At 60.4% G+C, this 55,548-nt stretch carries 57 protein-coding genes, 1 tRNA gene and 1 pseudogene (2 of these 59 cut by a window edge); 10 read left to right on the top strand and 49 right to left on the bottom strand.

Annotation, left to right across the window (positions count from 1 at the left end; translation table 11 throughout):
• The 34 genes from P5703_RS15210 to metG form a co-directional block, all read right to left on the bottom strand.
• A protein-coding gene (locus P5703_RS15210) for a TIGR03759 family integrating conjugative element protein (protein ID WP_264887378.1) crosses the window boundary here: on the bottom strand, positions 1 to 58 show its 5' end (the start). The gene continues 680 nt to the left of window position 1, outside the view; only the first 58 of its 738 coding nucleotides appear in the window; it begins with the start codon at positions 56 to 58; its stop codon lies beyond the left edge, outside the window.
• A gap of 14 nt (positions 59 to 72) precedes the next feature.
• Complete coding sequence (locus tag P5703_RS15205; RefSeq protein WP_012205974.1) at positions 73 to 714, bottom strand: hypothetical protein; 642 nt, start codon at positions 712 to 714, stop codon at positions 73 to 75.
• On the bottom strand, positions 711 to 1,289 hold the full coding sequence (pilL2, locus tag P5703_RS15200) for a PFGI-1 class ICE element type IV pilus protein PilL2 (protein ID WP_279641657.1): 579 nt from the start codon (positions 1,287 to 1,289) through the stop codon (positions 711 to 713). Before pilL2 ends, P5703_RS15205 begins: the two co-directional genes overlap by 4 nt.
• A gap of 232 nt (positions 1,290 to 1,521) precedes the next feature.
• A complete protein-coding gene (locus P5703_RS15195) occupies positions 1,522 to 3,801 on the bottom strand; it encodes a helicase-related protein (protein WP_278422098.1) in 2,280 nt (759 codons plus the stop codon).
• A 135-nt stretch (positions 3,802 to 3,936) separates the two neighbouring features.
• Positions 3,937 to 4,242 (bottom strand): hypothetical protein, encoded by a 306-nt coding sequence (locus tag P5703_RS15190; protein WP_044314050.1) that lies wholly within the window; start codon positions 4,240 to 4,242, stop codon positions 3,937 to 3,939.
• Positions 4,243 to 4,311: 69 nt separating this feature from the next.
• Entirely contained in the window at positions 4,312 to 4,557 is a 246-nt protein-coding gene (locus tag P5703_RS15185; RefSeq protein WP_425375623.1) for a plasmid related protein, read from the bottom strand.
• 168 nt (positions 4,558 to 4,725) lie between these two features.
• Positions 4,726 to 5,874 carry a DUF6094 domain-containing protein gene (locus tag P5703_RS15180; RefSeq protein ID WP_376750354.1) on the bottom strand — a complete coding sequence of 383 codons (1,149 nt, stop codon included), beginning with the start codon at positions 5,872 to 5,874 and terminating at the stop codon, positions 4,726 to 4,728.
• A 36-nt stretch (positions 5,875 to 5,910) separates the two neighbouring features.
• Positions 5,911 to 6,561 carry a hypothetical protein gene (locus P5703_RS15175; protein ID WP_008268678.1) on the bottom strand — a complete coding sequence of 217 codons (651 nt, stop codon included), beginning with the start codon at positions 6,559 to 6,561 and terminating at the stop codon, positions 5,911 to 5,913.
• A gap of 83 nt (positions 6,562 to 6,644) precedes the next feature.
• Positions 6,645 to 7,052, bottom strand: a complete 408-nt coding sequence (locus tag P5703_RS15170; RefSeq protein WP_014596106.1) for a hypothetical protein — start codon at positions 7,050 to 7,052, stop codon at positions 6,645 to 6,647.
• Between the two features lie 91 nt (positions 7,053 to 7,143).
• Positions 7,144 to 7,842, bottom strand: coding sequence for a DUF3275 family protein (locus tag P5703_RS15165; protein WP_278422095.1), 699 nt, complete (start codon positions 7,840 to 7,842; stop codon positions 7,144 to 7,146).
• Between the two features lie 54 nt (positions 7,843 to 7,896).
• A complete protein-coding gene (locus P5703_RS15160; RefSeq protein ID WP_014596108.1) occupies positions 7,897 to 8,811 on the bottom strand; it encodes a DUF3577 domain-containing protein in 915 nt (304 codons plus the stop codon).
• A 319-nt stretch (positions 8,812 to 9,130) separates the two neighbouring features.
• Positions 9,131 to 10,333 (bottom strand): ISL3 family transposase, encoded by a 1,203-nt coding sequence (locus P5703_RS15155; protein WP_074519909.1) that lies wholly within the window; start codon positions 10,331 to 10,333, stop codon positions 9,131 to 9,133.
• Positions 10,334 to 10,503: 170 nt separating this feature from the next.
• Positions 10,504 to 11,316 (bottom strand): GTPase, encoded by an 813-nt coding sequence (locus P5703_RS15150; RefSeq protein WP_043942133.1) that lies wholly within the window; start codon positions 11,314 to 11,316, stop codon positions 10,504 to 10,506.
• Between the two features lie 280 nt (positions 11,317 to 11,596).
• Entirely contained in the window at positions 11,597 to 11,875 is a 279-nt protein-coding gene (locus tag P5703_RS15145; RefSeq protein WP_012205964.1) for a hypothetical protein, read from the bottom strand.
• Positions 11,876 to 11,969: 94 nt separating this feature from the next.
• Positions 11,970 to 12,707: a DUF5983 family protein gene (locus P5703_RS15140; RefSeq protein WP_044314044.1), complete on the bottom strand. Its 738-nt coding sequence runs from the start codon at positions 12,705 to 12,707 to the stop codon at positions 11,970 to 11,972.
• Between the two features lie 212 nt (positions 12,708 to 12,919).
• Positions 12,920 to 13,312, bottom strand: coding sequence for a hypothetical protein (locus P5703_RS15135; protein ID WP_044314043.1), 393 nt, complete (start codon positions 13,310 to 13,312; stop codon positions 12,920 to 12,922).
• 21 nt (positions 13,313 to 13,333) lie between these two features.
• Positions 13,334 to 13,546: a hypothetical protein gene (locus tag P5703_RS15130; protein WP_003158617.1), complete on the bottom strand. Its 213-nt coding sequence runs from the start codon at positions 13,544 to 13,546 to the stop codon at positions 13,334 to 13,336.
• A 330-nt stretch (positions 13,547 to 13,876) separates the two neighbouring features.
• On the bottom strand, positions 13,877 to 14,122 hold the full coding sequence (locus P5703_RS15125) for a hypothetical protein (RefSeq protein WP_008265051.1): 246 nt from the start codon (positions 14,120 to 14,122) through the stop codon (positions 13,877 to 13,879).
• Positions 14,123 to 14,645: 523 nt separating this feature from the next.
• A complete protein-coding gene (locus tag P5703_RS15120) occupies positions 14,646 to 16,658 on the bottom strand; it encodes a DNA topoisomerase III (RefSeq protein WP_279643299.1) in 2,013 nt (670 codons plus the stop codon).
• A 269-nt stretch (positions 16,659 to 16,927) separates the two neighbouring features.
• A complete protein-coding gene (locus P5703_RS15115) occupies positions 16,928 to 17,368 on the bottom strand; it encodes a single-stranded DNA-binding protein (protein WP_012205959.1) in 441 nt (146 codons plus the stop codon).
• A gap of 73 nt (positions 17,369 to 17,441) precedes the next feature.
• Complete coding sequence (locus P5703_RS15110; RefSeq protein WP_012205958.1) at positions 17,442 to 17,969, bottom strand: DUF3158 family protein; 528 nt, start codon at positions 17,967 to 17,969, stop codon at positions 17,442 to 17,444.
• Positions 17,966 to 18,751, bottom strand: coding sequence for a PFL_4669 family integrating conjugative element protein (locus P5703_RS15105; RefSeq protein WP_044314040.1), 786 nt, complete (start codon positions 18,749 to 18,751; stop codon positions 17,966 to 17,968). The genes P5703_RS15110 and P5703_RS15105 overlap by 4 nt, the downstream gene beginning before the upstream one ends.
• Positions 18,752 to 19,067: 316 nt before the next feature.
• Positions 19,068 to 20,312 (bottom strand): STY4528 family pathogenicity island replication protein, encoded by a 1,245-nt coding sequence (locus P5703_RS15100; protein WP_034004725.1) that lies wholly within the window; start codon positions 20,310 to 20,312, stop codon positions 19,068 to 19,070.
• Between the two features lie 3 nt (positions 20,313 to 20,315).
• Positions 20,316 to 20,876, bottom strand: a complete 561-nt coding sequence (locus P5703_RS15095; protein WP_008267477.1) for a DUF2857 domain-containing protein — start codon at positions 20,874 to 20,876, stop codon at positions 20,316 to 20,318.
• 15 nt (positions 20,877 to 20,891) lie between these two features.
• The gene (locus P5703_RS15090) at positions 20,892 to 22,484 is read right to left on the bottom strand and encodes a ParB family protein (protein WP_285587782.1); all 1,593 of its coding nucleotides are present in this window, start codon (positions 22,482 to 22,484) and stop codon (positions 20,892 to 20,894) included.
• A complete protein-coding gene (locus tag P5703_RS15085) occupies positions 22,477 to 22,725 on the bottom strand; it encodes a hypothetical protein (protein ID WP_012205954.1) in 249 nt (82 codons plus the stop codon). Before P5703_RS15085 ends, P5703_RS15090 begins: the two co-directional genes overlap by 8 nt.
• Positions 22,709 to 23,584, bottom strand: a complete 876-nt coding sequence (locus P5703_RS15080) for a ParA family protein (RefSeq protein WP_012205953.1) — start codon at positions 23,582 to 23,584, stop codon at positions 22,709 to 22,711. The genes P5703_RS15085 and P5703_RS15080 overlap by 17 nt, the downstream gene beginning before the upstream one ends.
• A gap of 42 nt (positions 23,585 to 23,626) precedes the next feature.
• A complete protein-coding gene (locus P5703_RS15075; protein ID WP_012205952.1) occupies positions 23,627 to 23,839 on the bottom strand; it encodes an AlpA family transcriptional regulator in 213 nt (70 codons plus the stop codon).
• 118 nt (positions 23,840 to 23,957) lie between these two features.
• A complete protein-coding gene (locus tag P5703_RS15070) occupies positions 23,958 to 24,713 on the bottom strand; it encodes a hypothetical protein (protein WP_014596113.1) in 756 nt (251 codons plus the stop codon).
• A 564-nt stretch (positions 24,714 to 25,277) separates the two neighbouring features.
• Positions 25,278 to 27,206, bottom strand: a complete 1,929-nt coding sequence (locus P5703_RS15065) for a tyrosine-type recombinase/integrase (protein WP_014596114.1) — start codon at positions 27,204 to 27,206, stop codon at positions 25,278 to 25,280.
• 240 nt (positions 27,207 to 27,446) lie between these two features.
• A tRNA-Gly gene (locus tag P5703_RS15060) sits at positions 27,447 to 27,520 on the bottom strand.
• 79 nt (positions 27,521 to 27,599) lie between these two features.
• The gene (locus P5703_RS15055; protein WP_125841941.1) at positions 27,600 to 28,292 is read right to left on the bottom strand and encodes a pseudouridine synthase; all 693 of its coding nucleotides are present in this window, start codon (positions 28,290 to 28,292) and stop codon (positions 27,600 to 27,602) included.
• Positions 28,292 to 28,498, bottom strand: a complete 207-nt coding sequence (locus tag P5703_RS15050) for a cysteine-rich CWC family protein (RefSeq protein WP_080965129.1) — start codon at positions 28,496 to 28,498, stop codon at positions 28,292 to 28,294. The genes P5703_RS15055 and P5703_RS15050 overlap by 1 nt, the downstream gene beginning before the upstream one ends.
• Before the next feature lie 57 nt (positions 28,499 to 28,555).
• Positions 28,556 to 30,595: a methionine--tRNA ligase gene (gene metG / locus P5703_RS15045; RefSeq protein WP_049341096.1), complete on the bottom strand. Its 2,040-nt coding sequence runs from the start codon at positions 30,593 to 30,595 to the stop codon at positions 28,556 to 28,558.
• 170 nt (positions 30,596 to 30,765) lie between these two features.
• On the opposite strand from metG, the gene apbC reads away from it, so the two are divergent.
• Positions 30,766 to 31,860 (top strand): iron-sulfur cluster carrier protein ApbC, encoded by a 1,095-nt coding sequence (gene apbC / locus P5703_RS15040; protein ID WP_095460970.1) that lies wholly within the window; start codon positions 30,766 to 30,768, stop codon positions 31,858 to 31,860.
• A 104-nt stretch (positions 31,861 to 31,964) separates the two neighbouring features.
• Here apbC and P5703_RS15035 read toward each other — a convergent pair whose 3' ends face one another.
• Complete coding sequence (locus tag P5703_RS15035; protein ID WP_003282211.1) at positions 31,965 to 32,174, bottom strand: cold-shock protein; 210 nt, start codon at positions 32,172 to 32,174, stop codon at positions 31,965 to 31,967.
• A gap of 327 nt (positions 32,175 to 32,501) precedes the next feature.
• Between P5703_RS15035 and dcd the strand changes: the two genes are divergently transcribed.
• Positions 32,502 to 33,068 carry a dCTP deaminase gene (gene dcd, locus P5703_RS15030; RefSeq protein ID WP_013982166.1) on the top strand — a complete coding sequence of 189 codons (567 nt, stop codon included), beginning with the start codon at positions 32,502 to 32,504 and terminating at the stop codon, positions 33,066 to 33,068.
• Positions 33,069 to 33,129: 61 nt separating this feature from the next.
• Here the strand turns inward: dcd and P5703_RS15025 are convergent, their stop codons facing one another.
• The 5 genes from P5703_RS15025 to napE are packed head-to-tail and all read right to left on the bottom strand — an operon-like array spanning position 33,130 to position 37,234.
• The gene (locus P5703_RS15025) at positions 33,130 to 33,726 is read right to left on the bottom strand and encodes a cytochrome c3 family protein (protein ID WP_256068876.1); all 597 of its coding nucleotides are present in this window, start codon (positions 33,724 to 33,726) and stop codon (positions 33,130 to 33,132) included.
• 10 nt (positions 33,727 to 33,736) lie between these two features.
• Positions 33,737 to 34,225 (bottom strand): nitrate reductase cytochrome c-type subunit, encoded by a 489-nt coding sequence (locus tag P5703_RS15020; RefSeq protein WP_011912446.1) that lies wholly within the window; start codon positions 34,223 to 34,225, stop codon positions 33,737 to 33,739.
• Positions 34,226 to 34,236: 11 nt separating this feature from the next.
• A complete protein-coding gene (gene napA / locus P5703_RS15015; RefSeq protein ID WP_285587740.1) occupies positions 34,237 to 36,741 on the bottom strand; it encodes a nitrate reductase catalytic subunit NapA in 2,505 nt (834 codons plus the stop codon).
• A complete protein-coding gene (locus P5703_RS15010; RefSeq protein WP_014596119.1) occupies positions 36,741 to 36,995 on the bottom strand; it encodes a chaperone NapD in 255 nt (84 codons plus the stop codon). The genes napA and P5703_RS15010 overlap by 1 nt, the downstream gene beginning before the upstream one ends.
• Positions 36,996 to 37,054: 59 nt before the next feature.
• Positions 37,055 to 37,234 (bottom strand): periplasmic nitrate reductase, NapE protein, encoded by a 180-nt coding sequence (napE, locus tag P5703_RS15005; RefSeq protein ID WP_011912449.1) that lies wholly within the window; start codon positions 37,232 to 37,234, stop codon positions 37,055 to 37,057.
• A gap of 186 nt (positions 37,235 to 37,420) precedes the next feature.
• Between napE and P5703_RS15000 the strand changes: the two genes are divergently transcribed.
• On the top strand, positions 37,421 to 38,596 hold the full coding sequence (locus P5703_RS15000; RefSeq protein WP_014596120.1) for an MFS transporter: 1,176 nt from the start codon (positions 37,421 to 37,423) through the stop codon (positions 38,594 to 38,596).
• Positions 38,597 to 38,611: 15 nt separating this feature from the next.
• Here the strand turns inward: P5703_RS15000 and P5703_RS14995 are convergent, their stop codons facing one another.
• The 4 genes from P5703_RS14995 to P5703_RS14980 form a co-directional block, all read right to left on the bottom strand.
• Positions 38,612 to 39,106, bottom strand: coding sequence for a SprT family zinc-dependent metalloprotease (locus P5703_RS14995; RefSeq protein WP_014596121.1), 495 nt, complete (start codon positions 39,104 to 39,106; stop codon positions 38,612 to 38,614).
• A 63-nt stretch (positions 39,107 to 39,169) separates the two neighbouring features.
• Positions 39,170 to 39,871, bottom strand: a complete 702-nt coding sequence (locus P5703_RS14990; protein WP_011912452.1) for a Yip1 family protein — start codon at positions 39,869 to 39,871, stop codon at positions 39,170 to 39,172.
• 162 nt (positions 39,872 to 40,033) lie between these two features.
• Complete coding sequence (locus tag P5703_RS14985; protein ID WP_011912453.1) at positions 40,034 to 40,633, bottom strand: Yip1 family protein; 600 nt, start codon at positions 40,631 to 40,633, stop codon at positions 40,034 to 40,036.
• Between the two features lie 139 nt (positions 40,634 to 40,772).
• On the bottom strand, positions 40,773 to 41,366 hold the full coding sequence (locus P5703_RS14980) for a DNA-J related domain-containing protein (protein WP_011912454.1): 594 nt from the start codon (positions 41,364 to 41,366) through the stop codon (positions 40,773 to 40,775).
• Between the two features lie 133 nt (positions 41,367 to 41,499).
• Between P5703_RS14980 and P5703_RS14975 the strand changes: the two are divergent.
• From P5703_RS14975 to P5703_RS14955, 5 genes and pseudogenes are all read left to right on the top strand, one after another.
• Positions 41,500 to 41,628: pseudogene (locus tag P5703_RS14975) on the top strand (tRNA 2-thiocytidine(32) synthetase TtcA); the annotation flags it as partial.
• Between the two features lie 313 nt (positions 41,629 to 41,941).
• Positions 41,942 to 43,030, top strand: coding sequence for a tyrosine-type recombinase/integrase (locus P5703_RS14970; RefSeq protein ID WP_228723473.1), 1,089 nt, complete (start codon positions 41,942 to 41,944; stop codon positions 43,028 to 43,030).
• On the top strand, positions 43,027 to 44,679 hold the full coding sequence (locus P5703_RS14965; protein WP_058179766.1) for a hypothetical protein: 1,653 nt from the start codon (positions 43,027 to 43,029) through the stop codon (positions 44,677 to 44,679). Before P5703_RS14970 ends, P5703_RS14965 begins: the two co-directional genes overlap by 4 nt.
• The gene (locus P5703_RS14960; protein WP_285587728.1) at positions 44,642 to 46,969 is read left to right on the top strand and encodes a hypothetical protein; all 2,328 of its coding nucleotides are present in this window, start codon (positions 44,642 to 44,644) and stop codon (positions 46,967 to 46,969) included. Before P5703_RS14965 ends, P5703_RS14960 begins: the two co-directional genes overlap by 38 nt.
• 49 nt (positions 46,970 to 47,018) lie before the next feature.
• Positions 47,019 to 47,381 carry a hypothetical protein gene (locus tag P5703_RS14955; protein WP_285587725.1) on the top strand — a complete coding sequence of 121 codons (363 nt, stop codon included), beginning with the start codon at positions 47,019 to 47,021 and terminating at the stop codon, positions 47,379 to 47,381.
• Positions 47,382 to 47,485: 104 nt separating this feature from the next.
• Here the strand turns inward: P5703_RS14955 and P5703_RS14950 are convergent, their stop codons facing one another.
• The 5 genes from P5703_RS14950 to P5703_RS14930 form a co-directional block, all read right to left on the bottom strand.
• On the bottom strand, positions 47,486 to 48,694 hold the full coding sequence (locus P5703_RS14950; protein ID WP_285587722.1) for a GIY-YIG nuclease family protein: 1,209 nt from the start codon (positions 48,692 to 48,694) through the stop codon (positions 47,486 to 47,488).
• Entirely contained in the window at positions 48,687 to 50,798 is a 2,112-nt protein-coding gene (locus P5703_RS14945) for a DEAD/DEAH box helicase (RefSeq protein WP_285587719.1), read from the bottom strand. Before P5703_RS14945 ends, P5703_RS14950 begins: the two co-directional genes overlap by 8 nt.
• Positions 50,791 to 50,919, bottom strand: coding sequence for a hypothetical protein (locus P5703_RS14940; protein ID WP_256970411.1), 129 nt, complete (start codon positions 50,917 to 50,919; stop codon positions 50,791 to 50,793). The genes P5703_RS14945 and P5703_RS14940 overlap by 8 nt, the downstream gene beginning before the upstream one ends.
• Positions 50,916 to 53,702 (bottom strand): class I SAM-dependent DNA methyltransferase, encoded by a 2,787-nt coding sequence (locus P5703_RS14935; RefSeq protein ID WP_285587716.1) that lies wholly within the window; start codon positions 53,700 to 53,702, stop codon positions 50,916 to 50,918. Before P5703_RS14935 ends, P5703_RS14940 begins: the two co-directional genes overlap by 4 nt.
• Before the next feature lie 368 nt (positions 53,703 to 54,070).
• The gene (locus P5703_RS14930) at positions 54,071 to 54,292 is read right to left on the bottom strand and encodes a helix-turn-helix domain-containing protein (protein ID WP_173177978.1); all 222 of its coding nucleotides are present in this window, start codon (positions 54,290 to 54,292) and stop codon (positions 54,071 to 54,073) included.
• Positions 54,293 to 54,396: 104 nt separating this feature from the next.
• Here P5703_RS14930 and P5703_RS14925 point away from each other — a divergent pair, with 104 nt between their 5' ends.
• Positions 54,397 to 54,984, top strand: a complete 588-nt coding sequence (locus tag P5703_RS14925) for a VspR family transcription factor (protein ID WP_062832656.1) — start codon at positions 54,397 to 54,399, stop codon at positions 54,982 to 54,984.
• Positions 54,981 to 55,548: the 5' portion of a DEAD/DEAH box helicase gene (locus P5703_RS14920; RefSeq protein WP_186416026.1), read on the top strand. The gene runs 833 nt beyond the window's last position; 568 of the gene's 1,401 nt are visible here — the first part of the coding sequence; its start codon is at positions 54,981 to 54,983; its stop codon lies off the right edge, out of view. Before P5703_RS14925 ends, P5703_RS14920 begins: the two co-directional genes overlap by 4 nt.

Below are 55,548 nucleotides of genomic sequence, written 5' to 3'. Positions count from 1 at the left end.
AGGCGGGCAACTGGGCAGACGCGAGCAGGAGCGCGGAAAGGATGATCGACGGTTTCATGTCGTGCGCTCCGCTCAAGGAATCGCCATGCGACGGGTCTGGTCGCCGGCCTGGAACACCGCAGTGTTGCCCTCGACTGCCTGCAGGCGCCACGGGCCGACGGCATCGCCGGGAAGCAGCACTTGAAGCTGGTCGGGCGTGAAGTTCCCGTTATTCGGTGTGACGGACAGGCTGCGCTGGCCGGCGCGAAGTTCGGCGCCGACGATGCGGAACGGCAGTGGCGGCGGTTCTGGTTTGGCGGTGGGCCTGCTCGGTGAGCGCGGCTGGGCGGGCGCTGCGGCACGCAGGGCGCTTGGGCGTGCCTTGATCTGCTCGACTTCCGCACGAAGCGCCTGAAGGTCTTCGGCAGCGGCATAGCCGCTCAGCGTTGTCTCGACCTGGGCGGCGCGTGCTTCCAGGCGTTCGCGGGTATCTTTGAGGTCTGCCGCTGTTGCGACGACTGGACGCTGCTGGATGGCCTCAATGGTCTCGGCCAGGCCCACCGCCTGCGCTTCGAGACGTTGCAGGCGGGAATCAAGCAGCGTCTGGTCGGCCTGGTCGTTCATGGTCTGGTAGCTCAGGGCAGCGAAAACGCTGAGGCTGATCAGCCAGAGCCACATTAGGCTCTGCAACACCACGGCGGAGATCGGGCGCCGGGGAGCCTGCGCGGTATTCATGGCTGGCCTCCCGAAACCGAAGGCATCAGCGGAAACATCTGCACCGCCTCGGCAACAGGCGGCTCGTGTGCGTGCTCGGCGGTCGCACTGCCTCCAGGCTGCTCAAAGCAAATCTGCCGTGCCCGTTCATCCGCATGCAGTTCCCAGGCCGGGCCGGCCAGGGTGAGCAGCGCATCGCGCAAGGTCATGGGGCCAAGATGCCGGTGCGCCGCCGGCAGCGGCAGCGCATACAACTCGGTCACGGCGCTGGGCGTCTCGCAAAGCTGGTAGCCACTGCGTTTGAGCACATGCCGCAGCCCATCGCCCACCGTGGCGCGGGCATCCTCGGGCATGGACACGTCGATGGTCTGCAACAGCAAGTCACGCTGCGCCGCCGTGGGTGCCAGCTCGACCAGCGTGTAGCGGCCATAGCGCACGACGGGAATGAACTCGGGTGCCTCGGGTTCGGGAGCGGAGGAGACGTCTTCTATGGCGTCTGGCACCAGCGGCGCGGTGGTGGTCGCGCAGCCGCTGGCCAGCGCTGCGGCCAGGAGACCAGCGCCGACCAGACGCCGGGATACATGGGTTGCGGGCATGGCATCGGCTCTTCTGTTGCGATGCCGATACCTTGGCGGCACGGTGCCGCACGGTCAGCCAGGAATGCGAACTGGGTGGTGCCCGGTTTTCTGCCTTGGGCAAGTGCTGGGCCTTCACGGGAACCCTTTGGAATGAGAGAAAAACGCAGCCCCGCCCACGAAGAACGCGGACGGGGCTGCAAGGTGGGACGAACAGAAAGTCGGCGGCGCTAGGCCGGCGATGGCGTGGGGTTCAGGCGGTGACCAACTGCCGGGCCAGTGCGACCTCGACGGAATCACCGTCCTGGTTCAGAACATCCAGCCCCGATTCGGGCACATCGCCCGAGGTGGACTGCGAGACCATGATCTTCTTGGCCATCAGTTCCAGGCAGGTCATCTGCGAGGAGCCGGCGTAGCCGAGGTAGATCACGCGCACGGGCTGTTTCTGCCCGATGCGCCAGGAGCGGCGTGCTGCCTGTTGGAGCGAGTACACGTTGTAGCCACTTTGCATGAACACAATCGTTGGAAAATCCAACAGATCAAGGCCCGTTTTGACCAACTCCGGGTTCGTGACAAGCACATCAATGCCACGATCCAGTTGCTCGGCGATCCAGTCCTCGCGGCGGCTGGCATCCACGCTTGCGCGCAGTACCGCTACCTTGAAACCTTCTTGCTCCAGCAGCCCCTTCAGGCGCGACGTGGTGTCGCGCGTGCCGGTATAGACCGTGTAGGCCAGAACCTTGCGCCCCTGTGCCTTCTCTGCCTTGCAGATGTCGATCAGTTCACGCTCCTTGGGGCTGATCTCGAACTCATTGAACTGAGCCGGGACGAACGCCAAGGTGTTGCGCGTGCGCGGATGCACTACGGTCTCCGACCGGAAGCAGCAATCCGGCCAGGCCAGCAGCACGTTGAGCACCACACCCAGCAAGGTCGTGTCGCGTCGCGCCAGAGCCTGTTTCAGCTCCGCGGTCAGCCGACCCGCCAGATCGCGATAGGCCGCGGCTTGTGCCACGTCCATCTGGACTTCACGAAACTCCTCGTCATACGGCGGCAGAACGTTGCCGCCAATGTCCTTGAGTTTGAGGAAGATGGTGAACGGCAGGATGCAGCGCAAGACGCCTTTCGGCCCGAAGCCGGGAGCCTTGACCGTGCGCACCGATACCTTGGTGCCCTTGGCCGTCTTGTGCGCCGTGCCGGCGCTCTCGGAGTAGATGTCCTTGAGGACACCGTGATCGCGCATGAACGCCATCGCAGCCGAGGTCATGCTGCCGCTCGTGGTCGGGCGGTAGCCGTCTTCGATCATCCGTCCTGGCAGCGCCCGGAACAGCAGGTAGAACAGATCATCGCCATAGCCGCCCATCAGCGTACCGGTCAGCAGCAAGGTCTTGCGAGCCTTCGCCGCCAGCACGCCCATGGCCTGGCCTTGGGCACTGCCGCCGTTCTTGTACTCGTGCGCCTCGTCGGCGATGAGCAGGTCGAACGTGCCTTGCGGTAGGTAGCGTTTGATGAACTCGGACGGTTGGTAGCCGCCTTCGCCAAAGCCAAACTCCATGTTGGCCATCGCACGTTCCATGCGCGTGGCCTGACGGTCGGAAAACACCAGCTCGCCGTTGCCATCCATGAGGTTGATGAACTCATGGATGTTGTCGCCCAGCATCGAGGCCAGAAAGCCGTCACCAAACTTCTGCATCAGCTTCTGCGCGGTAACTTCCCCGATGGTGGGGATGCGCTTCAAGGCTTTGAGGACGACCGAAGACTGGTCACTGCCGGACAGACTACGCGGGCGGATCAGCGTCCACAGGGGCGCAGCGCAGTGGCTGCACTTCCTGCGGGACTCTTCGGCTTGGAGCGCGACCGGGTTGGCCGGCTCGCCGTCGAGGTCGGTGATGAGCGTGCCGCAGTCCGGGCAGGCCGCCACGTCGCCGTGGCGGGTGCGTCGCTGGGTGAAGACCGGCTTCCAATGGAACCCCATCCGCATCCTGACGCGCCCCAGGATGAAAAATTCCTGGCCTGTGGGCGGCACACCCAACTGCTCGCGCAGCTTGATGAGCTTGACCAGCGTATCCGGGCCATTGAGCACCCAGACCTTGGCGCCGGCCACCGTCTCCTGGATCTCGCGCCGCCACTTGTAGACCAAGTGGGGAGGCGAAAGCACCAGGGTACGGCGGTAGCCTTCGGCGTTGAGCACGGCGGCCGTGGCGATGCCGACAGTCGTCTTGCCGCAACCCATTTCGCCATTGACGATCGCAGCGCGTTCGCCTTGATCGACCAACAGCTCGGCGGCGGCATGGACAACGTCGGCCTGGGCCTGGAACAACTTGCGCTTGAGGCTGGCAACAACGAGTTGTCGCTGCGCCTGTGCTTGACCGGCATAGACCGGCGGGTTGGCGCGGTTGAGAGAGTCGAGCAGTTCGTCGCCGAACTCGCCGACAAAATCCTGAAGGCTCAGTGTGAGAGGGTTGGATTCCGCTTCTAGCAGTTCGCCCTGTACGGGCTCTGCATCGTTAGCGGTGGTGTCGAGATCAACGGACATGGTGGTGCTCCAAAGAAAAATGGGACATGCACCACCCCAGCGGGGCGATGACATGCCCCGTGGTGGGAAGCGAGACGGCGAACCGTCGGTGGTTGGACAGTGCAGGCGCTCGTGGCCTGCGGTGACAACTCGCGGTCAGTACTCGGACGGCAGCACGATGCGGGTCGCGCTGCGATCTGCTTCGGTGAAGATGCGGATGCTCAGGTCACGGGTGACGACGTAAAACGAATCGAGGCGTTCGCCGGACTCCAACGCAGCGTTGTTCTGCTGCCATTGGTAGTCTGCGACGTCGCCCCAGTCGCCACGCATGTGGCGTTCGAAAAGCGGCATGGGATCGAGCCGGCCTTCGTTCATCAGGCGTTCGACGCCTTCGCTGAACTCCAGTGCACCGATCTCGAACAGCCGTTTGCGCCGGTGCTTGTCATGTTGGTTGGAGGTCATGTGGCTTCCTTCTGAGTGAAGGGGCCACGGCACCCTTGCGGGGTGTCGGTGGCCCCGCGTTGGAGAAGATCAGTACTCGCTGGGCAACAGCAGCGTGGTGACGCTGCGATCCCATTCGGTGATGATCCAGAGCTTCAGACCGGGTGCGACCTGGTAGGAAGAAAACAGACGATCCTCACCGGACTTCAGCGCGGCATCGTTCTGCCGCTTGTCGCTGTCGTCGAGGTCGCCCCAGTCGCCGCCGAGGTGGCGGCGCAGATACGGAATCGGGTTGAATTGACCCTGTTGGACCAGTGCGTCAACGCCGCAGGTCATGACCACCTGGCCGGGCGCGAAGCGCCGGCTCGGTGTCTGGCTGATGGAAAGTGCTTGGGCTGCCATGGAAGGCTCCTTGAGATGGAGGGGCCACGGCACCCCATCGGGGCGACTGGACCCCGGTGGGTGGAAAGAATCGACGGCGAACCGTCGGCGGTGGAAAAACGATCAGCGGATGGTCAACACCTCGCCCCGTGTCGGAGAGCCAGGCGTCATGTCCCACGCGCGGATGACGGGAACGAACTTGTCGGTGAGGATGCGCGTCTCGGCAATCGAGCCGTCTTCGCGTTCGGTGAATTCCCGCTGGAGCGTCTTGTCCTTGTGGGTGTCACCTTTGACGACGAGCACGCGCCCCGTCTTGGATTGCACGACTCCCGAGATCGCGCCTGCGGCCAGAGCCAGGGCGAGATGCCAGTGGGACAAGGCCCGCGCCGGTGGACGCAGCGTCTGCTGCGCAGACCCCAACTGCGTATCCCGCGACGGCCAGAGGCCTTGCAGCCTGCCAACCTCATCGGCGAACTGCTCCGGCTCCATCGTCACGCGGAAGAAATGCCCCGGCTCCGCCGGGCTGGCGGGGACGATGTACGGCAGGAACGGCCATTCGCTCGGCAGCTCCTCGGCTTCGACTTCGCCAAGCCCAACCTGCAGCAGCAGATTGCGCACGGCCTTGATGCCATCGGGCGTCTGCTCGCGCTGGCGCACCCGGCGTCCGAAGATCACCACCTGCTTGAACTGCGTTTCCACCGCTCGGTAGATCCGCAGGTCTGTGTAGTGGCGCGTCAGCCAGCCGACCAGCTCCGCGTCGAGCACGTAGCCGGGGACAATGAAGACCAGCACGCCGCCGTACTGCAGCAGGGGCAGCGTGCGCTGGTAGAACAGCTTTTCGAGGCGGGCACGGCCCTGACCCTGATAGCCAATGTTGCCGTTGACGTCCTTGGACAGGTCGCCATACGGCGGATTGAGCCAGAGCAGCCCAAAGGACTGTTTGGAGATCATCGTATCCATCAGGTCCGCGTGCAGGCAGTGATCGACCAGGCTGCGGGCATGGCGCGCCCGCTCTGCGTCGAACTCGACGGCGAACGCCCTGGCCTGCTCGCGCCCGAGGGCATGAGCCGCTTCGGCGATTGCCACGCCTTCGCCGGCACAGGGGTCGAGGATGCACATCGGCCCATTGGATTCAGGCGCACTGGGCATCAGTGCATTGAGGGCTCTTTCGAGCGTCGGTTCGTCGGTCGGGAAGTACCCGTTCTTCACAAAGTTGCGGGCGAGCCGCGGGAACATGAGCGCCATGGAAGTCTCCTGGTTGGCGGGATGAATGGCGCAGGCGGGCCTTGGCGTGCCTGCGCAGGTGGTTCAAGCCGCTGCCGTTTCCGGCGTCCAAATCTTGGCCGGGTATGGGTAGGCGGTGAGCACGTCACTGCGGATCAGCGAGCCGAGCGCCTGGGTCAGCGCCGGCACGTCGATGGCGAGCTGATGGCCCACCAAAGGCCCGAGGGCGAATGGCAGGCGGGTCAGCATCTCGTGGCTTTGCAGCAGTTCCAGCACGGTTTCGCGCCAGTGGTCGAGCAATGGCAGTGGGCAGGTGTCCTGCACCAATGTCCACAGGCGGTCAAGCCGGTGGTCGCTATCGCGGGGCAGCAATGCCAGTGCGCTGGCGTTGGCTTTGTCGGGCTTGACGCAGCGCCGATCGAACAGCCACACGTTGGACAGCGAACCGAACAGCGTTCGCCGGTAGGCGCGGGTCATGCGCTTTTCCAGGCGATCGACGTTGCCGACGAACACCGGGACGCTGCCGCCCTGGTCGGTGATGACGTGGAACTGCTCCAGCCCCTGTTCGTCGCGCCCGAGGGTCAGGCGAGCCAGGAACTGCTGGGCGGCGGTGTCTCGCGCCCAGATCGACAGAAAGATCAGGTTGCCCTGGTCATCGCCGACGCAAGCGTCGGCCATCACGTCCGGGCATTCGTCGATGCGGTACAGCGTGGTGGAAGAAGTGTTTGCGGGCATGGTGGTGTCCTCGGATGAACGGGAACAGCACCGCCCGCAGGGGGCAAGTGCTGCCCTTGGGGTGGAAGGAAAAACGCCCTGGTTCAGACCGTCAGCGTCGCATCTGGAGCGGTGGTCGCCTTGGATGTGCGCCGCCGTGCGTGGTAGGCGCGAACGCCTGCACGCCATTCGGCGGACTGCTCCGGTGCGAGGTCCAGATAGGACAGCGGGCACGAGTAGTAGTACGGGTGCATGGATTCGTCCAGCGGCTTGTAGCCCCACTGGCCGCCGCTGCGTTCCAGAAGATCGCAGCGGATGGTGCACAGGGATTGGCCCGGTGTGAGATCACGGTGTACGCCTTCGGCCTTGGCTGTGACTTGCGCAACGGACCAGAGGACGTTGCCACGCAGCGCGTGGGCGATGACCTTGACGCTGGCGTGCTCGGTCTCTTGCGGTGCGATCAGCTCCGCGATCAGTTCAGACCGCGATTGGGGTGAGAAATACCAGCCCATGAGAGGCCTCCTGGAAAAATTGAGCCAGAAGCCTCCCCGGTGGGGAAGACCCCCGGCGGGTGGATGAACACGGCAGATGCGGTGCCCAGTACTACGCAGGTTGCAGTTCGGCCTGGCGGCTCCACTCCTGCGTCTTGAAGTCCAGCGTGTAGCCCAGTTCGCCAAGGCGGGCGATCTGCGTGCGCAGGGTGCGGCGGTCGATGGTCGAATCCAGTTTCACGGACTCGCCCAGCGGCCAAAGCAAGCTGAACAGCGCGACGTCGCCATCTTCGGTACTGCCGGGAGCAGTTGCCGCAGCGGGCGTCGGCGCATCCACGCCGAAGGGCGTGGTATCGACCAGCGGGTCCGTGGATGCCTGCACGGGTGCGGGCTTGGCGGGCTTGGAGGTTTTGGTGGGCTTGGCCGGTGTTGCCGGCGTTACTGCAGGCTGTGCGCCCAACTCTTCATCAAGTGGATCGAGGTCCTGGGTGGCGAAGCTGCGTGCCTCGTCACGGCTCAGTTTGTCGATGTCGTAGAGCGTCATTCCGTCCAGGCTGGCACGGATCTCGAAGCGCATGCCGCCACCGACCGGGTAGGACTTCGGGAAGATGTACCTGATGATGAACTCCCCGTCGTACTTGCCTTCGGGGTATTGCTCCAGCTCCGGGTCCTTGACCTCGAACGTACCGAGGTGCGTGGCGAGGCGTCCGACCGTGAAGGGGCCGTTCTTGCCGCGGATGGTACGCAGCGTGAGCTGGCCGGGGACGACGATGGGCGAAACCGATCTCTCGGATGCCGATGTGGCTGCCATGATGGTTCTCCTTAGCGATTGGGAAAACGACAAGGCCCGCGAGGGCCTTGCCGATCAGAACGAAGCAGCCAATGCCGGCTCCTGCTCCTCGACTTCACCTTCGGGCTCGCGCTCGGCGGGCTCGGCAGGCTGATCGGCAGCGGTGTCGGCGTCCTCGGCTTCGGGCGCGGGAGCGTCCTGGGCCGGCGGCGTATCGGCTTGCGCGGGGCTCGTCGGATAGACCTTGGTGCCGTCGATCTTGATCAGGCTAATGTGGATCAGTGTCGATTCCAGGCTTGCGGCCGGTTCTCCGGCACGCTCACCCTTGGTGCGGATGTACGGATCGATCTTCATGTCGTTGAGACGGAAGGCGATCAGCACCTTGCAGTCCCCTTCGATGGCCTGCACGCACCGGCGAACCAGATGCTCGGCTTCAGGGGTGGTGACGATGGTGTCGAAGTACCGATACTCCGGTTCATCGACAGGCCCGGCCAGAGCGGCGACGGTGCAAGAGAGGAACGGGTCGCCATCTTTGGGCGTGACGTCCTTCGGACGGCTGAGGTAGCCGATGCCGCGGGTGACCAGCTCGTGCTGCCTAATCGAAGCCAGTTCGGCCCGGTCAAGCGGCTCGGCCTTGAGCAGTCGCGCCTTGAGGGACGCGGCGGCTTGGCCTTTCTGCTCACCCTTGTCGCGGATGTACGCATCGCCCCACAGGTCGCCGAGGCGAAAGCGCACCAGTGGGCGCTGCTTGGGATCGTCAACGCCGATGTAGCGCTCGACCAGCTTCTTGGCCTCGGCACCCGAGACCTTGACGTCGAAATAGCGATAGCTGGGGTCCTTTGCGGAACCGACCAACGCGGCGATGGTGCATGCCAGGAAAGGCTGCGCACGGCGGCCGCCCCGAACAGGCACTTCACGGACACGCTGGATGTAACCGATGCCCGAGGTGTGGAGGTCGAAATACGATTTCTCGTTGGACGTGGTGCTCATGGTGAATCTCCATAGGGATGAAGCGGAGACACACCGGCCCCACGCTGCGGGGAAAGGTGCGTAACCCCGCGATGGGTTGATAAGGCGAAAGCATCCACCACCAGAGACTGGTGGCCGCTCGCGGATGGATGCGGTGCGAGCTGGCTCGGTCACGCAGTGGGAACTGCGCCGCAACCTCGAAGACCGATGGTTGCCTGGCATGTCGCTGACAACGTCAGCAGGCATGGGCTCAGCATGGCCGGGCCTCGCGCGCGAGACAGCCATCAATCGGCATTCGGGCGATTCCCTTTGATGAAATCTCACACGGCAGAAAAAAGGTTCATCGCGCTTTCCCGGGGAAGGCGGCCTTGATTTTCAGGAAGAAGTACTCCGAGTCCCGGAATCCATAGGCCATGCGCTTGATTACCTTGATGCGGTTGTTAACACCCTCAAGGACGCTGGTATGCATGTGGAAGTGAGCACTGGCAAGGATGCCTCGCGCGTATTTGCGCAGGTTGCGAGCGAAGCGTTGCAGCGGCGCGAGGTCGCTCTCGCGAGCATGTCGCAGCCAGGTTCGCCAGCGCCGCCAGCCCTCTCTTACGCTGGGGGCGTACCAGACGTCCTTCAGCGCATCCTTGAGCACATAGACCGTAGCCAACGGCTGGTTGGCAGCAAGCAGCTCCTGTAACTGCACGGCCTGTCCGTCCCTCAGGTTGTCGCGATTGCGCAGCAGCAGCCAACGACTCTGCTTGACCGCCTTTCGTGCCGGCTTGTCTTCGCGCAGAAGGTTGGCCTGGTCGACCCGGATACGGTCGATCACATCCCGGCCGTAGCGCGCGACGACGTGAAACAGGTCGTACACCACTTCGGCCTGCGGGCAATGCTTCTTCACCTCCAGGTCAAAAGCCGTATTCATGTCCATAGCCACCGCCTCGATCTGTTGGCAGTGCTCGCCGAGCAATTCGAAGAACGGGCGGATCGCCTCACGGCTGTTGCCATGGCCGACCCACAGCACCCGTGTTCGCTCGGCATCCATGATGACCGTGGCATAGCGATGCCCCTTGTGTAGGGCGAACTCATCCATCACCAGGCGGCGGACACCGCTTGAATCGAAGGTGCCTACCTCGGCTTGTAAGCGTCGTTTATCGAGCGTCTTGAGGGTGTGCCAGTGCAGGCCGGTGAGCTGGCTGACGTGGCTGATCGGCAGCAGCCGCAGCAAGCTTTCGAGCCAGACCCGTAACCGCCGGGTCAGGCGAGATGCAGGCTCCAGCCAGTCGATCCGCTCGGTCACCCGACCACAGTGCAGGCAATCGACTCGGCGCACGGGTAGTTGAAGCAAGACGCGCTGATCGAACAGATCACGATCGCGCACCAGACGAATTCGGCGCTCGTGAATCAACGGACTGAGCTGACCACAACGCCCGCACTTGGGCACTGAACCGGCTTGAGGCTCGAGCTCAATCAGAAGGGAGTTGTTGGCGGATGAACGGCAGGCAACGGCGTCATAGCCTGGCCAGAACGAGGCAAGATCAATAGGATGCACGGCGACAGCAGGGACAGGTGGAGGGTGTGTTTGGCGACTGCCAATTTACCTGCTTCCCTGACTGTCAACTCGCTCTTCCCCCAGAGTCCGCGAAGAACCAGAAAAAAGGCCCTCCTTCCGAATGGAGGGAGAGCCTGTGGGGGGCATGTCGCCTGGTTCTTTTCGTGGTGTTACGCCGGTACAGCGCGGCGCCGTCGGGACGTCTCCGCGCCGATCACGCTCACATCGATCAGACGCCAGCGCCCGTCGTCGATGAGCCGCTCCAGCACTTCGCCGAGCATGTCGAAATACACCTCGTCGTGCCGATCGACCAACTCGCCGTCGCGGCACAGCTCCACCGCATAGGTATCGCTGCCGCGCTGGTAGAGGATCGTCACCCGACCGTCGAACTTCGCGGTCGAAACCGTGAAACTGATCGCCGGAGGCGTTTCGATGATCTTGGCCGGCTTCGGATCGACCCAGGTGAAGTCGTGGGCGCCCGCATCGACCAGCATGTGGGTGATGCGCCGGAACCCGTCGGGCGCCGACATTTCCTCCAACTGCTCGATGAGCTGACCCAGTTCCATACACTGCGGCTCGGGAATGGGCAGCTTGGCCGGCGCGGAGCCGAGGATGTGTGTCTTGACGGTGTAGGGAGTGCCGTCGGACATCATCTCGGTGCGCTCTTCTGGCGTGTCCGCACGCAGACCGTCGAAACGACGACGGGCATAGGGTTGGACATGCACCTTGGTGCCCTCGCTGGGAATGCTGGTCACCAGGTTGGGATCGAGTACCGCGAACTCGCTGGGCTTGAGCTTGACGACGATGGCGTCCTCGCTGGCTGCGACCACCTTGCCGTCGAAGGGCTGGGGATCGATGACAAAGCCCAGTGTCGAGGACTGTGGCTGATCATCGAACACGCGGTACTTGAACGACCGCACGTTGCGGGGCACATGGCCTGCGACCAGCGAAGGCATCAGGGTCTTGATAAGAGAGCGATCCATGTGAATCTCCTTGAGGAAGAACAAGGGATTCCCCGCCCGCAAGGGAGAGATCCCTTGTGGGTGGATGGGCGCGATGCGTCCGTAGGAAGAAACAACCAGCACGGTTTCCCGCGCTTGCAGCCTTGAAGGTCTTGGCTGCCTGGGCATGTGTCGGCAACGCCGACGAACATGGGGTAAAGATGGCCCTTGAGTGAGCGGCCTGCGCTCAGGAAACCGCACCGCGCCGCACCCGCTTTCCTGCGCCGCGACAAGAAAAGGCCCCTCGAAAGCGGCTGGGTGGTCAGACTTGGTACACGAAGTAGTGTTCGCGCTGACGTGGAAAGAACACGTGCTTCCACGAGTCGCCGCCGGTATTGCCGCCGTCGAAGACGACCATTTCGTAGGCATCAATGTCGGTGTCTGCCAGATCGGCGCTGGCGATATGGCGCATGTGCAGCATGCCGCTCAAGCGCTCGAATACCAGGATCTGGCCGATGGCGTCGTCCTGGCCCATGGCGTTGACGCAGGCTCCAAGCTGATGCTCGAAGTCGCGTGCGGGCGAGATGAGGTCGGGGAACATAAAGTGCTCCTATGGAATTGGACCAGCCTGGCTCCCAGAAAGGAGACAGGCTGGCATGGAGGGCAAAGAGGAAGGTGGGCGCGTGGTGTGTTTGCTAGGACTCGGCCAGCGGCAGGCCCAGCAACACGGGCGCGTCAGCGTCGAGGATGAGGATGCGCACATCGGCCTGGCCAGCCAGTTCCAGGATGTTCGCCAGGTCGTCGGGCATGCCCTTGCTGCGGTGCTCCTGCCGAAGCTGCTCGGCGGTGATGCCATCGGCGTACTCCAGGTTCTTGTCCGTCCAGGGCGTGGAGATCAGCTTGACGCCGATCGCCGGGCTGTACGGAACCCGAAAGGCGATGAACAAAAAGGCCTCCGGCGTGGCAAGGTCCGCCAGATTGGCGAGGTACTGGCCGGTTTCCGGGCTGATGTGTGCGCTGCTGATCTCCCAGCATCGGCTGTAGTAGCCGGTCTCGAAACTCAGGCGCCGCACAACTTCCCGCGCGGCCTCGACCGAATAGCTGTCACCAACGTGGATCAGGCGACCGTCGAAGTCCTCGCCATGAATGGCATAGACCACGGCACCGATCACGCCTTCGCCGTTAACACCTTCATCGGCATCGCATTCGGCCAGTACCTCGGCACTCACAGGTTCAGAGCCGTTCGTGACCACCGCGAAATCGCTGATGACGATGCAGGACGATGAAATCAGTTCCTGGTCGGACAGGTGTTGCTGGCTCGGGTGGATATTTCGCCAGACAGGCGGGCTTCCGTCCTCGTAGCTGATGGACAGCGTGCGGACGATTTTCAAATTCCAGTAGCCGCGAACAAAGGGATTGGGATTCTGAGACATGGGGACGCTCCAGATTGAATAATGGAGCCAATTCCCGCCACCGGGAATTGGACCCGGTGGGTTGAAAGGGGAAAATGCGTCAGGCAGAGGTGATCGTTGGCTTTGATTCAGCCGCCTTACGCTGGGCAACGGAAAGGAAATCGAGGGACATGACCGTGTAGGTGCATGTCCCTCGTGGGGAACGAAAAGACGGGGGTGTGCCAGAAACGGGCTCACCAGCCGCTGTAGTTCAGCATCAAGTCGGCAATGACCTGGCGGCGTTCCAGGTCGAGACCGTCGAAATCCGACAGCCCGTGGAAATGGCAGCGTTTGAGCATGGCACCGCCCTCGTGCGCGTTGTAGAAGCTGACCATGGCGGACAGAAACATGCGTTGCCCGCTGCTCAGGACACCGAGGGCATCGTTGAGCCGCAGCATGTTGGGACGCAGATCCCACTTGCTTTTGGCCTGGTTGAGGCCGTCACGGGTGCCGTCGCCGAACCATTCGGGGCCAGCGATCTCGGCACCACGCTTCCAGGCCTCGAAGAAGGCTTGGGGCTCGGCAGCGAAATGCTGCTCTTCCCGCATGATCTGATCGACGACTTCCTGCGGCAGCAGTTGATTCATGGCGTGATTCCTCCAGTTGGATCAGGGAATGGCGAGCTGGGACCAGCCGCCTCTTTCGAGGGCACGTTGAGCCGCCGCATGGCTGCGGAAGTACTCGTGCGATTCCCGCGAAACGGGACCTTCGGTATCGCGCGTGCCGATGTAGTGGCCGGCGGCGCTTTGCAGGACTTCGAGCGGCAGGAACTTGCCGCAATAGGTCAAGGCCAACTGGCCGAAAGAGGCTTTGTGGGACATGGGTAGGTTCCTTGGAAAAGCGAGGCCTTGTCCCTCACGGGATGGCAGCTCCCGCACGCGGTGGATAAAAAGCATCGGCGTCACGGGGACGCGCGTCCGCAGACTTGATGCGATACGGACTGGCGGGTTACGCGGGAAGAACCCGCGGCAGCCTGGAACCCATGGCTGCTGGCATGTGCTGACGAATCAGCGAACATGCGGGCAGCTTCATGCGGGGGCCGCGCTGCGTCAGTTGCAAAACGGCATTCGGCCCAGCCCGGATTGATCGGCGCAGAGACAGAAAACCCGCATCGAGTGCGGGTTGTCAGGGTGGTGCGCGGGTGCGTTGGCTCACTCGGGCGCGTCGCCCAGGACATGCTGCTTCCACAGGGCGAATGCCTCGTCCTGTCCCAGTTCGGCCAGGACCACAATGGGCTGCTCCTGCCGCGCACGCAGCGAAGCGAAATACGCCTTACGGTCGGCGATGGCCTTGAGGTTGATGCCATCGATAAACAGCAGCTTGCCGCCCTTGATGAACAGCACCTTGTTGCCAAGGTCGCGCTCGAATGCGGCTCGTACTTTCTCCGGTTGTTGCATGCGTCGGTTTCCTGTTGCTGTGGCCGGCCATTGGCTCGGAACGTTGATCGACGAGATAAAGGAGCCGAAGGCTCGCTGACCTTCGGCTCGGGAGGAAATAACCACCCGTGGGCTGTTGCAGGCCCGGTCGTCGCTAGAACCGTCTGCTCATCAGCAATCACACCCGGCCCATGTCGTGGCTGGGGCCGGCATCGTCTGGCGCACATCCGCGCACAAAGGGAGCCCGTTTTTGCGCCGGTGGGCGCCGGCACCGAATACCGCTGACCACAAAGGGTCTCCGGGTGGCTCGCGCTGCCTGGCAAGCCATCGGGGGACCCTTCGCAGTGGGCGGGAGAAACACAGACCAGCAGAACACGCGGGAGACGGTTCGCGGAAAAGATACCTTCAGGTCCCGCAGCCGGGGACGGCTGGACGGGACGCGCACACGGACAAGAAGGCGTTACGCGCTGGGCGACCCGCAGGGGCGTGCGGGACACGGGCCACGCCTTTGAAACAGGGTGCGGCCCACGGGAAACGGAGTCGGTCAGGCGCCTTTGCGACCGCTGCTACGCGAGCGCGAAGCGCCACGCTTGGGCGTACCGGATTCGACCGGCAGCGTGCCTTTGCAGTCTGGGTAGCGACTGCACGACCAGAATGGGCCGCTCTTGCCGGTGCGCTGGCGCGTCGCTGCGCCGCACTGCGGGCATGCTGGCCCATGGGGAAGCTTGATGGACAGGGACACGCAGCCGTACTGCGCGATCAACTGAGAAATCCAGGCGGCCTGCTTGCTGAGGAATACGTCCAGGGTGAGCTGTCCGGCCTCGATCATGTCGAGCGCCTGCTCCCACACTGCCGTCGTGCCAGGGTCTGCAATCGCCGCAGGCACGGCGTCGATCAGCGTGAACGCCGCATCCGATGCGCGAATGGAGCGCCCCTTCTTCACGATGTAGCCACGGGCGATCAGCACGCTGATGATGTTGGCCCGCGTCGCCTCGGTGCCGATGCCCGTCGTGTCTTTGAGCTTCTGCTTCAGGCGCGGGTCGGTCACGAAGCGCGCAATGCCCTTCATCGACTTGACCAGTTCGCCCTGGGTGTAGGGCTTGGGCGGCATCGTCTTGAGCGCCTTGATCTCGACCTCAGCCACCTGGCACGCCAGGCCCCCACGCAGCGGGGGCAGCACCTGGCTGCGCGCCGCGTCGTCGCCGTCCTCATCCGCTTGCGGTTCGGCCAGCACCAGACGCCAGCCTTTGACGACCACCTGTTTACCGGTGGCCACCAGCATCTGCTGGCCGCAGGAAAACTCAGCCACGGTACGGTCGAACTCGTGGTGCGGGAGGAACTGCGCCAGGTAATGCGCCCGGATCAGCCGGTACACCGCCAGTTCCTTCTCGCTCAGAGGAGAGAGGTTCGCGGGTTCGAGCGTCGGAATGATGCCGTGGTGCGCCGTGACCTTGCCGTCGTTCCATGCACGCGAACGCTGGGAGCGGTCGAGCTGGCTCATGATCGGGCGCAGCGACGGATCGGTCTTGAGCAGGCTGTCCAGGACGGCGGGCACCTCGGCGAACATGCTTTCGGGCAGATAGCCGGAGTCCGAGCGCGGGTAGGTCGTGGCCTTGTGCGTCTCGTACAGGGCCTGGGCGATCTGCAATGTCTCCTGCACGTCCAGCCCGAGCTGCTTGGAACAGACCTCCTGCAAGGTGCTCAGGTCGAACAACAGTGGCGGGCCTTCGCGCACGCGCTCGGTCTCGACCGACACCACCTGGGTGTTGTCCGCGACGCGAATCTGCAGCGCCGCCTGCTGGGCGACCGGCTGTTGCAGGCAACGACCGGCGTCGTCGGTGCAGCCGTCGGGCGCAACCCACTGCGCGGAGAAAGCCTGACCCTCTGTGGACAGAGACACGTCGATGGCCCAGAACGGCGCCGACTTGAAAGCCGCGATTTCGCGGTCGCGATCAACGACCAGCTTCAGGGTCGGGGTCTGGACACGTCCGACCGACAGCACGCCGTCGTAGCCCGCCTGCCGCCCGAGCAGCGTGAAAAGACGGCTGAGGTTCATGCCCACGAGCCAGTCTGCCCGCGAACGCGCCAGCGCCGAGTAATACATCGGCAGCGTATCGGACGACGGTCGCAGCTTGCCGAGCGCGGTGCGGATCGACGCATCGTTGAGCGCCGACAGCCACAAGCGCTCGATGGGACCACGGTAGCCGCACAGGTCGATGATCTCGCGGGCGATCAGCTCGCCCTCGCGGTCGGCATCGGTGGCGATGACGAGATGGGTCGCCTTCGCCAGAAGCGCCTTGACGACCTTGAATTGCGTGGCGGTCTTGGGTTTGACCTCGACCCGCCACTGCTGGGGAATGATGGGCAACTGCTCCAGTGACCAGCGCTTGAGCGCCGCGTCATAGACTTCGGGTGCTGCCGCTTCTACGAGATGGCCGATGCACCAGGTAATCGTGACGCCGGAGCCGCTGAGGCAGCCTTCACCGCGCTGCGTCGCGCCGAGAATCCGGCCAATATCCTTGCCCTGGGAGGGCTTCTCGCACAAGAACAGCCGCATGTCCGTCCATCCGATTTCCGTGGTTCATTGAGTTGCTGGAATCGAGGATGCCGAGCACCGCCAAGGGCAGCAGCAAACAAGTCGCGAGCGGTGGCGACCTCTTTCACGGGATGGAATGGCTGGGGTGGAGATGGCGTGCAGCCGGGGGGTGCGGGCCGGGAGCCGCGATTTTCGGGAGCGCGTGGAAGCCGGTGGACGTTGATGGAGCTATCCCCTGGGGATAGCTCGCGGGTGCATGGAGCGGCGAACAGTGGCCGGCTCATACCGGGTCACTTCCTACGCCGCGGCTCTTTTGGCGCAGCCGGTTCCTGGGCGGCCTGGGACTTTGCCTCCGCATCCTGCGGCTTCGGGCTGAGGGTCACGGACTCGATGCGAAACGGCAGGATGCCGACGCTGCGCGCGTTGATCTGCCAGGTTTCGCGCGGCTGATCCTCATTGTCCGTCCAGGGTTCGCGCTCCATGCGTCCGACGACCAGCACGCGCATGCCTTTCTGGTACAGATCCTTCCAGTGTGCGACGTCACGGTGCCAGATTTCCACCGGTGCCCAGAAACCGCCGCGATCCTCGAAGTCGCCGCCTTTGGTGGGAACGGGGTTGTCGAAGTACACGTTCAGCCGCAGCAAGCGCCGCGGCTCGTCGTTGCCGTTGGGGAACTCCCGGTACTCGGGCGGTGAGCCAATGTTGCCTTCACCCCAAAAATGCGTGCTCATGTTGCAATCTCCATGGTGGTTGAAATACCCGTGCCGCGTCGGCGTCGGGCGCGTACTGGGGTGTCCGATGCCATCACCGATCACGCACTCCAGGTGGGATGGACTTGAGCCGTCGCAGGTAGGCGTCCTCCGCCTTGGCGGCCTTGCTGGCGCACTCCTGGGCCTGCCTGCCCAAGGTGTGCAACAGGCTGATCTGCATGTTCAGCGTGATGCGTTGAAGCTCGATCGCGTGCAGCTCGGCCAGCAGGTTGACCGGCGTGCCGGTGCTCGCCATCAATTCCTGCCACAGGGCTACGCCCATGGCTGAGCGGTCGTGCTTGCGCCAGCGCAAAAACGCCGTGCCTGCGCCCGTGGTCTGCTGGGCCAACTCCACGGGCAGTAGGTGGAAGGGATGCCCGACTGCCTGTTGCAGCACCTGCCGCTGCGCCATGTCAATCAACTCGTCGCGCATGGCGAAACACTGACTGGCCCAGGTCTCAAGATCCCCCTTACCCTTAAAAGGCTTTAAAAGGCCTTTTAGAGAGGCAGCGTGTTCCAGCTTCATGAAGGCTGCCTGTTGCAGGCCCTGGAAGTAGCGGGGTTCGCGGTTCGGATCGCTCATGCCTGCTCGTCCTCGTCCTCGTCGGCGCTGATTTCGGGTGCTGCGCCAGTGGCGGGCTCGTCGTTGGGGTCAGGCGCTGCAGCAGGACTCTCGACACGCTGTTGCAGGCCACGGCGCACGATGGGCGGTGCGAACTTCGAGCGGCGCGTGCCTTCCAGCACGTCCTCCGGCAGTTCGCCGAATTTCTCCAACGCCGCCCGTGCTGCGGCGTTCTTTGATACGAAGTCGTCGCGTGTACAGCCCGAATAGCGGTATTGCTGGGCCAGCGAGAACAGGCTGCGCAGTGCATGGGCACCCTCGTTGAGCCAGCGCTCCAAGGTGCTGCGGTCGATGAGCGCCGTGTGGTGGGCGAGAATCAGTTTGCGGGCGATGTCGTCGTAGTCGGCCAGCAGATAGACGGCGGCAAAGCCGAGCTGCGCATTGACGAACAGCGGCAACTTGACGGGCTGAACGTTGAGGTTTTCGCCCAGGCTTAGTGCCGGCGGCACGCTCGCCAGCGCCTGATCCACCTGCTCGCGCAGCGATTGCAGCGTGGTCTTGGTCTGGTCGAGCTTGACCTCGATGCGCAGCATCCACCAATCCGAGTACGGGTCGTCCTGCTCCGAACCACGCCGCATCTTGTTCATTTGGGCGATGTAGCCGTTCAGGCCGACGATGCCCGGTCGCCCCTCGGCAGCGGCACGGCCATGCCAGATGCGCGAGGCGTGGTGGGTGTGAAGCGTCAGCGACATCGCGCTGCGCAGGGAGCCGAGATTCAGTTGCAGAGGTTCATTGGTTGCCATGGTGTCCGCTCGTTGTGTGGAAAGGAGCGGTCAGCTTCGGCAGGAAGCGGAAGGCCGTCAGTCAACAAACCGAAACCTGCCAGACCCCGGTTCAGCGCGTGGTGGCCGCCTGCGGCGCGAGCTATCCCCTGGGGATAGCTCCATGGAGCGCCAACGAACGCTGCAGGTCGGGATCGGGGGGGACAACGCCGATACTGCGGCAGATGTTCGAGGCCAAGCTTGCGACTGCACGGTATCCGCCCCAACGGTGGAACTATCCCAGGGGATAGCTCTACTGGCATCCATGGGCATCCACTTCACCGCCTTGCCAGCCTGCTCACTTGCTGGCGAGCAGATCTCGAAGCCGCTCGATGTGCTGCCTGGCGACTTCTGGTGGCACCGGCTTACCCTGCGTTTGGGCCGGCGGTGCGGGTGGTGGCCGTTCGTTTGGTTGAGTGGGTGCCGGTGGCGGGTCTTTCTTTGCCCAGGCATTGAACTCACCGTGGATGGCCCGCTGGATGATGCCGAACAGATACCCTGCGGGATTGCGGATGCCGTGGTTGCTACAACGCGCGGCCCATTCGTCCAGCACGTCCTGCCTCAGCGAGGCATCAACCTGCTGCAATGCCACCTTGGCACCCGCCTGCTGTTCCGCCTTCAGTTGCGCAAAGCGCTTGGGCCATTGCAGATCGCCCAGCGCGCGCGCCTGCGCAGTAGTACGTATTTCATTAATACAACTACTACGTACTGTACGGGCCTGCTTCGGATTCCGAAGAGAGACGTCTGGCGCGGGTTTCGACCCTGCTTCGGAATCCGTAGAGGGGCGTTCGCCATTCCGAAGAAGGCTCGGAGCCCCTTCTTCGGAGTCGTGAATGGCGTCTTCCTGTGGATAACTATCGCTGGCCGTGAGGTCCTGCTTGGCGAGACGTTCGGCCATCACCTGCAACCGTGACGGGAGGGTGCGTCCGGCCAGTAATGGGTCTTCACCGATTTCCTTGAGCGTGTGCAGGCCCACGATCTGCACGGCCTTGGCAGAATGGCCGAGCGCCTGGCTGACGAGTTGCAGGTAGTCCGGGTCGAGCTGCATGGCCTCGAACGGTGTCAAGGGTTCGTCGTGCAGCACGTACAGATTGCCGAGGATGCGGCCGGTTTTGGGGTCACGCCGTCGCCGAACCAGGCTCAGCCAGCGAGTCAGGCGCATCAGTGTCAGCGCCCGTGCCACGGTTTCATGCGAGGCCTGGCCTGCGCAGGGCATGGACGCCAGCCAGGGCCGCAACTGCTCGTAGGTGGGAAATGCGGTTACGCCATCGTCGTTGAGCATCAGCCGGAACACTTGCCAGGCGTTTCGTTCCAGCGGCGTCAAGCGACGGTCGAGGAACAACTTGCGTGGCACCGTCTCGTGCCGGTTGCCACTGAACAGGAAAGCATCGCCGGAGGTGGGCGTGGGCGACTGTGCCGGTGTAGACGCAGGTGCGCTGGGGGCGGGCTTGGGCACAAGGTCTTTTAGCGCAGCATCGAACAGCTCTGCGAGTGCGATGGGGCCTTGGCGTAGGGCTCGTGGTGCGGTGTCGTCCACGGCCATGACTCAAGCCAGTCCCTGATCGACCCAGCTCTTGATCGAGGCCCAGACCACCGACAGAGGCAGCGACATGCCTTCGGCCAAGTCCATGGCGGCATCGAGGATGGAAGTTTCGTCTTCGAGATCGACGGTCCTGCTGTTGGTCACGGCCTTCCATTGCCGCCACAGCTCCGTGTCCTGCTCCTCGTCCAGCACGGGGTGCCGACCCTTCCGTTTGGGCAGACCAAGGATTTCACGGCGAAGAGCCACTTCCTGATGCGTCAAGCCATAGAACTTGCTGACCATCTCCGTGCTCGCGCCCAGCCTGAGCATGCGATCGACTGTGGCGATTTCCTTCTCCACATCCTGCGCCTGCTGGAGCAGCCGCCGCAGCACTTCGCGGTTGACCGTCACTGAGCACCAGGAGACGTTGGCGTTGGCCAGCACGCTGATCAGCGCGGGATGCTTGAGGGCGTCCAGCTCTGCCTCGCCAAACCCCATCAGCTTGCAGCGGCGCAGTTGCCCATTGCGCAGGTCATAGAGGGCCTGGGCGATGACAGCCTGGTTGAGTGGGTGTGCTGTGGACATGCTGGCCTCCCGCGCTTAGGTTCCAGAGTCCGCAGCGCCGGCTTCGAGATCGAGCAGGCGGCGGGCCAGTCGCAGCAGGCGGAACAGCTTGACCAGCGCGGTGTCGCTCAATCTTCGGGTTACGTCGCCCTGGCCGTACAGCAGCGCCGGCAGGTCGATGACGACTTGCCCGTTGTCCAGACCGACGTCGGCGGGCTGCTGACCGGCCAGGCAAGCCAACAGCGTATGGACGGCACGGCCCTTTGGCGCCAGGCTTGAGGTATGGGCACGGCAGGCGAAGCCGATACCGTCTGGGCGGTCATCGATGCACTCGCCCAGGTCTGCCTCGACCGCAATCTCGCGGGCGAACTGCGCGACGTGGATGCGCAGGTGCTCGGGTGTGTCCAGGCCGGGGGCGATGTACCAGACATCCGAGATCGGATAGAGCCCGCCAGCCTGCACCGGGATGGACTGCAAGACGTTCGCCGAGAAGTCGCGCGGCAGTGCATCGCCCAACTGGTCGGCGACCATGCGCTGGATGGACTCAAGCCGTTCGGTTGTCGGCGCCGGGGAGACGATGTGCTCTTGAAGCAGGCTGCCATCCGTGTCGCTTTTGCCCGTTGATGGCGTTGCCGCAGGCTTCGCGGCGGGTGGCGCGGTATCGACAGGTGGGCGCGCGATGGCCTCTGGCTCTGGCAAGGCAGGCGGTGTCGAGGGCGGCGTCGGCTCGCTGACCAAGGCACGCTGGCGGCTCTCGGATTCGGTCATGTCCAGAGCGAGCACGTCGTAATCGACGTCCAGCAATTCGGCCATCTGGCCGATCAGCTCGTCCTGTACGCGCTGCGTAGAGAACTCGTCGGCCTGGACATCGAATTGCGACAGCACTTCCTGAAAGAACTCGTCGAAGTCCTGAACCAGTGAGCGGCCTTTGGCGTAATGCTCCCAGGTGCGCTCGCAGGCCTTGCGGATGACCGACAACCGCTCGACCTGGTGACGCCCCAGGCCGGCGTAGAGCACGGTCGGGATTGCGGGCAGCAGGTAGCGTACGGCGTCGGCCATCCGGCTGATGTGCGATTGCTGCACGGGGTATCCGTCGGCGGCCAGGCGGCGAGCCAGCTCGGACTGGCTCAGGGTGGAGCGGATTTCCAGTTCGTAGAACTCGCGCGCTTTCTCGACGCCCAAAGCGCGCTCGATGAAGGTGAGGCCACCGCGCAGTTCGTTTTCCGCAAGATGCCCGGTGAGCGCGACGATCTCACCACGCTCGGGCCACGGGCGGAACAGGCATGAGACCCGAAAAAAGCGTTCGTCCTTGGTCTCCGACCAGAGTTCGCGCAGGATTGCCAGTCGCGTGTTGCCGCCATTGCGGATGATGTAGTGATCGTCGCCGGGCCGCCGGGTGATGGCCGGAGCCGCGTCCAGGCCACGCTCGCGGATGGATGCCTTGATTTCCTCGTACACCGGATTGCGCTTCTTGCGCGGGTCGTGGTCGTAGGGGTGCAACTGGTCGAGCGTCACGACCATGGGCGTGTCGGCGATCGGGTCGCTCAAGGTCGTTGCTGACGGGCCGCTGCGCTCGAACCCGGACGCAAGCAGTTTGCCGGCCATCTGCTGGGAGGTGATCTCAGTCATGGCCGCCTCCCTGCGCTTGGGATCGGGTCTCGCGCTCGGCACGACGGATCTGCGCACGGGCGTTGAGGGCTGCCCGGTGATCGCTGGCCGTCGAACTGGTGTAGATCGCGGCGCAGCCTGCCTTGGTGAACTTGAGGTGACCGCCCGCCGTGCGCTTGACGTGCCAGCCTTCGCCGACGGCGAACTCGATCAGGGCGCGCAGCCGGCTGTGGCCTCGGGCCAGTTCATGTGCGTTGGCCATGGGGCCTCCTGGTATCAAGAGGCTGTGGCGGACGGCCGGACACTGCGGCAAATCGATCCTGCCACTGCGGGAGCAATTCGCCGGCAAGATCGCGCATGGTGGCGAGCGCGGCGGGAGCGACTCTGCCCACTGGCTGGCGGTACTCGACCCGATGCACCGGCAGACCGCGCGTCGCGGCACGCGGATAAGCCTCAATGGCCGGCACGTCGGTGGCCAGAACCCGAATGCCGGTGTGGCCCTGGAACAGATCGCGCAGCGCCTGCTGGATCAGACGGGCGTTGGCGGACACCGGATGGACGCGGTTGATGAGCAGGTGCAGCGGCGGCGGCTCGATACCCAGCTGCCGGTACGGCGCAATGTCCGCCAGCAACTGCATGGTGCCGCGCCGCAGTTCGCGGGCGGCGAGGATTTCCGGGGTCACTGGCGACAGCGCGAGGTCGGAGGCCAGCACCGCCATCTCCAGCAGCACCGAGCGCGCGCCCTGGGTGTCGATCAGCACCAGGTCGTAGAGGGGGTTCAGTATCGGCAGCAGGTGCCGCAGCCGCAGTCGCCCGTCTGGCGCGTGCAGCAGCAAAGTGTTCAGTTCGCCTCGGTGGTCGTTGGAGAGCACCAAGTCCAGGCCCGCGATGATCGTGCGGGACACAAGCTGGCCAAGGTCACGCTCGTTGAAGGCCAGCAATTCATAGATACCGCCCGGCGCACGATGGGCCAGCTCGTAGTAGGAGGACAAGGTGGGCTGCACATCAAGATCGAGCAACAGCACGCGCAGCCCGGCGTCCGCAGCGAGACCGCCCAGGTTTGCGGCCGTGGTGGTCTTGCCGACCCCGCCTTTGGTTGAAATGATGGATACGACCTGCATGGCGTTCTCCGTGTCAGGATGGAAAGTCCGCGGGAGAACGGGTCAGGCCCTGTTGTTGACGCGCTCGTCGATCCACTGATCGATTTCGATGGAGTCCCAGCCCACGGCGCGCACGCCCAGACGCAGCGCCTGCGGGAACTGGCGTTTCTTCATCAGGTTGTAGATGTGGGCGCGCTTGAAACCGGATTTCGCTTCGACTTCTTCCAGGCGCAGGATGCGGCGCTCGTTTGGCGGCAGTACAGGTGTTTGCGACATGGCGGTCACTCCTGAACGCTCAGTGGCGTTTGTTGGCGTGACCTCTATTCAATAGACACGGCAGCGAAAAGACATTGCAAATGCAATCTCCGCGACTGCACATACAAGCTGGCAAATCTCAGCGGGAGGCGCTACGCAACCGGCGCCTGGCGGTGGCGAACTTGCCGTTCAATGTCCGCTCCGCGATACCCATGGCGCCGCTGTGATGGGCGACCAGCGCGCTGACCACGGCCTCCTGCGTCTTGAAGCTGGAGTACGGCGTGCCCGATGGCGACTGGCCGAGCATCAGCTCCAACAGGCCGCCAACGATGTTCAGGTAGGTGGCCTCGGCTCGATCACTGATCGGACACTGCGCGCATGCCGGAATCACCGTGGGCTGCTTGAGCAGCGCGTCATGCTTGTCCTGCAACTCGCGAAGCTGACGTTTGGTCTGTTCCAGGACGGATTTCAAAGCCTGGCGTTCGACCAGCATGGCTTGCCCTGTTTCCAGAGAGATGAAGGGATGGGTGATGCGCTCGCCGCGGGAGAAGAGAAAGCCGGGCCGCTGCTCGGGGTAGTGCTGGCGCATCCAGCACTTCAGATCGACATGGCGTACCGTCAGATCAGGCGATTCGATCAACGCGGTGTCGCGCGTCGTGATGCCGTGCTGCCCGAAGGGCAGTTCCCCGTTGAGGATGCCGTCATAGATGCGGTCGGTGTACAGCCGCAGTTCGCCCAAACGTGGGCAGTCCAGCGACTGCGGCAGATTCATAGGCGACGAGACCGAAGCCAGGATCACCTGCTCGTATCGCAGCAGTCCGGCCCAGCGGATGGATGCTTCGAGCGGGCGGTAGAACACCTTTGATGTTGGTGCATCATTTTTGTTCTCGTGCATGCTCCGTCTCCTTCCAGGAGAAGAACTACAGGGCCGACTGCTTTTGCAGCCGTCCTCATGGTCGGCCTGTTGTCCGCGCAAGACGCGAGTGATGACGCCCGCTTTTGATTACTTCTGATCAGTTCGCGCAACGAGTAGGCGTTGTGTGCTCGATGTGCAAAAATCCATCGAGCACAAGAAAATCGAGCGTCCGTCGCGGCTCGACAGTGACGCTTGCGCTATCAGGATCGTGAGAAGTTGCGGCTCCCGCAAAACCGTATCGGTATGGTCTGATACGCCAGCGGTTTCAAAAAGCGGCGAGCGGTCGGAATCTATTGCTCGGGGCTTGGGATTGGCAACGGAAATCTGCTGGCGTCATATCCGATCTGGATACTGATATAGCGAGATAGCATCACAGAGAAGTCGCCCATGGTGACTGCCGAGCGCTGATCCGACGCTAAACGCTGCCTGCCAAAACGTGGAAATTGCGAGTTGGCCGCGCAGAAGACGGATGGGCGGCCATGCGAAGCGATCGACGTTCCCTCCTTTGACCTTGACCGGACGGTGCTGCCGCCCGGCCTCAGCTCAACGGGCGACGGGATCTTCGGGCATATCAACCAACATTGCCGTTTTTACCAGGCGCTCTACAGTCTGCCTGGCCAGCACCGGAGACGCCTCCGATTGCTCTGCAAGCTCATCGGTTTCTATGGCATGTGCGGCGACCAGTCGAGCTGCAAGATGCAGGTTGGTCGGATCGACGGCCTCGATGACTGGACACTTGCCCAGGGCATCGTATGGCCGCAGCAGTGCGTGATAGATGTGCCAGGTGTCGATACCGCGCGGCACCAGCTTCAGGACAGCCTGAATCAGCTTGCGCTTGATGGGGTCGAGTTGCCAGTCCGGGACGCGCTGCCCACGGTGACCCAGATGGATCGACAGGAGATTGCCGGCCTGAATCTCGTAAGTGATCCAGCGGCGGGACTTGCCAACCAGCTTGGCGTAATCGGCCACCGACAGGTTGTGGGATGCCTCGAATATCTCCAGCAATTGCAAGCGCTCGCGCTGCACCTCTGACAGCGTGGGTCGCGCGTACTCGGGCAGATGCACCGCCGAAAGTCGATAGACGGAAGCTGGAACCGCTGGTGCATCGGGTGCAGGCGCAACGATCAACTGAGGGGCGTTTGGATTCAGGGCGGGCGGCTGCGCTGCCGCCTGTCCGGCGATTGTGGGCAGGCCCTGCAACGTGATGGTCAAGTGCGTGCTGGCAACTTCGACCTGATTCTGCTCGAACAAGTCCAGCCGGTCGGCCCAGTCCTGCATCATGACGCGGCGTTGCTCGACGTACTCGGCGTGGTTGTAGGTCGCGCTGATCCGATCCGGATCGGCATGCGAAAGTTGGGCGTCTACCCACTTGGGCGGATACCCCAATTCATTGAGCGCAGTCGAGATGGTGGCGCGAACGCCATGCCCAGTGAGTTGGTCTTCATAGCCCATACGCTTGAGCGCGCCATTGAGCGTGTTCTCGCTCAGAGGGTTTTTCAGGCACCAATCACCGGGGATGAGATACACCTGTGCTGGCTTCAGATTTCCCAGCAAATGACGAACGACCTCTTGTGCCTGCAACGACAGTGGCACGATGTATGGCGGGATGTCGGCGAAACGCTGGCGCTTCTTCTTGGTGAGCTGCTTGCGTTGCTTGAGCCTGACAACCGGGATGATCCACAGACCGCGCTCCAGATCAAACTGATCGGGCGTGGCGTAGCGCAATTCACCGGTGCGCACGCCCGTGAGCAGCAGCAGACGTAGACCCAGTTGCGTATTCAGGCGACCGCTGTACTTGCGCAACGTCTGCAGCATTGCCGGCAGCTCGGGCATGCGCAAAAAGGGATTGTTCTCCACCGGGGGCAGCGGCATCGCCACCACGTCCAAATCCTTGGCCGGGTTGTCGCCCATGTTGGGCACCACCACCGAGGCGTAGGTGAATAGCTGGCTGAACCAGGTGCGCAGCTTCTCGGCCACCGACAGCGAGCCACGCTTTTCCACTCTGCCGATGATGTCCAGCAGGTGGGCGCGGGTGACGTCGTAGATGGTCAGGTGGCGCAATACGGGAAACACGTCCTTGGCGAAGACGCGCCCGATCTGCTTGGGCGTACTTTGGCGGCCCTCATTTTCCAGAGAGAGGCTGCGGTGGGCCAGCCATTTGTCGTAGATGGCCTGGAAGGTGTGCTCGCCCGCCAGGACGATGGCGTGGCGCTTGCGCTTGCGCTCCGAATGCGGGTTGATGCCCTTGGCCAGCATGGCCCGGGCCTCGTCGCGCAGATTGCGAGCGTCTTTCAGGGAAAGCGCGGGATAGCCACCGAAGGACATGCGCTCGCGCTTGCCGCCCCAAGTGAAGCGGAAGTGCCAGGCCTTGAAGCCGGTGGCGGAGATGTAGAAGTAGAGACCGTCGAAATCGACAAGCGAATACGCCTTGCCGGTCACCTTGGCCTGTCGAACCTGGAGGTCTGAAAGCATGAGTCCAACTCCTGCGAAGCGAGTTGGATGCCATGTTCCCGACGGAACCCCGGCTCCTCCAGCAACAATACGGTTTTGGGGACCTCCGTATTGCCAGTGTACCGCTCAACGTACCAGTTAGAACCGGCTGGGAGTGGATTTCGCTGGATGTCAGTGGATTGAGATCAGGTAAAAATCTCAATCCTGACAATGACTTACGACGTTCCCTGGCGTTCGGTGGAAGTCTCTGGAAAGTCGAAGTGGAGCGGGCGAAGGGAATCGAACCCTCGTCATGAGCTTGGGAAGCTCAGGTAATGCCATTATACGACGCCCGCTCAGGGGTGCCTTTTTACCAGAAGGCTGGGGTGAAATGAAGCGTGGCGGCAGGTTTTTCTGGCCGGTGGCTATGGGCGGTCAGATTTGTGCGATCTCGTTGTCCGTCAATGGTCGGTAGCAGCCGGGTGACAGGCTGGCATCCAGCAGCAGTGGGCCCATGCTCTCGCGGTGCAGGGCGGTGACCTTGTTGCCGAAGTGGCCGAACATGCGTTTGACCTGGTGGTAGCGCCCTTCATGCAGGGTCAGGCGGGCTCGGCGGGGGCCCAGCAGCACCAGTTCGGCCGGTAGGGTGGTGAGATCCTCGAAGCGAAAGTACAGGCCTCGGGCGAAGGCCTCGACGCAGCCGGGATCGATCACGTCTTCGGTTTCCACCAGATAGACCTTGCCTTGCAGGCTGGTCGGTTGAGTCAGGCGGCGTGACCACTGGCCGTCGTTGGTCAGCAGCATGAGGCCGGTGGTATTGAAGTCGAGGCGGCCGGCGATATGCAGGTCATCCTTGTCCGGTTCATCGATCAGGTCGATCACCGTGCGATGTGCGGCATCACGGGTGGCGCTGACGCAGCCGGGGGGTTTGTGCAGCATCAGATAGCGGGCAACCTTGCCCGGTTGCAGAACCTGACCATCAAGTTCGACACAGTCGAATATGCGTACCTCCCGGTCCAGGGTGCGAGTGACTTCGCCGTTTACCCGTGCTCGGCCATCGCTCACCAGCCGGCGGACGTCCTGGCGGCTGAGCTGTGCGCGGCTACCGAGATAACGATCGAGGCGCATCAGCTTTTGGCTGCGGTTTCATGACGAGCGCAGCGAGGACAGATGCAGGCCCGGTTTCTGAGGGCAGCGGGAATGCCGTCGAGCGTGTCCTGCGGAATGGTGGCGGTAAAGCACCAGCAGGGCTGGTCCGCGGCGGGATTGCACTCGGCGCACTGGTTGGGCTGGCCGCAGAGCGGGCAGCGTGACGGATCTACAGGCTCGCTCATGGCATTTCCGTTTAACGACGAGCTTCGCGTGCCGGCGGGCCGGCACGCGAAGCCGGGTTACATGACGCGCTGGCCGGGCTTGGCGCCGTTATCCGGGCTGAGCAGATAGATCTCGCTGCCGCCAGGGCCTGCCGCCAGCACCATGCCCTCGGACATGCCGAACTTCATCTTGCGCGGCGCCAGATTGGCGACATACAGGGTCAGCCGGCCTTCGAGCTTGCTCGGATCGGGATAGGCGCTCTTGATGCCGGAAAAGACATTGCGCGTGGCATCGCCGATATTCAGGGTCAGGCGCAGCAGCTTGTCCGCGCCTTCGACGAACTCGGCCTTCTCGATCAGGGCGATACGCAGGTCCACCGCGGCAAAGGTGTCAAAGTTGATCTCGGCGGCCAACGGTGCCTTGGCCAGTTCGCCGTTGCCAGCTGGACTAGTGGCTTCGCTGGCGGCCAGGTCTTCCTTGGAGGCTTCGATCATGGCGTCGATCTTTGCCGGCTCGATGCGGGTCATCAGCGGGGTAAAGGCGTTGAGCTTGTGGTTGGCCAGCAGCGTGGCATGGTCGTCCCAGCTCAGCGGCGCTACGTTGAGGAACTGCTCGGCAGCGGCCGCCAGGTTCGGCAGCACGGGCTTGAGGAAGATCACCAGCTGGCGGAACAGGTTGACGCCCAAGGCGCAGATTTCCTGCACCTCGGCCTGCTTGCCCTCGACCTTGTTCAGCGCCCAGGGCGCCTTGTCGGCGATCCAGGCGTTGGCGCGGTCGGCCAGGGCCATGATCTCCCGCATGGCGCGAGCGAAATCACGCGCCTCGTAGGCGTCGGCGATGCTCGGCGCGGCGGCTTGGAAGGCTGCCCAGAGTTCCGGCTCTGGGTTGGCCTCGACCATCACGCCGTCGTTGCCCTTGTGGATGAAGCCGGCGCAGCGGCTGGCGATATTGACCACTTTGCCGACCAGGTCGGAGTTGACCTTCTGCACGAAGTCGTCGAGGTTCAGATCGAGGTCGTCGACACCACGGCCGAGCTTGGACGCATAGTAGTAGCGCAGGTATTCGGGATTGAGATGATCGAGGTAGGTGCGCGCCTTGATGAAGGTGCCGCGCGACTTGGACATCTTCTGCCCGTTCACCGTCAGGTAGCCGTGCACGTTGACCGCGGTCGGCTTGCGGAAACCCGCGCCTTCGAGCATGGCTGGCCAGAACAGGGTGTGGAAATTGATGATGTCCTTGCCGATGAAGTGGTACAGCTCGGCGCTCGATTCCTTGCTCCAGAAGGCATCAAAGGAAAGTTCGGGGCGGCGCTTGCAGAGGTTCTGGAAGCTCGCCATGTAACCGATCGGCGCGTCCAGCCAGACGTAGAAGTACTTGCCCGGCTCGCCGGGGATCTCGAAGCCGAAGTAGGGCGCATCGCGGGAGATATCCCATTCCTGCAGGCCACCGTCGAGCCATTCGGCGATCTTGTTGGCTACCGATTCCTGCAGCGCGCCGCCGCGGGTCCACTCCTTTAGCATCGCCTCGAAGTCGGGCAGCTTGAAGAAGAAATGCTTGGAATCCTTGAGCACCGGGGTGGCGCCGGAGATTGCCGAGCGTGGATCCTTCAGCTCGGTGGGCTCGTAGGTGGCGCCGCATTTTTCGCAATTGTCGCCGTACTGATCTTCGGCCGCGCAGCGGGGGCAGGTGCCCTTGATGAAGCGGTCGGCGAGGAACATGCCCTTCTCGGGATCGAAATACTGGGTCACCGAGCGGGTGGCAATGTGCCCGGCATCGCGCAGGCGGGTGTAGATCAGCTCGGCCAGTTCGCGGTTCTCTGGCGAGTGGGTGCTATGGAAGTTGTCGAAATTGACAAGGAAGTCGGCGAAATCGGCGCTGTGCTCGGCCTGGACGTTGGCGATCAGCTGTTCGGGGGTGATGCCTTCCTTTTCCGCCCGCAGCATGATCGCCGAGCCATGGGCGTCGTCGGCGCAGACATAGATGCACTGGTTGCCGCGCAGCTTCTGGAAGCGTACCCACATGTCGGTCTGGATGTACTCGAGCATGTGGCCGAGGTGGATCGAACCGTTGGCGTAGGGCAGGGCGCTGGTAACAAGGATCTGGCGGGCTTCGGACATGGGGACTCGGCAGTCGGAATGGCGAAAGAAAGTCTGCAACTATATAGCTCTGCCACGGTTTTTTCACCCGCGTGGCCAAGGTTGGCCGTAGTCCCGGTCGTCGGTGGGCTCGGAACTACAGGGCAGGGTAAGATGCCTGTCTGATTTGCTCGGTCTTTCCAGGAGTAACCATGTCCGTCACCCGCGAAGCTGTGGAAACCGTACTGCGCCAGTACACCGACCCCCATCTGAATCAGGATCCGGTGAGCGCCGGCTGTGTGCGTTCAATTGACATCCAGGGCGACCGGGTCAGCGTGCAGCTGGAGCTGGGCTACGCCGCCGGGCTGTTTCGCAGCGGTTGGGCGCAGATGCTGGCGATGGCCATTGAAGGGCTCGAGGGCGTCAACCGTGCCGATGTGCAGGTGGACTGCGTGATCCGTGCGCACAAGGCGCAGGATCAGGTGCCGGCACTGGCCAATGTGAAGAACATCATCGCGGTGGCGTCCGGAAAGGGTGGCGTCGGCAAGTCCACCACGGCGGCTAATCTGGCGCTGGCGCTGGCCCGTGAGGGGGCGCGGGTCGGCGTGCTGGATGCCGACATCTACGGGCCGAGCCAGGGCATCATGTTTGGCATCGCCGAGGGCACCCGGCCGGAGATCCGTGACGGCAAGGCGTTCATTCCATTGCAGGCGCATGGCGTGCAGGTCATGTCGATGGCCTTCCTCGCCGATGACAAGACGCCGATGGTCTGGCGCGGGCCCATGGTGTCCGGTGCGCTGCTGCAGCTGATCACCCAGACCGAGTGGAACGATCTCGACTACCTGGTGGTGGACATGCCGCCGGGCACCGGGGATATCCAGCTGACGCTGGCGCAGAAGGTCCCGGTGACCGGCGCGGTGATCGTCACCACGCCACAGGACCTGGCTCTGCTGGATGCCAAGAAAGGCGTGGAGATGTTCCGCAAGGTCAATATCCCGGTGCTGGGCGTGGTGGAAAACATGGCCATCCACATCTGCTCCAACTGCGGTCATGCCGAACACCTGTTTGGCGAGGGTGGCGGCGAGGAGCTGGCTTCGCAGTACAACGTCGATCTGCTGGCCTCGCTGCCGCTGTCGATGGCGATCCGCAGCCAGTCGGATGCCGGCAAGCCGACCACCATTGCCGATCCGGACAGCCAGATCGCCATGATCTATCAGCAGATGGCGCGTACCGTCGGCGCTCGCATCGCCCAGAGTGGGCAGATCATCGCCCAGTCGATGCCGAAGATCGTGGTGTCCGAGGATTGAGTCGACAGCCTGCGGGCGGCGTCAGCTCGCCGTCCGCAGGCTGAAGGAAATCGCAGGCACAAAAAAGCCCCGCCGAAGCGGGGCTTTTTCAGAGAAGCTTCAGGTTAGATAACCTGAACTTCCTCAGCTTGCATGCCTTTCTGGCCGCGGGTAGCGACGAAGGAGACTTGCTGGCCTTCTTTCAGGCTCTTGAAGCCGTCACCCTGAATGGCACGGAAGTGTACGAAGAGGTCGTCACCGGATTGCGGAGTGATGAAGCCGAAGCCTTTCTCATCGTTGAACCACTTAACGGTACCGGTTTGGCGATTGGACATTTGATGTCTCCTTGAACCAAGTTTTGAAGAATAAAGTGCGGGCTAAAAGGCCCGAACATCACTGTGTGCAAGGAGATAGGAGTCGTATCGATATTTGGATCGAAATCTAAACATGTAGCGATTCACGGTGACACATGCAGCAGCAGCCCAGTAACAATACCGTTTTTCTGGAGCAAAGCGAGCTTTATTTTGGATTTCTTCGCCGAGTGGCTGCTGCTGGCTGTGACGGCCGTTGCGGCGCGCCAGTAGCCAGGCTTTGAACACCCGCGCCAGGCTCGGTAAGATGCGCCTCTTCGCAGGCCCATTAACCTATTCAGGACGCCAGCCATGAGCATCAAATCGGACAAGTGGATTCGCCGCATGGCCCAGGAACACGGCATGATCGAGCCTTTCGTCGAGCGCCAGGTGCGCAATGAAGGCAATGACCGGCTGATCTCCTACGGTGTCTCCAGCTACGGTTACGATGTGCGCTGCGCTGACGAATTCAAGGTCTTCACCAATATCAACTCGGCAACGGTGGACCCGAAGAATTTCGACGAGAAGAGCTTCGTCGATATCAAGAGCGACGTCTGCATTATCCCGCCGAACTCCTTCGCGCTGGCCCGCACCGTCGAGTACTTCCGCATTCCACGCAACGTGCTGACCATCTGCCTGGGCAAGAGCACCTATGCGCGCTGCGGCATCATCGTCAACGTGACGCCGCTGGAACCGGAGTGGGAAGGGCATGTGACGCTGGAGTTCTCCAACACCACCACGCTGCCGGCGAAGATCTACGCCAACGAGGGTGTGGCGCAGATGCTGTTCCTCGAATCGGATGAGGAGTGCGAGGTGTCCTACCGCGACCGCGGCGGCAAGTACCAGGGCCAGCGCGGCGTGACGCTGCCGAAGGCCTAAGCTTTTCCGGATATGAAAAAACCTGGCCTGAGCCAGGTTTTTTTTTGCGCCGATCTGCCGGTTACCAGCCCGGCACCCCTCGCATGTCCGGCAGTTTATGGGCGACGCCTTTGTGGCAGTCGATGCAGGTCGCCTCGCCGCTGGCCAGGGCGGTGGAGTGGAACTCCGCTGCGCGCTTGCCCTGCCGGGTGAAGTCCATGTAGTCGAAGTTGTGGCAGTTGCGGCACTCCAGCGAGTCGTTCGCCTTGAGCCGTGCCCATTCGTGCTCGGCCAGCTCGCGGCGTTTCTCGAGGAATTTCTCGCGGGTGCTGATGGTGCCGAAGATCTTGCCCCAGACTTCCTTGGAGGCCTGCATCTTGCGCGCGATCTTGTCGGTCCACTGGTGCGGCACATGGCAATCCGGGCAGGTCGCACGCACGCCGGAGCGGTTGCTGTAGTGGATGGTGTCCTTGATCTCCATGAACACGTTGTCTTCCATCTCGTGGCAGGAAATGCAGAACGCCTCGGTGTTGGTGGCCTCCAGCGCCGTGTTGAAACCGCCCCAGAAGATGATCCCGGCGATGAACCCGCCAAGCGTCAGCGCGCCGAGGCTGTAGTGGACGCTCGGTCGCCGCAGGACGGCCCAGTAGCGTTTGAAAAACGACTTGATCGACTTCATCCAAGCCCCCTCAGTTTCCGCCGGTGGATGGTGAGGTTTCCCGGTACAGCAGCTCGTCGATGTTCTTGAAGCGGTTTTCCACCAGCGGCTTCACATCCTGCTGCGGCACGTGGCACTGCGTGCAGAAGTACCGTCGTGGCGCCACCGCGGCGAGGGTCTGCTGATCGCGGTCGGTGTAGTGGGTGATGCTGATCATCGGTGCCTGGGCGCGGGCGCTGTTGGCTCGGCTATGGCAGCTCAGGCATTTGTTGGCGTTCTTGTCGACGTGATAGCCGCGGATGCTGTGAGGGATGGTCGGCGGTTGCTCCGGGTAGTTGCGTTCGCGCCGGACATCCTTGTTTTCCTCGTCGTGCAACGGCGGCGGGGTGAATTCCTGGGTGATGGTGCCGCCCGGGCGTCGGCCGTCCGGCGCGGGGGCGTCGAGGGGGTAGTTGGTTTCGGCGGCAACAGCCAGACCGAACACCGCGAGCAGGGTCAGCGGCAGTAGGCAGAATTTCATGGCGGCTCTCCTCAGGCGATGCTGACCACTTCGATCTTCACGGCGCATTTCTTGAAATCGGTCTGTTTGGAGATCGGGTCGGTGGCATCGAGCGTGACCTTGTTGATCAGCTTGTTGGCATCGAAGAACGGGACGTACACCAGCCCCATCGGCGGCTTGTTGCGCCCGCGCGTTTCGACCCGGCCCTGCATCTCGCCGCGTCGGCTGACGATCTTGACCACACTGCCGCGGCGCACGCTGAGCTTGCGCGCATCCTCGGGGTGCATGTAGACGAGGGCGTCAGGAACCGCCTTGTGCAGTTCGTCGACACGCTGCGTCATGCTGCCGGTGTGCCAGTGCTCGAGCACCCGACCGGTGCTCAGCCAGAACGGATACTCTTCATCCGGCACCTCGGCGGGCACCTCATAGGGAAGCGCGAAGATGATCGCCTTCTTGTCCGCATTGCCATAGAACTGCACACCGCTGCCGGCTTCGACGTAGGGGTCGTAACCCTCGCGGTAGCGCCACTGGGTCTCCTTCTCGTTGACCACTGGCCAGCGCAAGCCGCGTTCACGATGGTAGACGTCGAACGCCGCCAGATCGTGGGCGTGGCCGCGGCCGAACTCGGCGTACTCCTCGAACAAACCCTTCTGCAGATAGAAGCCGAATGCCTCGGCCTCATGGTTGGCATAACCCTCGGCGATTTCGTCGTTGGAGAAACGATCGACCTGGCCATTCTTGAACAGCACGTCGAACAGCGTCTTGTCCTTGAACTCCGGCGCCTTGCTCAGCAGCTCCGCCGGCCATACCTCATCGACGCGGAAGCGCTTGGAAAACTCCACCAGTTGCCACAGATCCGAGCGCGCCTCGCCGGGTGCGGTGACCAGCTGGTGCCAGAACTGGGTGCGGCGCTCGGCATTGCCGTAAGCGCCTTCCTTCTCCACCCACATGGCGCTGGGCAGGATGAGGTCGGCGGCCTGGGCGGAGACCGTGGGGTAGACGTCCGACACGATCACGAAGGTTTCCGGGTTGCGCCAGCCTGGCAGGATCTCCTGCATCACGTTGGGGCCGGCCTGCATGTTGTTGGTCACCTGTGTCCAGTACACCTTCAGCACGCCGTCCTTGAGCTTGCGGCTCTGGTCGACGGCGTGGAACCCGGGCTTTTCCTGGATGGTGCCTTCGGGCAGCTTCCAGATCTTTTCGGTAATGGCGCGATGCTTGGGGTTGGTGACGGCCATGTCCGCTGGCAGGCGGTGGGAGAAGGTCCCGACCTCGCGCGCGGTGCCGCAGGCCGAGGGCTGGCCGGTGAGCGAGAACGGGCTGTTGCCCGGCTCGCTGATCTTTCCGGTGAGCAGATGGATGTTGTAGATCATGTTGTTCGCCCAGACACCGCGGGTGTGCTGGTTGAAGCCCATGGTCCAGAAGGACATCACCTTGACCTTGGGGTCGGCGTACAGCTCGGCCAAGGCCTTCAGGCGCTCGGCCGGTACACCTGATTCCTTGGCGGCGTGTTCCAGGGTGTAGGGTTTGAGGAACTCGACGTAGTCCTCGTAGCCAATGTCGGTCCAGGTGTTGGCCACCGCGGCATTCTCGGCCTTCAGCTCCAGCGGATCGGTCGGACGCAGGCCGTAGCCGATGTTCGTGGCACCCTTGGCGAATCGGGTGTGCTTGTCGATGAACTCCTTGTTCACCGCGCCGCTCTGGATGATGTGGTTGGCGATGTAGTTGAGGATCACCAGGTCGGTCTGCGGGTTGAAGACCATCGGGATGTCGGCCAGCTCGAAGCTGCGATGCTCGAAGGTGGACATCACCACGACCTTGACGTGTGGCGCGCTCAGTCTGCGGTCGGTGAGGCGCGTCCACAGCACCGGGTGCATCTCGGCCATGTTCGAGCCCCACAGCACGAAAGCGTCGGCGGCCTCGATGTCTTCGTAACAGCCCATCGGCTCGTCCATGCCGAAGGTGCGCATGAAGCCGAATGCTGCCGAGGCCATGCAGTGGCGCGCGTTGGGGTCGATGTTGTTGGAACGAAAGCCGGCCTTCATCAGCTTATTTGCGGCGTAACCTTCCCAGATCGTCCACTGCCCCGAACCGAACATGCCGATGGCTTCCGGGCCGCCAGCCTTGAGTGCCGCCTTGTACTTTTCCTCCATGATGTCGAAGGCCTGATCCCAGGTGACCGGCTGGAACTCGCCCTGCTTGTCGAACTTGCCGTCTTTCATGCGCAGCAGGGGCTGGGTGAGGCGATCGGTGCCGTACATGATCTTCGACAGGAAGTAACCCTTGACGCAGTTGATGCCGCGGTTGACGTCCGCCTTGACGTCGCCGTGCGTGGCGACCACCCGATTCTCTCGCGTTGCCACCATCACGCCGCAGCCCGTGCCGCAGAAACGGCAGGGGGCCTTGTCCCACTTGAGGTTAGTGGCGTCCGCTTCGGTGACCAGATTGCTCGCGGTCGAAGCGATGGGCATGCCGGCCACGGTCGCCGCGATGGCGGCGGCATTGGCCTTGGCGAATTGACGTCGGGTAAGGCTCATCAGGCGTCTCCTTCGAGGAGTTCTTCGTGGTAGACCAGGGCGGCGTTAAGGACGCCAGGCAGCTGCTGGATGTGGTCGATCGCAGCGAGGATGCGCGACTCGTGCTCGGCCTCGAGCACCACCACCAGCTTGCCGCTGGGGCTTTCCTGATGCAGCTCGAGACCGGGTAGCAACTGGAGGTTGGTTTTCAGCGCGGCCAGCCACTCGGGGCGGCAGTGCACCAGGAGGCTGGCGATATGCAAAGGGTGTCCCATCACGCGTTTCCGTCTGGCTTGGTGGCAGGGCGTGAGCGCCCCGGTCAATGGTGCGGGAGCTAGGCTGGGCCCGGCGGCCCGAAGATCATCTGCACGATCCAGACGATGAAACCGTAGCCGCTGACCAGCGCGACGCTCAGGATGGGAAACAGAAACACGATCAGGAAGACGAACAGGCGGGTCTCGTCCCGCTTGGTCGAGGCGACAGAGGGGCGGGTGTCATTCGGCGTTACTGTCATTGTTCTACTCCGACTGGCATATAGGGGAGTCTAGTCACTGACCACAACATAGGGCAATGTTCGTTTCGATAGTTTTGCAGTCGGCGCGGTCGCCATCGATTGGCGACTCACTCGATCGGCGCGCGGCGACGGGGCAACCGTGCTAGCCTGCGCGGCTTTTTTTGCAGCCTGCTGCAGGCGTTGACGATGATCGAAACCTCCCACCTCAAACGCGGTACTGCCGCCTATCGACGCGCCACGCTGGCGCTGTTCTGTGCCGGCTTCGCCACCTTCGCGCTGTTGTATTGCATCCAGCCGTTGCTGCCGTTGCTGGCCGCGCATTTCGCCGTCTCCGCGGCCAATAGCAGCCTGGCGCTGTCGCTGACGACGCTGTCGCTCGCACTCTGCCTACTGATCTCCGGCGCGCTGGCCGAAAGCTGGGGGCGCAAGCCGGTCATGGCTGCAGCGCTCGGGTTGGCGAGCCTGCTCGGCCTGGCATGCGTGCTGGTGGAGTCCTGGCATCTGCTGCTGCTATTGCGCACGCTGTTGGGCCTGGCGCTGAGTGGCCTGCCGGCGCTGGCGATGGCCTATGTCGGTGAAGAGTTCGACCCGGACTCGCTGCCGGCGGCGATGGGGCTGTACATCGGCGGCACTGCTCTGGGTGGGATGCTCGGGCGTTTGCTGTCCGGCCTGTTGAGTGATCTGGGCGGCTGGACGCTGGCGCTCGGCGGTATCGCCGCGCTGGGAATGGTGGCCTTGAGCCTGTTCGTCTGGTTGCTGCCGGCGTCGCGCCACTTCAAGGCGCAGCCGCTCTCGTTGACGGTCCTGCTGGCCAATTTCCGCCTGCACCTGTCGAACCCGGTCCTGCGCAGCCTGTTCCTGCAGGGCTTCCTGCTGATGGGGGGCTTCGTCGCGCTGTTCAACTACATTGGCTTCCGCCTGGCCGGCGCGCCATTCGGCCTGTCTTCCACGTTCATCGGTCTGTTGTTCGTCGTCTATCTTGGCGGCATTTTCAGTGCCGGCTGGGCGGGCCGTCTGGTGCCGCGCTTCGGTGCGCGGCAGGTTCTGCGCGGCGGCGTGGCGCTCATGCTGCTCGGCGTCGGGCTCTGCGCAACGCCCTGGCTGGCCAGCATTGTCGTCGGCCTCGGCGTGTTCACCCTCGGTTTCTTCGCCGCGCATGCAGTGGCGAGCGGCCAGGTCGGCAGTCATGCCCAGGGCGCGCGTGCGCAGGCCTCGGCGCTCTATCTCTGCGCCTATTATCTGGGGTCGAGCGTGGTGGGGTACGGTGCCGGGTATGTCTGGGATCACGCCGGCTGGCAGCCGTTGATGGCCCTGCTGGCGGGGCTGTTCGTCATGGCCGGTTGGCGGGCGCGAGCACTCTGAGCAGCCGCGACGGCTTCATTCGCGGCGCTGTTCGCCAGTGAACGACAGCGTCGTCTTGCAGCGCCGACAGTAGTAGCGCCGCCCCTTGGCGACCAGCGCATGGCGCTGCGGCGTGAAGGCGAAATCCTGATCGGCGCAGCTGCAGCGATAGACGTAGCGTGTGCCGACGCGGCGGCGTATCGCATAGGTGTGGCAGCGATCCGGTGGCAGCTCGTAGACACCGCGCATGATCAGTTGCCATTCCTCACCGTGGGGCTGAATCCGTGCGCCGAACATCTGATGCGCCACCAGGTGCGCCACCTCATGAGCCACGGTCTGGCGCAGGAAGTGTTCGGTGTTCTCGCGGTAGAGCTGTTCGTTGAAACGCAGCAGATTCTGCTGCAGGTGAGCCACGCCGGCCTTCTGGCCGCGCAACTTCAGGCTCACCTCGGGGCGGGGGAAGCGGCGCTTGAAAAATTGCTCGGCCAGCGCGTAGCAGGCTTCGACGCGGGCATTGAGACGCTCGGGCATTGAGACAACTCCTGGGAGCGCCGCATTATGCCAAAGCGCCTCGGGGCCTAGCAGTCTCGTTGGTCACTCGTTCGGTCGTTCGTTGAATCGGCGTTCGTTGTCCAGACCGCCCGGTTCGTCCTGCGGGCGATTCTCCTCGAAGCCGTAGCTCTGGTTTTCCGGCGTATTGCGCTCATAGGTGGGCTCCAGCACCTGCAGCCAGAACAGGATCATCGGCACCTTCAGGTTGACCAGCACCAGCAGCCCGACAGCCCAGGTACAGGCGCCGTAGAGAAAGGTGTTGCGGTTGTCGATACGCATGAATTTCGGCAGGCCGACAAAGAGCAGGTAGGTCGAGTAGACCCCCGCGGCCACGATCACCAGGATGGCGATCCAGCGCGTCGGGTAGAGCGCGCCAAGCCCGGCGAGGAAGAATGGCGTGATGACGTAGGCGGTGAAGCCGACACACTGGTTGAATGTGGGGCGGGCGTCGAAGGTCCGCGACATCCAGCGCAGGAAGAAGCCCATGATGAAGGTGCCGAGGATGATCGTCAGATAGATCAGCAGGCTCAGCTGGAACGCGCTGCGGGTGTCGAGCCAGATGCGTTCGTTTTCCACCAGGCTCCAGCCGACGTAGCGGGTGCCGATGAACATGCAGATGGCAGGCAGCAATGCCCAGAGCAGCAGATGGACAAGGTAGTTGGAGCTGTTCTTCTCCTCGTCGCGGCGAATGTCGGTCCACGCCTTGTCGGGGCGGGTAAGCAATGTGAAAAAGTGCGGGATCATACCGAGTCTCCGTCTGCCTTGAGGGCCGCTGCGCTACGAGTCGCCAGCGGCGTTATGGCTTTAGAACGGCAGATGCGGCGAGGGTTTCCCTGTCGTTTCGTCGCGCTCCCTTGGCGAGTACGAAAAAGGCCGCCCGAAGGCGGCCTGATCAAGCGCAGCGGCTCAGCGCACGTAAACGGGGCCGATGCCCATGCCCCAGGTGATGACCGACAGCGCGATGATGGCCACAAGCACCACCAGCCCCACGGCAAGCACCGAGCTGGAGAACATGAAACCCTCGTCTTCCGGGATGTTCATGAACTTCGGCAAGCCAACGTAGAGCAGGTAGGCCGTGTAGCAGACCGCCGCGGTGCCCACCAGCATCCCGAGCCACAGGTGCGGGTAGAGGCCGGCGAGCCCGCCGATGAACAGCGGTGTCGCGGTGTACGCGGCGAATACGATGCACTGCGTAAGCGTCGGGTTGGCGTCGTAGGTGCGCGCCATCCAGTGGATGAAACCGCCCATTACCGCCACACCGGCCAGCATCGCGAAGTAGGAGAGTATCGCCAGCTGCATGCAACTGGCCTGCGTCAGCTTGACCGGCTCTCCACCGCCGATGCTCCAGCCCACCTGGGTCGCGCCGATGTAGGCCGACACAGCCGGGATTGCCGCAAGCAGCAGCACATGGGTCAGATACATGTGGCTGACGGTCTCTTCCTCGCCACGGATTTCGTTCCACTCCTGACCAGGGTGGGTGAACAAACCCCAAACGTGATGGATCATGCCAGCGTCTCCTCTGCTTATGGAGGGTCGCTTCGCCTGGCGGTCGTCATCGAGGACGGCGCGTGCGACCTTATGTCGCAGTATAGGAATGCGGCTCGTGGATGCATTAGCCCGATTAGAGCGTTTCGGAGCTATGCGGTCAGCGGTAATAGCGCGCGAGTATTTCCATGGCCAGATTGATCGACTGCAGACGCTGGGTGCTGCCGCCGCGATCGGGATGATGCAGGCTCACCAGCTGTCGGTAGCGATGCTTGATCAGCTCCAGCGTGAGCGGCTGGGGCGAGCGGTCCAGCTCGAACAGCTCGAGTGCCGCACGCTTCTCGTCGCTGCCCTGCATGCGCGTCCAGAAGCTTGCGAGCAGGCGTTCTACATCGTCCTCATCGGTGTCGCGCAGGTTGCTGAGGTCCAGGTAGTACTCGCGCAACGCGTCCTGTTCGGCGAGCCCGGCGGCTGCACTGGCATAGGGCAGCAACTGGATATGCAGGGGGCTGATCTGCAGATGCCCGCTGCCCTCGGCCCACAGCCGGTCGCGCAGCAGGTACAACGCGTTGAACACCAGGAAATGCGTGCGGAAAAGCACCAGCTTGTCGGTCAGCGGCAAATTGGGCACGTGCGTGCTGTGCCGTCGCTTGAGCTGTTGGATCAGCTCGTATTCGCTGCGGCCCTCGGGCTTTTCCTGCAACAGCAGAAGCAGATGGTCTGGCAGATCCAGTGCGGGGGAGAGGTCGTCCATCGGCCGAGACTAGCACAGGGCCAGCAACGGCGGGTCAGGGCTGGTTCACATCGGCCACACGGCGAACGGGCTGCGGTCGGGTCTGCTTTGCGCGTAAAATGCGCGGTTTTCGCATCTCACCCGGACACCTGACATGGGCAACCTCTCGGTCAACCAGAACAAACTGCAGAAGCGCCTGCGCCGCCTCGCCGGCGAGGCCGTCACCGACTTCAACATGATCGAGGATGGCGACAAGGTCATGGTCTGCCTGTCCGGCGGCAAGGTATAAACAACGAACTTTTTGTAAAGCCTATAAACCCGTAGGCATTGTCCGTAAGCCCCACTATCCGTCGCTCTTCCCTCCCTCTCGCTTGACAGAACTCGTTTGGGGGCTAGTTTGTAACTAAATGGTTATTGGACTAGCTATTTTGTCAATCATGAAGCTCAGGCGATACCAATTCAATTCGTTGCCCTTCGTATCGATAGTGGACGAAGCGGGTTGCCCTATTGATCCGTATGTTTCCTGCTATCTCAATGGCGCTTTGTCTGCTAAGTCGGCCAATACGCGTTTTAGGTACGCAAATGAACTGTTGTTTATGCTGCAGTACTTTTCGGAAAAAAATATTGACCTGCCCGCGCGAGTTGCATCGGGTAGGTTTATCACGCATAAAGAGTACATGCAGTTTTATGACAGATGTTGCTTAAGTAAGGGTTTTTGTGAAGAGAGTTTAAATGTTAAGGTTATAGATATAAATGATAAACATCTGAGGAATATCATTGTTGCCAATCAGAAAGGTATGGCAACGGTATCTGGCGAAACCTTACAAGGTCGCGTCAGGCGACTTCGGAAGTTTCTTTTATGGCTGTTCGATCAGTTTCACGAAGTGCAGGATGTTGACGATAAAACAAACAAAAAATTTAACTATCTGATTTCAAAGATTAAGTTGGATGAAGATTCCCTTGGCAAGAACGTTACTCAACAAGTCGGCGATCCTGAGGAGTCGGTGATTCCGGATGACGTTTTCTTAAAGTTCTTGGAGATGGTGATGCCGTCATCTCCTAATAATCCCTTTAAAGCATCCAGGGTGAGAAATTATCTGATTGTCAATTTGCTAGTCCAAGGTGGCATCAGAAGAGGTGCACTAGCAAAGTTGAAGGTTTCAGACTTCCATTTTTGGGGGGAGTACGATCAGATATCTATCTATCGGTCCGGAAACGACCCTACAGATCCGCGCGCTGAAAAACCTGATCAAAAGACAAAAGCACACTACGCTACGGTTGATCCAAGTTTGTTGGAGAAGGTTAAGTTTTATATTGACAACATTCGTGCTGTCTTTCCTCGTGCAAAATTTCATGATTTCGTGTTTGTCAGTGAAAATGACTCTAAAGGTACTGCGGGGCAGCCCCTTTCGTTGAAAGCAATAAATGCAGTTTTTCGGAAGCTTTCCAGGGCGCTGGGCTTTCATGTGCATCCTCATTTGTTGCGTCACAAATGGAATGAAGTATTTGATAAAAAGGGAGAGTTGCTCGGGGTCAATCCAGCTTTGCTTGAGGATAGTAGAAAATATGCGATGGGATGGTCGCACAATTCGAGACAGAATGAAAATTATAATGAAAAACGAATTGCGCTGAAGGCTAGAGAAATATCAAAAGCACATCAGCGTCGAGTGGATCAAAAAAAATGACTCGAGAGAAAAAACGGAAAGCACTTAAGCCTCAAAAGAAAGTAAATTCATTGGTTACGGCTAAGTCTGGCTTGATGGTTAATACCTCGGATGATGTATGGGTGATACTTCCGTACAATGGAAAGGGGAAAGTGGTTTGCGTTGACTGGGTCCGCTCATCGAATATATCTGATGATGATCGAGAATTAATTCTGAATGTGTTTGTGCATTATGTTCGAACCATGGCTGCGAGTACAGCATCAGGTATAGTTTGTAATGTAAAGCCGTTTGTGATGAATGGTATTCCCTCGTTAGCTAGTGTTAAAACGTTTTGGAGTGGGTTGAAAACAAACAATAAGAAGGGGCTCAATCAGTTCTTTGGGACTCTCTCCAAGCAAGGTTATGAACGGTTTGAAGAGTATCACAAATATACAAGTGCCCATTTAGATAAGAGAAAAATCAATACTCTTGATCCTTCCAGGGGGGCATTAAGCGATATTGAGTTTGACTCGTTAGCAAAGCAACTCAATGAAGATCTACAGGAGTTCGATTGGGCCGCTGATAGAGACCTTTCCTTCTATCAGTCATCAACCCTCTATGGTGATATAAAGAATCGTGTTACTAGCAAACTGTTGCTCTCCATTGTGAGACGGCCGATTCAAATTTCTATCCAAAAATGGTCAGATCTGATTCCCACCGGTGCAAGCTTTCACGACGCGAGAATTCACGCTGCGGATGAAATTGGCACAGTGGGGGGGCAAACATTACAGCTTAGAGTTTTTATCGCTAAGTCAAGCGGAATGCTCTTTCCGCGAGAATGTCCAGAGCGTTATCCGATATATCTTTCCGAAGACATCTCAAAGACTCTCGGCGACTATAAGAAGCTGATCTTTCAAGGGCTCACGCTACTGATGGAGTCAGCAAAGATCGAGGTTGATCAATCTGAGCTCTTGAGCCTAATGCGTGATATGCCCATGTTTCCCGATGTCGGTCTTTTTAACTTGAGATTTGATTCTTTAGATTTGTTCAAAAAACTGTTTACGCCAATCTCTACTGCTTACCACATGTCGGAGAGTTCAATTACAAATGCCTTAAGACATACTCGGGTTACCTCTGATCGAGTCGCCGACTGCATAGCCACTTCCAACCGGATTCGTCATACCGTACTAACTCGAGGAGCTCAAGATGGACTACCCGCCGTTCAATTGGCCAGGATTACCGGTGTTACCGTTCCAGCTGCAAGGCACTACATAGACTTGGACTACAAGTCGAGGCGAGAGATTGACTTAAAATATACCGGTAATGAGTTTCTGAAGAAGGCATTTAGCGGTACGGTAACTATTGCTCCGGAAGCCGATGAAGTCATAGTCGACAACAATTTCAACGCTGTTGGTGGGGCACGTAACAAGCGTACATGCGCTACCTGCTCTACATTATTGGGGAGGCCGTTTGGGTGCTATGGATGCCCAAATTTTCGCCCGATACTCGAGGCTGATCATAGGTCAGTTTTGAGAGGCGTGGAAGACAAGCTTGCGGCAAACCGCAGCTCCTTAATCAATCCTCTTTACACCCGCAGCATCGAAAAAATGGAGAGGCAGATCGTGTGGGTGAAGCTGACTATTGTGGTTTGTGATGAAGAACTCGCAAGGCAGCGTGCGCTCGATGCTTAACAAATACATTGACCGATTGGAGCGACTCACCGGCGAGTATCGCAAGGCCGAACTAGGGCAATTTGAAGGGCCAGGCGGCAAGAAAGCGGAGTTTGATGATCTGGTTTGGTACCACGTGGACCCTAATACTGGTCGCCGAATTAGATACTTGTGCGGAGTACATGGGCGTAAGGGAAGAGGCAACGCCGGCAATCGACCGACAGACAGCCTTCCTTACCCCTATAACCACCTGATAAAGGTATGGATTATAGAAACAACAAATACACCTTTATCTGCCGGCGAGAAAAAAGCTCGTATGTCAGTAGTTAGGAAGTTGTTAACGCTCATGGATGGCGATCTCTATGCCCAAACAGATTCTACAATCCGCAGCCTTAATTTGGGGGCTAAGTCATCTGACCGCTTGCGATCGTTTCTCGCGTTCTGCTCTGACAAGGGGGTTATGAAAAAAATCGACCTAAAGGGAAGTGATAATAGAGACAGGACAGGGCATGCCCTCTTTGATAATACGCTAGAGAAGCTTCCGGATATCGAAACTGTGCTTGCCCTAGGCGCCATTTTCTCAAGTGTATTTGAGCATGTGGATGAACAGGGCTCGTTGAGTCCTGGTGAAGAGATAAATATACATGATGCCTTGGTTGTGACTTTTGCGCTGCTTTCACTGGCATCACCCAATCGGACAACTGCGGAAATACCTCTTCTGCCTAAACAGCGACTACATTCTTACTCTGAAAGCAATGGAGAGCCGGTCTATTACCTAGACTGGATTGGAAGCAAGGGATACGGGAACAACAAGAATCACATGCTGGCTGCCCTGGTTGAGCCAATCACGAAAGCTCTGAACTTTTTTTATAAAGCATCCGAACCGGCAAGGGTACTGTGTCGTTTCTATGAAAACCCGAATCAGAGTTTAAAGGCATTGCTTGGGGAGTTCGAGATTGCACCAGTACGAGCTCGGAATTTGTCCTTAACACAGCAACCCAATCTTTTTACATTGGGTTATGCATTAGGTTTTTATGGAGTCGATGATTGCGTTCCTGTTCTCAAGGAAAGTGCTGATCTGACTTACACCTACCATGCTCATAGAGGCCGATTCTTTGAGGGTAAACAAATTTATTCGTTACGGCATCAAGATAAATTATCTGTATCGCGAATTGGGCGTACGTCTTTTGCAAGTCTACCCTACTTATTCGGTTACACTGCTATGCCGGAAATATTTACCGATAAGCTCACCATCACCGTCGGAGAGGTACAAGAGTGGTGGGTGTCCTTTTATAGGAACGTGCTGCTGCCGGAATTTCCGCTCTCATTTTCAAACGGAGAGTCAAGTATTAACCTGAAAGATGCGATGTTCTGTTTCTTGGGGAGTTGGTTTTATGGGGCGTCCAAGGGGTTTGGGAGTGGGGGGAATACATTTCAAAAGACAAACTATATGGTGGTGCCATTAGCCTCGCTAGGCGCCTCAGTTATCCCTCGATTAACTGGACATTCCTGCACCAAATTATCGATTTTTCAGAGTTACGGATTTTCGTCAGAGTTAAGTCTCAGGCCGCATAGTCTTCGCCACTTGTCGAACACCCTTGCGGATCTAAGTAGCATTCCAGTAGAAATAATCACAGCTTGGTCGGGCAGAAAGAGTTCTGAGCAAACTCATACTTATATTCATACGACTCACGACGAGAAAGCCAGTCGTGTGAGTGCGATATTGAATCCGCCAGATATCGACAGGCGGGATATTCGAGTCGTTTCCCAAGATCAACTGACACAAACCACCAACCTGCCGGCATCTGTCACCTCCACCGGTCTTTGTACTCAAAATCTTAATGTGACGCCTTGCAATTATTTAAACGATTTCGTCTCGCAGTGCTTCATGTGTCCGGAGACGTGTCACATAGCAGGCGATGTGAAGACAATCGAGTTTTTTGAGAAAGATTTATCGTTTCAAACTTTGAGATTAGAATCGGTAGCGTGTGATCCACGCTTACCAAACTCCCAGGCAATGAGGCAGTGGTATCTAATTCACTCGCGAAATACCCATATTCTATCCATGCTGAATGATTTGATGAAAAGTAAGCCTGTCGGAACGATGATTCGTTACTCAAATAAAAACTCTGAGTTCAGTTTGACCGATCTAAATACCAAGATCATTACAAAGGTCGCGTGTGCCCTACCGGATTTTGAGGCTCGCCTGAAGGGTATTATTGAAGATAAGACTGCCAGAACAGCATCTGATGCTAATCCCGAGTTGCGCTCTCTTTTATCCTCTTTCGGTCTGTCTGAAGGCGAGGTGTGATGTGGTAGTCCCAAAAATATCAGCTCAGCAGCAGCGTAAGATAGAGATAATGTTGGCTAAGTGGGTAGGTAAGCTGACGTGGGATGCTCTGGTGACTAAGGTTGAACTTGAGCTTGGCATAAAAACAACTAGGCAAACCCTCTGCACTTATGTGGGTATCAATACGTATTATAAGAACAAAAAAGCTGAACTTCGTGGCGCAACGCCTTCCCTTTACACAAAGATAACTGCTTCTGAAGTAAAGTTAGTGGAGCAGATAGAGCATCTGAAGGCTGAGGTTGCGGTTCTCAAAAGAAATAATGCAGAGCAACTGCGCATGATTGAGAGGATGCTTTTGAACGCCAATGCCATTCCCAACCTGGATCTCTATGCCTTGGTTAAGAAAAGGCCTGAAGAGATACACAATAGCTAAAATTTCGCATACCGCCTCGACTATGACGTGTTGGGCACACGCGTGTTTTGCTATCCGAGGGGGGTATCCGGGAGAGAAGACCTGCTTTCGCCCGGATATGATCATCACGCTTTAATTGCGCCTTCGCTGACCAAGCGAGCCGTTTGCGGGTCATATGCAAAATCGGTAATTGACCCATCCCGAATGCGCTCAATCGCCTCGTCGATCACATGCAGCGGCGCTAGGAACCACTCCCTAGGTTTCACCGGATGGCCGAAGCGGTCTTCGATGGTCAAGTCCAGCTGCGCTGCGCTGAATAGGCGGTGGAAGATATTTTCCAGCCTAGTGCGGTTCAGGTTGTGCAACTTGTAAGTGGCGACCACCTCCACATCAGCCAGCAGGTAGGTGGCATCTTTCGCAGCCGCCGCGATGCGGGTTTCCACCTTGCCACCGGTCACGCCAATCTTGTGGATCAGCTCACGGTGTTTGGATACGAATGGGTGGCTGGACTGGCTGCGCAGCACATAGATAGTGCCAGTCTCGATGTCGTCCGGCTCGGTTATGTCGCTGAACAGCGGGCCGGAATCTACCTTGATAAGCCGAGATCCGGCACGCCCGTCACTGTCTTTGTAGAGCGCCCGCTGCAAGGATCGTAATAGCAGATCGCTTTCCGTCTCATTTGAGTAGATGACGCGCAAGCGCCCATTCATCTCCGCATTCGGCGTCTTGTAGGTATCGCCCACCTCGGCGACATAGGCAATGAGTCCGCTCAAAATGAAGAAGTCCCCGGCCTCGATGCTCGCGTTCTTGCCAAAGGGCTTGGTTACCCACAATTTCTTCTTGAGGCCCGATTCCACCTCATCAAACAGTGGCTTGAACTTCTCGAAGTCTTTACATGGGTTTCGAGCGGCAATTTCTTCTGCCGCCTTGATTGCCGCGCTGGAACGCACATGTCGCAGCACTGTGATATCGTCCTGGTCGACGGACTCACTGCCTATGCCCAGCTCGGCGAGCAAGGCGTCCTCATCCAGGTCATCCACATTTACAGCGGCGACCGCACTGCCTGACAGTAGGCCGTGACTATCCAGGCCGGCCAGTAGGGTTTGTGCCTCCGGCAGCTTGCGCAGCTGATCCAGGCGTACGGCATACAAGCGCTCGAAGATGTCGCGGTCTTCGCCATGCAGTGGGGCGCGGCGGTGGGTCTGGTAGAAGCGCTGAATGTCCTCGAAGCCAGCGATGATGCGTTCTTCGCGAGGGGTTCGAGTGGTTGTCTTGAGCGTGGGGACTTCTACCCCCAACGCATCCAGCAGGTCGTCATCGTTCATATCAGCCATTGGCGGATTCCCCCTGTGCCGCTTTGGCCCGGGCGCGGTAGCGTGCCAACGCAGCTACACCTTCGGCCATGCGCTTTTCCCAGGCATCAGCAGAGTTTATGTCGGGCAGGCGGCCACGCTCGTTCTTGAACTGCAGAGCACGTTTTGCCAGTTCTCGTGCTTCATCTTCGGGAATGCTCACCTTCTTGGCAGCAATGCTTGCCTGCACCTGGCGAAGGGATTTTTCATCCATCGCCTTCGCCAGTACCGCATAGGCGGCATCGAAGGGGTTGATGCGGTCGATCAGATCAATGTCCAGCTCGCGCACGTTAACGAACTTGCGCACGCCATCCAGCAGTGCGGTACTGCCTTGCACGTTATCGCTACCGTTTGCATCTGCCTGCGCCAAAGCCAGTTTGGCCTGTTGGGTAATGTTCATGGCCGCGATGGCGTGTTGGCGGATGGCTTCCTGGTCGACGTCGCTCAAGTCGGGATAACGCTCGCGCACGATCTTGCCCATGCGCAGCTGGGTCAGCTCCTCAGGCAAGGTATTTTCCTTATCGAATAGACCGCGCTCCAGCACGGTTTTGTCCTGCAGGAAGCTGGTTACTACTTCGTTCAAATCTTCCTTGCAGATGCGCGTGGCTTCTGTGCTTTGCGGTGTGGTCAGGCCATTGATCTCGACATGGAACTGGCCCGTGGTCTCATTCACACCCAGATTGGTGCCACCCGTTTGATACCCCTCCGGCCCATAATTGAAGCCTTCTTTCGGCCCGGTATCTTTCGGGGTGAACTCATAACGTGGGGCCAGCACCTGCTCCATCAGCAGGCTGGCGGAAATGGCCTTGAGCATATCGTTCACCGCTTCGGCTACAGCAGCTTGATCAGCTGTGGGCTCGGCGATCAGGTTGGTGAAGCGCGAGCGCTCCTTACCCTCGGCATCCCGCGTGGCACGGCCAATGATCTGCACGATCTCGGTTAGGCTTGAACGGTAGCCGATGGTCAGCGCATGCTCGCACCAGATCCAGTCAAAGCCTTCCTTCGCCATACCCAGTGCGATGATCACATCCACGTTGTCGCGGTTGTTCTTCTGTGCCGGATCTTTCAGTGCGCCGAGAACTTTGGAGCGTCTGGCCGCGTCGCTGTCATCCACTAGGTCTGCCACTTTCAGCGTGCGGCCGTCCTTGGCTTTGATCAGGTGGAAGCCGGTCGCCGGGTCGACACCCTGCCAATCGCCCAGCGAGCTCATGATCTCGTTGACCTCGCGCTCCTTGTCTTTGAGGCTCTCACGGGCATTTACGTTTGGAATGTGGACGATGGTTTTCAGCGCCGGGTCCAGGACCTTGGCGACTGCATCCACATACCTCCCGGTGTAGAAGAAGTAGCCAATATCCAGCGACTTGAGCCAGCGATAGCCGTTGAGCTGCTCGTAGTAGGTGTACGTCACCGTCTCAAACTTGTTCTCTTCCGACGGTGCCAGCACGGCCTCGCTGTCACCACGGAAGTAGGAGCCGGTCATGGCAACCAGATGCACCTTGTCGCGGTTGATAAACGCGCTCAGTTGGCTGCCCAGTTTGTTGTCTGGATTGGCGGAAACGTGGTGGAACTCGTCGATGGCAATCAGGCGGTTGTCGAAAGCGTCGATGCCTAACTCTTCCACGGCAAAGCGGAAGGTGGCATGGGTGCAGACCAGCACCTTTTCGCCGCTGATCAGGAAGGCGCGTACGGCATCAACCTTGGACTTGGCCACACGCGGCTCATCGATGCCAGGGGCATTGCACAGGTTCCACTGTGGGGCTACTTGCCAGTCCCAATAGAAGCCATGTTGGCTCAGCGGCTCATCGGCAAAGCTGCCGCCAATGGAACGCTCCGGCACTACGACGATGGCCTGTTGCAGTCCTTGGTTATGGAGCTTGTCCAAGGCGATAAACATCAGGGCGCGGGACTTTCCAGATGCTGGTGGGGATTTGATCAGCAGATACTGTTCGCCGCGCTTGGTATAGGCGCGTTCCTGCATGGTACGCATGCCCAGCTCATTGGCCTTGCTGGATGCCCCAGTGTGCGCGGTAGCAATGGATACCGACGGCACCGTGTAGCTGTTGGTCGGGTTGGTAGTGTTAGTCACTGTGATTCTTCCTCCATGAGAGTACCGTCGCCTGGGCATTGTGGATGCGGCCTTTGAGATCAGCTAACCACTCGCCGTAGCCTTCGGGGGGCGTGGTCAGGTTAGCAAGGGTATCGCTCATGCCTTGTTCCCTCGTGGCTTTTTCGGCGCGGCTTTCGCTGTGTCTGCTGTCATCTTGGTGTAGAGGTCAAACAGCTTTTCCAGTCGCTCGGTGTCGTTTTTAAAACGGCGACCGATATAGATGCGCTCCAAGACTTCATCATTTCGCTCGTGGGCGCGGCGCAGGTTGGCCGGCATGGCGTCCGGGGCGTACAGATCGGCGATGGTGGCGGGGAAGTGGGCTTCGCGGGCCAGGAGAATGTCCTCGGCGCAGCGCGTCAGGTCCGCCTTGTTCTGCTCGGTGAGTAGCGGCACTGGGAAGGTGTTCCAGCCAAGAGTGTTCGAGTAGCGAAAGTCAGTTTTCATTTTTCCGCAGACAGTGCCGATCCAGACTAAGTGCAAGCGGGAAGCAATCAGGGCCATGTTCCAGAGCGGAGCATCGTAGAGGGCGAAGGCGAGATTGGAAACGATAGTCCCGGCAGGCGCATAACCGCAGGGCAGATACGCGCGAGTTTCGGAGGAGACGCTAGGGACAATAAGCGTTGAATGCTTGCCGAAGTACATTCTTTGGAATTGGTGTGGTCTTTCAGCGATGTCCCTTGCTGTCTTCCCACCGTTGAGTCGCATATTGCGCACATCACGAAGACGTTGAGCAATAGGATGGATCGTTTGTGCTTCAGCCAAGTGCTGATCTTCGATCCACAGACAGTAACGCTCCAGGCCGCGAATGAACTCAGCGGAGCCATAAATCCGGCGAATAAATCGGCCTTGCTGAGCAGGTGTGAGTTGCAGGGCGTCGCGTTCGTCCCGCGAGAGCAGCAAATGACCGCCATCTATTGGAGTATTTCCAAAAGTCATCTCACTCTGCGTACCCAGGGGCTGGCTAGTCTTATCCACAATGACACTATCGCCTACCGCCAGATATGCATTGATATGCGCACATTGGCGTTCGATGGTCTGTCCCGAGTCGTCCAGAGAGAACAAGCGCCTCGGATTGCGTGGCTGCGTTGTGATGCCAATGATGACTACAGTCACACCTGCATTGTGGCTGGCAAGATTGGTCCAACGAAAGGATGTGTGGGCAAACTCGATTTGGCGGCCACTGGCAAATATCTCCGGCCACAGGATTGGAACTTGCAGACCCTGGCAAATGGAGTTGGTGGACACGAAAGCCGCAGCAGAGCGGGTTTTGGTGCCGTAATCAGCGGCCTTAATGAACCAGCCGGCAACATAATCGAGCGACTTCCAGTTCTGGATTCGCCTATCGAAAAGAGTCTGCAAGTCAGCCTTTTGTTCGTCCTTCTGATCCCGTGAGCCAAGATACGGCGGATTCCCGCAGATATACGTTTCCCCACCTTCGTTCTCGAAATCAATTTCTGTCTGATTGAGAGGCGTGCCAAATAAGTCATCGGCGAGCACTCTCACACCTGTTCCCGTTGGCGGGCAGATGCTCAGCCAGTCCAGCCGCAGCGCATTGCCGCAAACGATCCAGTTCTGCGCATCCAGAGGCAGAAACTCCGCCAGCGCATCCTGCTGGCCGCGATACAGCACATCGCACTGAAATTCGGCGATGATCAGCGCCAGACGGGCAATCTCTGCCGGAAAGTCGCGCAGTTCGATGCCGCGAAAATTGGTCAGAGGGATTTCCGATTTATTGTTGGCCTCGCCTCGGCGGCGATTGATCTCGGCTTCAATCTCGCGCATCTGCTTGTAGGCGATAACCAGGAAGTTGCCGGACCCGCAGGCAGGGTCAAACACACGGATGTGCGCCATGCGCTTGCGCAGGTTCAGCAGCTTGGCTTTATTTTCACCGGCTGCTTCAAGTTGCGCACGCAGATCATCCAGAAACAGAGGATTCAGCACCTTGAGGATGTTGGGCACGCTGGTGTAGTGCATGCCGAGTGCGCCACGCTCTTCATCATCGGCTACGGCCTGGATCATGCTGCCGAAGATGTCTGGGTTGATTTTTTGCCAGTTGAGGTTGCCAGCGTGCAGCAGGTAGGTGCGCGCCATGCGCGTGAAGCGTGGCACTTCGGTACTGCCGGAGAACAAACCGCCATTCACATAAGGGAAGGTGTTGGCCCAACTGGGCAGGCGCGGCTGAGCGGTGGTGCGCTCGGCCAGCTTGATGTTCATGGCGCGGAAGATTTCCGACAGCACTTGGTGGGTGTTGGAGCCGTCGCGTTCGCTGAACTGCTCAACCGTCTTGGTAAACAGACCATCGCCAGTGAAGATGTCGGTGTCTTCGGCAAAGAAGCAGAAAATCAGCCGCGCCATAAAGTGGTTCATGTCATGGCGGCGTTCGGCTTTGGCCCAGTCTGGGTTTTCATTCAGCAACTCGACGTACAGCTTGTTCAAGCGGCTCGTGGCGCGCACGTCGATGGGGTTGTCCTTGATCTCCTTGATGGTGGAGATGCCGGCCAGCGGCAGCAGGAAGCCGAAATGGTTGGGAAGGTCTGGATAGTCGCAGGTGATGGTTTCACCCGTGATCAGCTCCTCGGCCTCCAGCGTTTGTCCGTCGGTAGCGAGGATGAATTTGGCCTTGGCTTTTGCGGTGGCCGGGCTGGCACGCAATGCCTTGAGCGTATCGCCCACGCTGCCGGGCTCGCAGGTGGCGATATGAATGTTGCTGCGCAGTAGTACGCCGCGAGGTACGTCCGAGGCGTTGTTGTTGCCGGCGCGCAGCCGCTTGAGAGCGGTTTCCTTATTGCCGAATGCGGCCAGGAAGGTGAACGGAAACTCCACCGCGTCAAAGGGCTCAAGGGCCAGGTCCGAAATGGCGGACTCAATTTCTACTGCATTCATGGTTTACCACTATCCAGATCGCTGATGCGCGAATGCGGCGATTTTAGCCACTAAATTTTTGGGTAATGGCTACCTCCCGGCCGGCACATGCTGCTCTGTCGGCCTGGCGTCAGCATCGGCAACTCAGCTCTGCTCAGAAGCGTTGACGCATGCCTAATGCCATCGGCAGCGACATCTGAGCGCCCTGAGCCAGTGACCGGGAAATCAACCACTACACGATGCCGGGGATGATAAAGGAAGGCGCTTCTGTAATGCGAAAAAGCCGCAGACCTCCAAGTGTTGTCTGCAGTTGCAGGGGCCATCCGAGAGCGAAGTTCGGCCCGGACTGGTCAGGCCTTCTTGAACACCGCTCTCGATCAGACGCGGAGCTACAGCTCTGACAACCGAGGCAGAAGGCAGGATGGATCGCAAGCGAGCTCGCTTGCGATTCGATACAGCTTCTCGACGGTGATGTTTACTTCGCCACGCTCGATTCGCCCCATATAGCTACGGTCCATACTGCAGGCCAGCGCTAGAGCATCCTGAGAAATCCGGCAAGCCTTTCTCTGCGTCCGGATGCGTTCCCCTAACGCCTTCGCCAACTTATCCATGACCGTCTCAATTCCAGTTGAGGCGGCACTATCGTGTGTTTGCGGACGTAGGAGCCACGGATTATAATCCGCATTTCCTCTGCGTTAACTCTTCTGGTGCCTCAATGAAATCGGCCTCGTTTACCTTCGACAGGCGTCTGTATGAGCTGCTTCAGGAGGAAGGGCGTTCAAGGTTCACGACGCGTGAACTGCGTGATGCCTATGCCAAGCGCCTGGATGGCATGACTTTCCGTATCGGTGATGTGCGCCGCTATGTGTATGAGCAGATCCGCCGAATGCTGCGCATGGGTTGGGTTGTGCTCGATGAAGAGCGCCGTTCGCGGGGACAGGTCTACCACTTGCAGCCGATTCCGGCACATCTGCAATTGGAGCTGATCGACAACGGGTTCGAGAACAGCCATAAGACTGCTTGTGAGCCAGAGCAGGAGCCGTCAGCGTTCGATAATGCGGCGGTGCCGCAACCATCAGTCGATGCGGATCAGCACCTGGAGGCGCTCCTCAAGGAAATCAGGCTGGACTTCCTCGCATCGATGGGCGAGGCGGAGCGATACAAGCTGCTCCTCGATGATATGCCGCATCTCCGGGATAAGGTCGAAGGCGAGTACCTGGAAGCTAGAGACCGAAGCTCGCGCCTGCTGGGCCATCTTCGCGCCATCGAGAAGACACTCAAGACGCTTGCCTCCGCACGATGACCACACTGCTGCGAAACTGGCAACGCCGCTGCATCGACGCGGCACTGGAGCACTTTACTGCCACGCCGCACTTCTTCTGCCAGGCAACGCCGGGTGCCGGTAAGACGCGTATGGCGGCAGAGCTGGCCAGCAGGCTGCTTGAGCAGGACCGGATCGATCTGGTGCTCTGCTTCGCACCATCCTGCCAAGTTGTCGAGGGCTTTCGCTCGTCCTTTGCTGCGGTGCTCGGCAGACGCTTGGACGGCCAACTCGGCGCAGTTGGGGCGGCGTTCACCTATCAAGCCATGGAATACCGAGATGAGACGTTCTGGCGACTCCTCGATGACTACCGTGTGTTCGTGGTTTTCGACGAAATCCACCACTGCGCCGGCCACGATGTACTTCTGAGTAACGCCTGGGGCCAACAGATTCTTCAGCGGATACAGGACAGGGCAGCCTTCACCTTGGCCCTCTCCGGCACCCCATGGCGTTCGGACGACCGGGCCATTGCCCTGGCCCGCTACTCGACGCCCGAGGGGTACCTGATCTGCGACTACCGCTACGGATTGAAAGAGGCCATTGCTG

Origin of the sequence: Stutzerimonas sp. FeSN7 (genome assembly GCF_030263795.1) — a bacterium.
Lineage (GTDB): Bacteria > Pseudomonadota > Gammaproteobacteria > Pseudomonadales > Pseudomonadaceae > Stutzerimonas > Stutzerimonas stutzeri.
The sequence above is the reverse complement of the archived record's forward strand: the minus strand, read 5'-3'. Positions and strand labels throughout refer to the sequence as shown.

Excerpts from the sequence above, each read along its gene's own strand:
- P5703_RS14980 (WP_011912454.1), bottom strand. The coding sequence starts at position 41,366 with ATGGACGACCTCTCCCCCGCACTGGATCTGCCAGACCATCTGCTTCTG.
- P5703_RS14940 (WP_256970411.1), bottom strand. The coding sequence starts at position 50,919 with ATGAGCGATACCCTTGCTAACCTGACCACGCCCCCCGAAGGCTACGGC.
- P5703_RS14935 (WP_285587716.1), bottom strand. The coding sequence starts at position 53,702 with ATGAATGCAGTAGAAATTGAGTCCGCCATTTCGGACCTGGCCCTTGAG.
- P5703_RS15065 (WP_014596114.1), bottom strand. The coding sequence starts at position 27,206 with ATGCTTTCAGACCTCCAGGTTCGACAGGCCAAGGTGACCGGCAAGGCG.
- P5703_RS15175 (WP_008268678.1), bottom strand. The coding sequence starts at position 6,561 with ATGCCCGCAAACACTTCTTCCACCACGCTGTACCGCATCGACGAATGC.
- P5703_RS15120 (WP_279643299.1), bottom strand. The coding sequence starts at position 16,658 with ATGCGGCTGTTCTTGTGCGAGAAGCCCTCCCAGGGCAAGGATATTGGC.
- pilL2 (WP_279641657.1), bottom strand. The coding sequence starts at position 1,289 with ATGCCCGCAACCCATGTATCCCGGCGTCTGGTCGGCGCTGGTCTCCTG.
- metG (WP_049341096.1), bottom strand. The coding sequence starts at position 30,595 with ATGTCCGAAGCCCGCCAGATCCTTGTTACCAGCGCCCTGCCCTACGCC.
- P5703_RS14925 (WP_062832656.1), top strand. The coding sequence starts at position 54,397 with ATGAAATCGGCCTCGTTTACCTTCGACAGGCGTCTGTATGAGCTGCTT.
- P5703_RS14930 (WP_173177978.1), bottom strand. The coding sequence starts at position 54,292 with ATGGATAAGTTGGCGAAGGCGTTAGGGGAACGCATCCGGACGCAGAGA.
- P5703_RS15070 (WP_014596113.1), bottom strand. The coding sequence starts at position 24,713 with ATGCACGAGAACAAAAATGATGCACCAACATCAAAGGTGTTCTACCGC.
- P5703_RS15125 (WP_008265051.1), bottom strand. The coding sequence starts at position 14,122 with ATGCAACAACCGGAGAAAGTACGAGCCGCATTCGAGCGCGACCTTGGC.
- P5703_RS15170 (WP_014596106.1), bottom strand. The coding sequence starts at position 7,052 with ATGGGCTGGTATTTCTCACCCCAATCGCGGTCTGAACTGATCGCGGAG.
- napA (WP_285587740.1), bottom strand. The coding sequence starts at position 36,741 with ATGAGCCTTACCCGACGTCAATTCGCCAAGGCCAATGCCGCCGCCATC.
- P5703_RS14955 (WP_285587725.1), top strand. The coding sequence starts at position 47,019 with ATGTTGGCTAAGTGGGTAGGTAAGCTGACGTGGGATGCTCTGGTGACT.
- P5703_RS15195 (WP_278422098.1), bottom strand. The coding sequence starts at position 3,801 with ATGTCCGTTGATCTCGACACCACCGCTAACGATGCAGAGCCCGTACAG.
- P5703_RS15115 (WP_012205959.1), bottom strand. The coding sequence starts at position 17,368 with ATGAGCACGCATTTTTGGGGTGAAGGCAACATTGGCTCACCGCCCGAG.
- P5703_RS14995 (WP_014596121.1), bottom strand. The coding sequence starts at position 39,106 with ATGCCCGAGCGTCTCAATGCCCGCGTCGAAGCCTGCTACGCGCTGGCC.
- P5703_RS14970 (WP_228723473.1), top strand. The coding sequence starts at position 41,942 with ATGCTGCAGTACTTTTCGGAAAAAAATATTGACCTGCCCGCGCGAGTT.
- P5703_RS15185 (WP_425375623.1), bottom strand. The coding sequence starts at position 4,557 with ATGACCTGCGGCGTTGACGCACTGGTCCAACAGGGTCAATTCAACCCG.
- P5703_RS15140 (WP_044314044.1), bottom strand. The coding sequence starts at position 12,707 with ATGTCTCAGAATCCCAATCCCTTTGTTCGCGGCTACTGGAATTTGAAA.
- P5703_RS15055 (WP_125841941.1), bottom strand. The coding sequence starts at position 28,292 with ATGCGCCTCGATCGTTATCTCGGTAGCCGCGCACAGCTCAGCCGCCAG.
- P5703_RS15095 (WP_008267477.1), bottom strand. The coding sequence starts at position 20,876 with ATGTCCACAGCACACCCACTCAACCAGGCTGTCATCGCCCAGGCCCTC.
- P5703_RS14950 (WP_285587722.1), bottom strand. The coding sequence starts at position 48,694 with ATGGCTGATATGAACGATGACGACCTGCTGGATGCGTTGGGGGTAGAA.
- P5703_RS14990 (WP_011912452.1), bottom strand. The coding sequence starts at position 39,871 with ATGATCCCGCACTTTTTCACATTGCTTACCCGCCCCGACAAGGCGTGG.
- P5703_RS15190 (WP_044314050.1), bottom strand. The coding sequence starts at position 4,242 with ATGACCTCCAACCAACATGACAAGCACCGGCGCAAACGGCTGTTCGAG.
- dcd (WP_013982166.1), top strand. The coding sequence starts at position 32,502 with ATGAGCATCAAATCGGACAAGTGGATTCGCCGCATGGCCCAGGAACAC.
- P5703_RS15105 (WP_044314040.1), bottom strand. The coding sequence starts at position 18,751 with ATGGCAACCAATGAACCTCTGCAACTGAATCTCGGCTCCCTGCGCAGC.
- P5703_RS15020 (WP_011912446.1), bottom strand. The coding sequence starts at position 34,225 with ATGAAATTCTGCCTACTGCCGCTGACCCTGCTCGCGGTGTTCGGTCTG.
- P5703_RS15075 (WP_012205952.1), bottom strand. The coding sequence starts at position 23,839 with ATGTCGCAAACACCTGTACTGCCGCCAAACGAGCGCCGCATCCTGCGC.
- P5703_RS14960 (WP_285587728.1), top strand. The coding sequence starts at position 44,642 with ATGAAGAACTCGCAAGGCAGCGTGCGCTCGATGCTTAACAAATACATT.
- P5703_RS15165 (WP_278422095.1), bottom strand. The coding sequence starts at position 7,842 with ATGGCAGCCACATCGGCATCCGAGAGATCGGTTTCGCCCATCGTCGTC.
- P5703_RS15090 (WP_285587782.1), bottom strand. The coding sequence starts at position 22,484 with ATGACTGAGATCACCTCCCAGCAGATGGCCGGCAAACTGCTTGCGTCC.
- P5703_RS15135 (WP_044314043.1), bottom strand. The coding sequence starts at position 13,312 with ATGAATCAACTGCTGCCGCAGGAAGTCGTCGATCAGATCATGCGGGAA.
- P5703_RS15150 (WP_043942133.1), bottom strand. The coding sequence starts at position 11,316 with ATGGATCGCTCTCTTATCAAGACCCTGATGCCTTCGCTGGTCGCAGGC.
- P5703_RS15035 (WP_003282211.1), bottom strand. The coding sequence starts at position 32,174 with ATGTCCAATCGCCAAACCGGTACCGTTAAGTGGTTCAACGATGAGAAA.
- P5703_RS15100 (WP_034004725.1), bottom strand. The coding sequence starts at position 20,312 with ATGGCCGTGGACGACACCGCACCACGAGCCCTACGCCAAGGCCCCATC.
- P5703_RS15080 (WP_012205953.1), bottom strand. The coding sequence starts at position 23,584 with ATGCAGGTCGTATCCATCATTTCAACCAAAGGCGGGGTCGGCAAGACC.
- P5703_RS15110 (WP_012205958.1), bottom strand. The coding sequence starts at position 17,969 with ATGAGCGATCCGAACCGCGAACCCCGCTACTTCCAGGGCCTGCAACAG.
- napE (WP_011912449.1), bottom strand. The coding sequence starts at position 37,234 with ATGACAGTAACGCCGAATGACACCCGCCCCTCTGTCGCCTCGACCAAG.
- P5703_RS15025 (WP_256068876.1), bottom strand. The coding sequence starts at position 33,726 with ATGAAGTCGATCAAGTCGTTTTTCAAACGCTACTGGGCCGTCCTGCGG.
- P5703_RS14965 (WP_058179766.1), top strand. The coding sequence starts at position 43,027 with ATGACTCGAGAGAAAAAACGGAAAGCACTTAAGCCTCAAAAGAAAGTA.
- P5703_RS15000 (WP_014596120.1), top strand. The coding sequence starts at position 37,421 with ATGATCGAAACCTCCCACCTCAAACGCGGTACTGCCGCCTATCGACGC.
- P5703_RS15085 (WP_012205954.1), bottom strand. The coding sequence starts at position 22,725 with ATGGCCAACGCACATGAACTGGCCCGAGGCCACAGCCGGCTGCGCGCC.
- apbC (WP_095460970.1), top strand. The coding sequence starts at position 30,766 with ATGTCCGTCACCCGCGAAGCTGTGGAAACCGTACTGCGCCAGTACACC.
- P5703_RS15205 (WP_012205974.1), bottom strand. The coding sequence starts at position 714 with ATGAATACCGCGCAGGCTCCCCGGCGCCCGATCTCCGCCGTGGTGTTG.
- P5703_RS15050 (WP_080965129.1), bottom strand. The coding sequence starts at position 28,498 with ATGAGCGAGCCTGTAGATCCGTCACGCTGCCCGCTCTGCGGCCAGCCC.
- P5703_RS15010 (WP_014596119.1), bottom strand. The coding sequence starts at position 36,995 with ATGGGACACCCTTTGCATATCGCCAGCCTCCTGGTGCACTGCCGCCCC.
- P5703_RS15160 (WP_014596108.1), bottom strand. The coding sequence starts at position 8,811 with ATGAGCACCACGTCCAACGAGAAATCGTATTTCGACCTCCACACCTCG.
- P5703_RS15130 (WP_003158617.1), bottom strand. The coding sequence starts at position 13,546 with ATGTCCCACAAAGCCTCTTTCGGCCAGTTGGCCTTGACCTATTGCGGC.
- P5703_RS15145 (WP_012205964.1), bottom strand. The coding sequence starts at position 11,875 with ATGTTCCCCGACCTCATCTCGCCCGCACGCGACTTCGAGCATCAGCTT.
- P5703_RS14985 (WP_011912453.1), bottom strand. The coding sequence starts at position 40,633 with ATGATCCATCACGTTTGGGGTTTGTTCACCCACCCTGGTCAGGAGTGG.